The organism is Corallococcus sp. Z5C101001, from assembly GCF_007352635.1.
Classification (GTDB): domain Bacteria; phylum Myxococcota; class Myxococcia; order Myxococcales; family Myxococcaceae; genus Corallococcus; species Corallococcus silvisoli.
Window position 1 is genome coordinate 1 of sequence record NZ_VKLU01000020.1, and the last position, 57671, is coordinate 57671.

The window sequence follows — 57671 nt, forward strand, 5'->3', positions numbered from 1 at the left end:
GAGCCGATGGTACTCCGCGGGAAACCGCGTGGGAGAGTAGGTCGCTGCCGGATTCTTTTTGAAAGCCCCTGGTGCCTCATGGCACCAGGGGCTTTGTCTTTGCGGGCTTCGGATCGCCTGCCGTGAACGCACGTGTTCGCGTTCGCTCGGCTTCATGCGCTCCTTCCTACGGGATGGCGCGCTGCGTTGTGTCGAATCGACCTCGCTCGGAGTCCGCTGTCCAGAAGGTTCAGGAGCGTCGGGCAATCTCCTCATGTGGCGGTCCAAGAAGCGCGATTCGCTGGGGGTCGAACCTCCCTCGCGGATGCCCCTCGGACTGCTTCACCTGGCCTCTTGGGGCCGCCTGGGAGGGCCGCGATTGTGATCGGATCGGTGACGTTGGCGCGCCCCGCGAATGAGGGGTGGGTCAGCTCCAGGGCGTCTGGACTCCAAGTTCTCGGATTCCTTGGGGAATCGCGTCATTGTGGATGTTTGACCGCCGTTCCTACTGGATCTAGAGTCATTGCTCCCCCCGGTCTGCGCACCGCCTGCCGCGGTTCGTACTCGCCGGCGCCGGGCAGCCCCGCGAGATGAAGAAGCCGACCTTCTTTGGGAAGTACCTGCTCCTCGAGCGCGTCAACGTCGGCGGTATGGCCGAGGTCTTCATCGCGAAGGCCTTTGGCGTCGAGGGCTTCGAGCGCATCCTGGCCATCAAGAAGATCCTCCCGACGATGGCCGAGGATGACGAGTTCATCACGATGTTCATCGATGAGGCGCGAATCAGCGTTCAGCTGAACCACGCCAACATCGTGCACATCCACGAGCTCGGGAAGCACGAGGACGCGTACTTCATCGCCATGGAGTACGTGGCGGGCCGCGACGTTCGCACGCTCCTGGAGCGCTATCGCCGTCGCAAGGAGATCATGCCCACCGCACAGGCGGTGTTCATCGTCTCGAAGATGTGTGAGGGCCTGGACTACGCCCACCGCAAGAAGGACGCGCGCGGCCAGGATCTGCACATCATCCACCGCGACGTGTCTCCGCAGAACATCCTCGTCTCCTACGAAGGCGAGGTGAAGATCATCGACTTTGGCATCGCCAAGGCCGCCAACCGCTCTCAGAAGACCCAGGCCGGCATCCTCAAGGGGAAGTTCGGCTACATGAGCCCGGAGCAGGTCCGGGGCATGCCCATCGACCGGCGCAGCGACATCTTCGCGGTCGGTGTGCTGCTCTACGAGATGCTCACGGGCGAGAAGCTCTTCGTGGGCGAGTCGGACTTCTCCACGCTGGAGAAGGTGCGCAACGCGGACATCCCGTTGCCGCGGGAATTCAACCCGAACATCTCCTCGGGCCTGGAGAAGGTCGTCCTCAAGGCGCTCGCTCGCGAGCCCGAGGACCGCTACCAGTGGGCGTCGGACCTCCAGGAGGACCTGATGCGCTTCCTCCTCGCGGGGGATGCCATCTACTCGTCGAAGCACCTGTCCGGCTTCATGAAAGAGGCCTTCGCCGAGGACATGCTCCGCGAGGCCGAGAAGATGGAGCGCTATGCCTCCGTCGAGCGCCCCGACCAGATTGAGCACTCGGGCGTGACGGTCCCGCCGCCTGCGGCGGCGCCGCCACCCCGCGCGACCGCGCAGAAGAAGTCTCCTGCTCCCTCGGCGTCGGGCTCTCCCGTGGGCCGCGCCTCCACGGCGCCTGCCCAGCCCGCGCCAGGCTACATCCCGCCGCCCACCGCCGAGGAGCTGGCGGAGATGGATGGCGCCGCGGACAAGACGCAGATCGTCGACTCGACGCACACGTTCCGCGCGCCCGAGACCCGCATCGCTGACAGCAGCGTCGTGGTGGATGACAGCATCACGGGCCGTTCGGAGAACCCCATCGACCGGGCCGGGCACCACACCAGTGCTTCTCCGTTCGCTCGCGACGATGCGCCGCGCGGCAAGGGCAAGAGTGGCCCCAAGTCGCAGGTCATCATCGGGGATGAGGGCGGCGAGGCCTATGCCGGCGCGACCATGATCGGTCCGGCTCCAACGGCTCCTCCCTCCCGCGGGCGTGGGGGATCGGCCGCCCCGGTGCTCGACCCCGAGGAAGAGGAGACGACGGGCAACATCACTCTCCCCGTGGGGTCCCGCCACAACGGGCTCCGCGCCCAGGCCGCCGACGAGGAGGACCCGGACGGCGCCTACGACGACCAGGGCGACGAGTTCGACCGTGGAGGCGAGGAAGACTACGGGGACGAAGGGCAGCAGGACGCGGACGAGCCGCCCTATGACGACGAGGCCGACGGCCCGGCGACCATTCCCCAGAAGGCTTCCAAGATGGCGAAGCCGGCCCCGGCCGCCAAGGTCGAGGCCAAGGCCAAGGCCAAGCCGAAGGCACCGGCAGGGCCGAAGAAGCCGCTTCCCAAGCCCGCCATCATCGGCGCGGCCGTCGCGGTGGCACTGCTCCTCATCGGGGGCGTCGTGGTGATGGTCCGTGGCTCGTCCACGGGCTCCGTCAACTTCATCGTGAACGCGATGAACGCCACCGTCCTCGTGGACGGGGAGCCGGTGATCGCCAATCAGGTCATCGAGTTGTCCGCGGGCCTGCACCAGGTGACGGCCTCCGCTCCCGGCTACCAGCCCGTGAAGCAGCAGGTGGAGGTCGTCGCGGGGCAGGCGGCGACCCCCATCCTCCTGGGGCTGACGGCCACCGCGCCCACTCCCAAGGAGCCCGAGCCCAAGCCGCCGGAGCCGAAACAGCCGGAGCCCCAGGTTCCCCCCACGACGCCGCCCCCGGTCGTCGACAACACGCCCCCGCCCACGACGCCGGAGCCCCCGCCGCAGAAGCCTGTCGAGCCGCCAGCGCCGAAGACGTTCACCGCCGTGTTCGAAGGCCAGGAGGGCGCGGAGATCACGGTCAACGGCAAGTCCCTGGGCAAGCTGCCCGGGGCGAAGCTCGCGGACCTGGAGATCGGCAAGAAGTACACCTTCACGGCGAAGCGCTCGGGCTACAAGCCCTTCTCGGGCGACTTCCTGTCCGGCGGTGACACGGAAGTGCGCGTGGCCGTGGACATGGAGGCCGAACCCGCGCCCGAGCCACCCAAGCCCACGCCGCCGAAGCCGAAGCCGCCGCCTCCCGTCGTCGTCGCGACCCCGAAGCCTCCGCCTCCTCCCAAGCCCGTGGCGGCCGCCGCGATGGGCAAGTTCGCCTGCAGCACGTCTCCAGCGGGCGCCCAGATCTGGGTGGATGGAAAGAACACGGGTCGGGTCAGCCCCGTCCCGCTGGGCAATCCGCTGTCGCTCGCCGTGGGCAAGCGCAAGGTCGTCTTCAAGCTCAACGGCAAGTCGACCAAGCCCCAGGTGGTGGTCATCGAGGCGGAGGGCGTGGCCAAGCTCATCAACGTTCCGGTGAACTGAGCGGACGGGCCAGAGGGCATCTTGTGCCCTCCGAGATTGTTGAGCAGGGATGGCAGGGGGCGGGCTATGACGCCCCGCCCACGACGCTCCTTACGTTGAGGTGATGTGTCCATGAACACGATGTCCACTCGAGCCAAGCCCGACGCTGGCCCCGCGCAGCAGCCCTTCACCTATCCACTCCGCAAGGAGTTCGTGGAGCCCGACTGGCGGCGCATCCCCGGCTACAAGGACGTCACCGCGGCGGAGTGGGAGAGCTCGGTGTGGCAGCGCAAGCACACCGTGAAGAACCTGCGCGAGCTGCGGGCGACGCTCGGGGCGCTGCTGCCCGACGACCTGGCGGCGAGCATGGAGCTGGACCAGAAGGAGCGGGCGACGATGTCCATCCTCGTCCCGCCCCAGATGCTCAACACCATGAACCTGGAGGACCTGTGGAGCGACCCGGTCCGCCGGTACATGCTCCCGGCGATCGCCGACCGCCGCACCGACTGGCCCAACCACCCGCGCGCCAGCCGTGACAGCCTCCACGAGGCGGACATGTGGGTCGTCGAGGGCCTGACGCACCGCTATCCGACCAAGGTGCTGGCGGAGATGCTGCCCACCTGCCCGCAGTACTGCGGCCACTGCACGCGCATGGACCTGGTGGGCAACGACGTCCCCCAGGTGTCCAAGCACAAGTTCGCGACCGGTCAGAAGGAGCGCTACGAGCAGATGCTGGACTACCTGCGCCGCACGCCCACCGTGCGCGACGTGGTGGTGTCCGGCGGCGACATCGCGAACCTGCCCATCCAGGCGCTGGAGCCGTTCGTCAGCGCGCTGATGGACATCCCGAACATCCGGGACATCCGCCTGGCCAGCAAGGGGCTCATGGCCCTGCCGCAGCACTTCCTCCAGGACAGCGTCCTGGCGGGCCTGGACCGGCTGGCGAAGAAGGCCGTGGACCGTGGCGTGGACCTGGCGCTGCACACGCACGTCAACCACGCGCAGCAGCTCACGCCGCTGGTGGGCAAGGCCGTGCGCAAGCTGCTCGACATGGGCTTCCGCGACGTGCGCAACCAGGGGGTGTTGCTGCGCGGCGTGAACGACAGTCCCAAGGCGCTGTTGGACCTGTGCTTCACGCTGCTCGACCACGCGAAGATCCTGCCGTACTACTTCTACATGTGCGACATGATCCCCAACAGCGAGCACTGGCGGCTGTCGGTGGCCCAGGCGCAGAAGCTCCAGCACGACATCATGGGGTACATGCCGGGCTTCGCCACGCCGCGCATCGTGTGTGACGTGCCGTTCGTGGGCAAGCGGTGGATCCACCAGGTGTCGGAGTACGACCGCGAGCGCGGCATCTCCTACTGGACCAAGAACTACCGCACGAGCGTCGAGGCGAACGACGCCGACGCACTTGATCGGAAGTACGAGTACTACGATCCCATCGACACGCTGCCGGAGTCCGGTCAGGCGTGGTGGCGGGAGCAGCCCAAGGCCGCGTGATGGATTCCTCCGCGGGCGCGCTGGCGCCCTTGTTCACCCGTCCCTCGCTCAGCGCGGAGGGGCGGGCCCGGTTGTTTCCCTCCGCGACCGACGCGGAGTGGGGCGACTGGCGCTGGCAGCAGCGGCATTCGGTGCGCAACCTGGAGCAACTGGAGCGCTACGTGCGCCTGACCCCGGAGGAGCGCGCCGGGGTGCAGGAGACGTCCTCGCTGTTCCGCGTGGGCATCAGCCCCTACTACCTGTCGCTCATCGATCCCGACCACGCGTCGTGCCCGGTGCGCATGCAGTCCATCCCGGTGCGTGCCGAGGCGCGGGTGCGGCCCGGGGAGCTGGAGGATCCGCTCGGCGAGGACAAGACGCGCCCGGAGGAGTGCATCGTCCATAAGTATCCGGACCGGGTGCTGTTCCTGGCCATCGATACGTGTTCCGTCTACTGCCGGCACTGCACCCGGCGGCGCATCACCAAGGGCGGCGAGGCGGAGCTCACCAAGGATCAGATGCGCCGGGGCATCGACTATGTGCGCAACCACCCCGAGGTGCGCGACGTGCTCATCTCCGGGGGCGATCCGTTCCTGCTGAGCGAGGAGCGGCTGGAGTCGCTGCTCGCGCCGCTGAGCGAGATTCCGCACGTGGAGATGATCCGCATCGGGACGCGCGTTCCGGTGGTGCTGCCCATGCGGGTCACGGATTCGTTGGCGCGCCTGCTGCGCCGCTACGCGCCCGTCTACGTCATCACCCACTTCAACCACCCGAAGGAAGTGACGCCCGAGGCCCGTGAGGCGTGCGAGCGGTTGGTGGACCATGGCGTGCCGGTGGAGAACCAGGCGGTGCTGATGCGGCAGCTCAACTCGGATGCGCGCATCATCAAGGAGCTGTCGCACGTGCTCCTGCGCAGCCGCGTGCGTCCGTACTACCTGCACCAGATGGATGTGGCGGAGGGGTGCGAGCATCTGCGCACGCCCATCGCCAAGGGGTTGGAGATCCTCCAGCAGCTGCGCGGACACACCAGCGGGCTCGCGGTGCCGCACCTCGCCGTGGACCTGCCCGGCGGGGGAGGGAAGGTCACGCTCCAGCCCGACTACGTCATCGAACGGGGCGAGCGGGAGACGCTGTTCCGCAACTACAAGGGGCAGACGTACGCCTACCCCGAGCCCGAAGAGACGGATTGCTCCTGCCCGTACGACGAGGTGTGGCAGGCCCGGGCGCGGGAGCTGCGCGCCGCGGGTCGCTGACGGCCCCGAAGTCCTGGCGCGCGCTGGGAGCTACTTGCCGCGCTTGGAGCCCGACTTGGACGCCTTCCGGCCGGGGGCCGAGTGCGGGGTGCCGCCCGTGTCACCGATGTCCACGGCCGGCGCGGTCTCCAGCTTGGAGTCGACATCGACGACGGGGTCCGCCCCCTCCTCGGCTTCGAGCTCCACGGGGTCCGCGTCGCTGAAGCCCTGCTGGATGTGGACCTCTCCGTCGCCCTTGCGCTTCTTCGCCTCGGCTTCCTTCTCCGCCTTGGCCTTGTCGTCGAGCCGCTTGGACTCGTTGGCGACGCGCTGGTTGTCCTCGGGCGTCATCCGGGCCGTGTAGCCCGCGTACTCCTTCGCGGAGACGCCGTGCTTCTCCATGACCTTGGCCGCCTCCTCCTGCTGGGCGCGGATGGACTTGCCGCGGTCCTCGTTGCTCATCTCCGACGGTTTGCGGTCGCCGTACTCGGCGTTCACCTTGGCCTGGGCCGCGGCCTCATCTCGCTGGATGGCGGCCACCTTCTCCGGCGTCAGTCCTTCCTCCTCCGCGAAGGCAGGGGTCGCCAGCACCAGCGACGAGGCAGTGAGCATCAACGAGAGACGGGGGATCATGGGGAGGCTCCTCAATCGGACCCATCATAGGCATGGAGCCCGAGGGGACGCATGGGCGAGCGCCTCCCGGTGGGCGGTTCTTCGCCGCGCGCCAGCTCAGGGGGCCTGACAGCGGGTGCAGCCGTCTCCGGCGCCCGCGCACTGCTCGCGTGCCTTGGCGCAACGCGGCGGCAGGTCGTCGCGGTCCGCGTTCCGGTCCACGAGCCCGCAGAGCCGCTCCGCCGTCGCGCAGGTCTTCGCGGAGACGTCGCACTGCTCCGCGCAGCTCATGTTGTCTTCCTGCTCGCGTGCCCGGAGCTCGTCGAGGCGCGCCTCGATGCCGTCGATGGCCGCGTCGTCATCTCCGGCCACCCGCGTGTCCACGTGCTTCGCGCAGCCCGTCAGCGCGAATCCCACCAAGACGAAGAGGGCCATCCACGACCGGGTCGCTCGCATGCCCTACCCATATGCGCCCGCTCCGGGCCGCGTCCAGTCGCCCACTCCCTCGGCTGGGTTCGGCAATGGAGAACGGGTCCTGGGGAAGTGGGGGGCGCTCACCGTGGAGGGCGTGGGCCCGGGGTCAGCGTCGTTCCGGTGAGCGCATGCGGCGCTCGGGTCTGGGGTCTGGCTCCGGGGGCCGGGTCCAATACAGCCAGGCCGTCAGGGCCAGGAGCGCGGCCACGGCCAGCCGGCGCAGCCATTCCTCCCGGGCCCTTCGGGGGGAGTCCGCGTCCGCCTGCGCGGCCTGGGCCAGCGCGGCCTCCACCTGCGGCCCTGCTTCATGCATCCGCCGGCACAGCTGGGCCACCGGGGCGAGCGCGACCGGAACAGGGGCGGTGTCTCGCTCCACGGCCGCGGCCAGCATGCGCTCCCAGGCGGCGGCCTCCTCCGCGCTCTCCGGAGGCCTCGCGGGCTGCCCCGCCTGCCGGGCCAGCTCCACGCCCGCTCGCAACAGGAGCACCGAGAAGGCGTCGCTCGAAATCCCGTACCAGGTCGCGCACTCCTCGAGCGGGCGGCGCTCCACGAGCCGGCGGACCAGCACGGCGGACGCGCGGGGCTCCAGCTCGCGCAGGGCCGCGACCAGGGCCTCGGGGGGGAGGCGGGCGGCATCGGGGACGGAGGGGGTCATTCGGGGCTCCATTTTGCGCCATCCGCCGGGGGATTTCGCGGCCTCATCCGCCCTGGCGCGTCCGGGCCCCCGGCCGATTTCTTGAGGCGGATCGCCCCGCCCCTAGACTGTTCAACCATGTTGCAACGTGTGGCATTGCTGCTGCTCCTGCTCGTGTCGTCGCGGGCGTCCGCCGTGGAGACGATGCGCATTGCCATGGACGACCCCGGAGACGAGGTGCGCGTCAGCGGACGCGGCCTGGGCTTCGGACCCGATGCCGAAGACGGTGCCTTCGTCGCCATCACCGCCGGTCAGGCCCAGGTGCGCCGCCGCAATGGGCGGCTGGAGGTCAACGGGGCCCCCGTCATTGGCGACGCCATCCGTTTCCGAGGCGGCATGGAGGCCTCCGACGCGGGCGGGCCCGGCAACGAGCCCCTCAAGGCCGGCAGCGCGCAGGTCCGCGGCGACGTCGTCGTGCGCCTCTACCGGGACAGCCTCCAGCTCATCAACGTCATCCCGCTGGAGGACTACCTCGCCGCCGTGCTGGGCAGCGAGATGCCCGTGTCGTTTCCCCTGGAGGCGCTCAAGGCCCAGGCCGTCGCCGCGCGCACTTACGCGCTCCAGAAGAAGCTGGACTCCTACGGCGCCGCCTTCCACATGGGCAGCAGCGTGCTCCACCAGGTGTACGGCGGGGTGAACCGCGAGGACGCCAAGACGCGCGCCGCCGTCGAGGCCACCCGCGGCGAGGTGCTGACGTACGACCTGGCGCCCATCGAGGCGTACTTCCACGCCTCCTGCGGCGGCCACACGGAGTCCGGCCAGGACGCCCTGCAGCGGAACCTGCCGTACCTCAGGCCCGTCGACTGCCCGTGCGGAAAGCTGCCCGCCAGCCGCTGGTCCGCGACCCTCTCCGAAGCCGAGCTGCGCAAGGCCCTGAAGTCCTCCCCGGAGGGGCTGCGCGTCACCGGCCGCACGTCCACGCACCGGGTGACCCGCGTGACGCTGAAGGACGGCACCGTGGTGGACGGCGTGCTGTTCCGGCGGAAGCTGGGCTACACGCGCCTCAAGAGCCTGGACTTCGACGTGGAGGCGTCCGGCAAGGACTATGTGTTCACCGGCCGTGGGTTCGGTCATGGCGCGGGCCTGTGTCAGTGGGGCGCCAAGGCCTTCGCGGACCAGGGCCGGACGTACCGGGAAATCCTCTCCCACTACTACCCGGGCGCCGAGTTCCAGCAGCTCTACTGACCGCTCTGGATGGGTTCCCCAGGCGGCGCGGGGGCTGCTACAAGCGCTGACCCCGTGTCGTCCCTCCTCTCCGACTACGATTTCGAGCTCCCCGAGGCGCAGATCGCCCAGGCCCCGCTGCCCCACCGGGACGCGTCGCGCCTGATGGTCGTCAGCCGTGCCACCGGCGCCTGGAGCCACCAGCACTTCACCGACCTCGTGGACCTGCTTCGCGAGGGCGACCTGCTCGTGCTCAACGACGCGCGCGTCATCCCCGCTCGCCTGCTGGGCCAGAAGAGCGGCACCGGGGGCCGCGTGGAGCTGCTGGTGGTCCGGCCCGCCGCGGCCGCGACGCTCACCTCCGCCGCGCTGGGCGGCGCGCCCGAATCGCTCGACTGGGTCTGCCTGGGGCAGGCGTCCAAGGGGCTCAAGCCCGGCCAGTCCGTCACCTTCGCCGGAGGCCTGTCCGCCGAGGTCCTGGAGGCCCTGGGGGGAGGGGAGTACCGGGTGCGCTTCCATGCGGCCCCGGGCGCGTCGCTCGCCAGCCTGTTGGAGGCCGCGGGCCGGCTGCCCCTGCCGCCGTACATCACCCGCGAGCCCGGCGCCGCGGACGCGGAGCGCTACCAGACCGTGTACGCCCGCGCGTCCGGCGCCGTGGCCGCGCCCACCGCCGGGCTGCACTTCACCGAGGACGTGTTCGCGCGGCTCGCGGCGAAGGGCGTGGGGCGCGTGGAGGTGACGCTCGACGTGGGGCCCGGCACCTTCCTCCCCGTGCGCGAGGAGGTGCTGGACAAGCACCACATGCACCCGGAGCGCTTCACCGTGCCGGAGGCCACGGCCGCCGCCGTGAACGCCGCGAAGGCGGAGGGCCGCCGGGTGGTCGCGGTGGGCACCACGGTGGTGCGCACGCTGGAGTCCGCCACCGACCCCCAGACGGGCCGGCTGAGGGCCGGGCCCGGGGAGACGGCGATGTTCATCCGCCCCGGCTATGTCTTCCGCCAGGTGGACGTGCTCCTCACGAACTTCCACCTGCCGCGCTCCACGCTGGTGATGCTGGTGAGCGCGCTCCTGGGCCGGGAGCGCACGCTCGCCGCGTACCAGGAGGCCGTGCGCGCGGGCTACCGGTTCTTCAGTTACGGCGATGCCATGTTGGTGAAGGAGTGAGTGCCGTGGTCGACGAGCAGCGCAAGGAGAAGGGCGATACCCGCGTGCCCCCGGGGCTGGTGCGCTTCGAGCTGTTGCACGAGGACGCCGGCACCCAGGCCCGCCGCGGCCGGCTGCACACGCCCCACGGCCCCATCGAGACGCCCATCTTCATGCCCGTGGGCACCGTGGGCAGCGTCAAGGGCGTGGGCCCGGACGACCTGCTCGCCCTGGAGGCGCAGATCATCCTGGGCAACACCTATCACCTGATGCTGCGCCCGGGAGAGCCGCTCATCGGAGAGATGGGCGGCCTGCACCGCTTCATCTCCTGGGACCGCCCCATGCTCACGGACAGCGGCGGCTTCCAGGTGTTCAGCCTGTCGGAGAAGCGGAAGATCACGGAGGAGGGCGCCGCCTTCCAGTCGCACCTGGACGGCTCCCGGCACTCGCTGTCGCCGGAGCGCTCCATCGCCATCCAGGAGACGCTGGGCGCGGACATCATCATGGCGTTCGATGAGTGCCCCCCGTCCACCGAGGACCGCGCCTACCTGGAGAAGTCCCTGGCCCGCACCACGCGCTGGCTGCACCGGTGCGTGAAGGCGTGGAGCCGGGAGCGCTCGTCGCTGTTCGGCATCGTACAGGGCGGCCTCCACGAGGACCTGCGCAAGCGCCACGCGGAGGAGGTGTGCGCGGTGGACCTGCCCGGCTACGCGCTGGGCGGCTACTCCGTGGGCGAGGCGCCCGAGGCGATGCACGCGGGCGTGGCCTACTCCGCGCCGCTCCTGCCCCGCGACCGCCCGCGCTACCTCATGGGCGTGGGCACGCCGCTGGACCTGGTGACGTGCGTGGAGCACGGCGTGGACATGTTCGACTGCGTGCTGCCCACGCGGTGCGCGCGCAACGGCCTGCTCTTCACCTCGGAGGGCAAGCTGGTCATCCGGAACGCGGCATACGCCAGGGACCCGCGTCCCGTGGACCCGGCGTGCTCCTGCTATACCTGCCGCACGTTCAGCCGCTCCTACCTGCGCCACCTCTTCGCGGCGGGGGAAATCCTCGCGATGCGGCTCAACACGCTGCACAACCTGCACTACTTCCTGGACCTGATGGCCCAGGTGCGCCGGGCCATCGCCGAGGACCGTTTCGCGGCGTTCGCCCGGGACTTCCGGGCCCGGGCCCACGCTCAGGAAGCCGAGCGCAAAGGCGGCCGGTGAGCGGCCAGAGGCTTTGCCACGCTTCCGGCGTTCACTTGCTCACATGGGGCGCCCTTGCTAAGAGGCCACCCTTTCGGATGATTTGCCCCCACCCGTCCGCCGGGTCGGGGCGCGCTTTCCGAGTCCTCCCTCTCAAACGACGAGGCAGTGTGTGGCTGACAGTTTCCTGATTCTCGCGCAGGCCGGGGCCGGTTCTCCCCTGGGGACCTTTGGCTTCCTCGCCGTGCTGGTCGCCATCATGTACTTCGTGATGATCCGCCCCCAGCAGAAGCAGCTCAAGGAGCACCGCGCCCTGCTCGCGGGGCTGAAGAAGGGGGATGACGTCGTGACGCAGGGCGGCATCCTCGGGCGCATCCATCAAGTGGATGACACCACCGTGACGGTGGAAGTGGCCAGCGGCGTGCGCGTGCGCGTGCTGAAGTCGGCTGTCAGTGCGAAGGGGTCCGTTCCGGTGGCCGGGGCCCCGGCGACGACCCCCGCCGAGAAGAAGGAGGAGAAGTAATGGACCGCGGCTGGTGGTGGAAGTTCGGAATGATTGTCGCGGTGACGCTGGGAACGTTCTGGTTCCTCGTCCCGACGTACTACTCGCTGGTGGTGTTGGACCGCTCCGAGCGCAACAACATCGCCGTGCTGGAGCAGCGGCTGCCCAAGTGGGCGCCCCCGGCCAGGTACCGCCTCAACCTGGGGCTGGACCTGCAGGGCGGCATCCACATGGTCATGCGCGTGGACACCAAGACGGCCCTGCAGAAGCGCACCGAGCGCCGCGGCCAGCAGATCGCCACGTACGTCAACGACAAGAAGCTGGGCGAGGTGACGGCGGACACGGATCCGGAGCGGCTGCAGCTGACGCTGACCGCGAAGGACCCGGCGACCATGGACGCCATCCAGAAGGAGGTCCTGGCCACCTTCACCGACTTCTCCCTGGACTCGCGCAACGGCGGCACGCTGGTGCTCAAGCCGGACGAGGGCCAGGTGAACCGCTTCCGCGATGAGGCCGTGGACCAGGCGATGCTCGTCATCCGTCGCCGCATCGACAAGTGGGGCGTGGCGGAAGTGGATGTGCGCAAGCTGGGCACGGACTCCATCCAGATCTCGCTGCCCGGCCGCAGCAACCCGGAGCAGGCCAAGGAGCTGGTGGGCACCACCGCGCAGCTGGAGTTCCGGATGGTGGACGACACCAACCCGCAGGTGTTCGCGCAGATGTTCCAGCAGCACCCGCCTCCGGCCGACAGCAAGATCACGCTGGTGGATGACGAGGGCTTCCCGCAGCTGTCCTCGCCCAACCGCGAGGCGCTGCTGGCGTACGCGAAGGACAAGACGCCGGAGGGCCGCGACGTCGTGACCCAGTGCGTGGCGAACCCGGTGAAGAAGAACGACTGCCTGTCCTACCGCAGCTACCTGCTGGACAAGAACGTGCCGCTCACGGGCGAGAGCCTGTCCGGCGCGGATGCGTCCGTCAGCCAGATGAACGAGCCGGAGGTGAACCTGGCGTTCGATCCGGCCGGCGCGCGTGAGTTCGAGAAGCTGACCGAGGCCGCCGTGGGCCGCCGGATGGCCATCGTGCTGGACGACAACGTGCACACCGCCCCGCGCATCAACGAGAAGATTGGCGGCGGCCGGGCGCGCATCACCATGGGCCGCGCCGGCGCGCGCAGCTTCGAGGAGTGGCTGGGCGAGGCGCAGACGCTGGCGCTGGTGCTCAAGGCGGGCGCGCTGCCCGCGCCGGTGACGGTGGGCGAAATCCGTCAGGTGGGCGCGACGCTGGGCGACGAGCTCATCAAGAAGGGCAGCCTGGCCGCGCTGGTGGGCCTGGCGCTCGTCGTGGTGTTCATGGCGGTGTACTACCGCAAGTCCGGCCTCATCGCGGACGTGGCGCTGCTGCTCAACGGCCTGCTCATCCTGGCGGGTCTGGCGTTCTTCAACGCCACGCTGACGCTGCCGGGCATCGCGGGCTTCGTGCTCACGCTGGGCATCGCGGTGGATGCGAACGTGCTCATCAACGAGCGCATCCGCGAGGAGCTGTCCCACGGCAAGTCCGCGCGCGCGGCGGTGGACCAGGGCTACGACCGCGCCTTCTGGACCATCTTCGACGCGCACGTGACGACGCTCATCGCGGGCTTCATCCTGTTCTTCACGGGAACGGGCCCGGTCCGCGGCTTCGCCACCACGCTCATCGTGGGCCTGCTGGCGTCGCTGTTCACGTCCATCGTCGTGACGCGCGTCATCACGACCTACTTCGTCCACGGCCGTAACGCGCAGTCGGTGTCCGTCTAACCGGCCCAGGCGCCACGGGAACCCGCCATGCAGATTCTCAAGCACAAGACGAACTTCGACTTCATCGGCAAGCGCAAGCCGGCCCTCTTCATCTCCACCCTGTTGAACCTGGCCATCATCGTGGGCATCGCCGCGGTGGGCTTCAACTTCGGCGTGGACTTCGCCGGCGGCACGGTGGTGGAGCTGAAGTACGACACGCCCACCACCGCGGAGCAGGTGCGCGAGCGCGCGCAGGCCGGCGGCCTGCACGACGTCAGCGTCCAGGGCGTGGGCGCGGCCGAGGAGAACTCCTTCCTCCTGCGCATGGGCGGCGTCACGCAGCTCACCGAGGAGAACGCGGAGCACGCCAAGGCGGCCATCCAGGGCCTGGGCGAGACGCGCAATGTCTACGCCGACATGGCGAACGGCATCGTCAACTTCCGCTCCGTGAAGCCCATGTCCGTGGAGGCCGTGAAGAAGGCGGTCGAGGGCGCGGGCATCGGCGTGCAGGAGGTGCGTGACCTGGGCGCGAACCAGGGCGGCACGGGCTACGACTACCAGGTCGTGGCGAGCGGCATGGCGGACAAGGTGTTCGCCGCGCTGAGCGCCGGTCTGGACAAGCCCAACTTCGAGCAGCGCCGCGTGGACTACGTGGGCCCGCAGGTGGGCAAGCAGCTGCGCAACCGCGGCGTGATGGCGCTCGTGTACTCCATGGTCGCGATCCTCATCTACGTGGCGTTCCGGTTCGACTTCAAGTTCGGCCCGGGCGCGCTGCTGGCCATGCTCCACGACGTCATCATGGTGGCGGGCTACTACCTGGTGAGCCGGCGCGAGTTCAACCTCACGTCCATCGCCGCGCTGCTCACCATCGTGGGCTACTCGGTGAACGACACCATCGTCATCTACGACCGCATCCGCGAGGACATGGCCAAGTACAAGGGCAAGCCCCTGCCGGAGGTCATCAACATCGCGGTCAACGACACGCTGGGCCGCACCATCCTCACCTCCGGCGTGACGGCGCTGTCGCTCATCGGTCTGCTCATCTTCGGCGTGGGCGAGATCTTCGACTTCGCCATGGCGATGCTGGTGGGCATCCTCGTTGGCACGTACTCGTCCGTGTACATCGCCAGCCCGGTCGTCATCTGGCTGGACGAGCGCGCGCACTCCCGCGAGGGCCACTCGGGCACCAAGCACGAGGCGAAGGCGGCCTGAAGCCGTCCCGGTTCGTGACGCGTTGAAGTGACGAGGGCCCTCCTCCCATCCGTGGGAGCGAGGGCCCTTCACTTTTTCGCGCGAGGCCGGCGCGCTCGACGCTCGCGCTCCGCGTGAGGGGCGCGCTCTGGTGCGATGCCGTTGCGTGCAGTCCTCGTCGTCGAGGACGCGGGACGTGCCGCGCACGCCGACGGTGCGGCACGCGTGCCGAGCACCGCGCACCCGCCGTGCAGGTGGAGGGCGGGAAGGCAGCCGAGCGCGCGTCTGAACGGACGTGCAGGAGGGTGGTGTGAGTGGTCGGGTTGGACTGCCTTGGTCGGACGTCTGAGGTACTGTCTTCTTCCATGCGGTGGTTGCTTCCAGACGTCGTCGAGCAGGAGGTGGGTTCGCTTGCGGGTGAGCTGTCGCTGCACCCGTTGGCGGCAAGGGTGTTGCTCCACCGGGGCTACCGCACGCCCGAGGCGGCATCGGCCTTCCTGTCGGACCGGCTGGCGGACCTGCCGGACCCGTTCCGGATGAAGGGCATGGGCCCCGCGGTGGAGCGCGTGCTGCGCGCCGTGCGGCTCAAGGAGAAGGTGACGCTCTACGGGGACTACGACGTGGACGGCGTGTCCTCCACCTCGCTCATGTACCTGTTCCTCAAGGAGCTGGGCGCCACCCCCGCCACGTACATCCCCCACCGGCTGGACGAGGGCTACGGCCTCAACCTGGGCGCGGTGGAGCGCATCGCGCAGGACGGCACGCGCCTGCTGGTGACGCTGGACTGCGGCATCACCTCCGTGGCGGAGATCGCGCGCGCGAAGGAGATGGGCCTGGACGTCGTGGTGGTGGACCACCACACGGTGCCGCCCACGCTGCCGCCTGCCACGGCGGTGCTCAACCCGCATCAGCCCGGCTGCGAGTACCCCACCAAGGTGCTGTGCGCCGCGGGTGTGGCCTTCAACCTCTGCATGGGGCTGCGCAAGCGCCTGCGCGATGACGGCTTCTTCGCCACGCGCAAGGAGCCCAACCTCAAGGCGCTGATGGACCTGGTGGCCCTGGCCACCGTGGCGGACGTGGTGCCGCTCACCGGCGCCAACCGCATCCTCGTGGCGCACGGCCTCCAGGAGCTCTCCCAGGGCCGCCGCCCCGGCATCCGCGCGCTGAAGGAGGTGGCCGGCCTGGAGCCGGATGCCGCCGTCACCGCGGGGCAGGTGGGCTTCCGCCTGGGGCCCCGCATCAACGCGGCGGGCCGCCTGCATGACGCGTCGCTGGGGCTCCAGCTTTTGTGCGCGGACTCCGTGGAGACGGCGCGCTCGCTGGCGCAGGTGCTGGACCGGGCGAACGCGGAGCGCCAGGGCATCGAGAGCAGCATCCTCACGCAGGCGCTGGCGCAGGCGGAGGAGCACCGGGACGCGCGCGGCTTCGTGCTCTACGACGAGGGCTGGCACCCCGGTGTCATCGGCATCGTCGCGTCGCGCGTGGTGGAGCGCTTCCACCGGCCCACGGTGATGGTGGGCGTGAAGGACGGCGTGGGGAAGGGCTCGGCGCGCAGCATCGAGGCGTTCCACCTGTACGACGCGCTCACCGGCTGCGCGGACCTGCTCACGCGCTACGGCGGGCACAAGCACGCCGCCGGCCTCACCGTGGACGCGAAGCAGCTGCCCGCCTTCCGTGAAGCCTTCGCGAAGATCGCCCAGCAGCGCCTGACGCCCGAGGACCTGATTCCGCGCTGCCGCGTGGACGCGGTGGTGAATCCCCGCGACCTGGACGCGACGGCGGTGGAGTCCCTCCAGCGGCTGGGGCCCTTCGGCCAGGGCAACCCGGAGCCCGTGCTGGTGCTGCGCGGCCAGACGGCCCGGCCGCGCGTGCTGCCCGCCAAGTCCGGTGTCAGCGGCGCGGGCCACCTCAAGCTCGCCCTGCTGGACGCGCCGGAGCTGGACGCCATCGGCTTCGGCATGGCGGATCGCGTGTCGCTGGTGGAGGGGCCGGTGGACCTGGCCTTCCAGGCCGGCTTCGACACCTTCCGGGGGCAGCGCAAGCTGTCCCTGCGCCTCAAGGACGTGCGTCAGGCCGCCTGATGCATCCCCCTGGGGCTTCTGGAGCCCCGGGGCGATGTCCGCGCTACGCGAGGCCCCAGCGCACCCGGCCGGGCGACATCAACGCCCCGGCCCGCGCCAACTCGTTGAGGCGGAAGCGCTCCGCCTGGCGCTCGAAGGCGGAGCGGCAGCCCTCCGAGCAGAAGAAGTACCGCCGCCGCTTGTACTCCGACGAGGGGTGGCCTTCTGGCGTTTCCAGGTGCCTGCCGCACACGGGATCCCAGTGCTTGCCGCCCTGCCGCTGCTCGTGCTCACCCTTCACGGTCCACCTCCCTCCGGCGCCCTGACTCCCCCAACCCCCGGCGACGTAAGCAGGGGGCATGCCAGGGAAGCGTCTCCTGGCACCGCCAATCCGAGGGAGCAAGGCCAGGGCATGGAGTGAGAAGAAAGTTCAACCCCCGCGTCCGCTCCCCGGCGGGGAAGGGAGCGGGGGCCAAGGTTCATCCGGGGCGTCCTAGAAGCCGACGCCGGCGCTGGCGCCCAGGAAGATGTCGTTGGCGTAGCCTCGGCGCAGCCCCATGGCCTCCAGTCGGAAAGTGAGGTGCAGCGAGCGCGACAGGGCGGGGCGCCCGCGCAGGCCGACGCCGTACTGGATGAGGGGCTTGAGGCCGTTCACCTTGGTCTCGTTCTCACCAATGGTGATGCCGGTGTTCTGGTAGGCGAGGCCGGCGCCTGCCTGCAGGTAGAAGCCGAAGGGCGAGTCCCCGAAGCGGAACAACCAGGCGGGCGCGAGCGTGAAGTAGTGAAGCCGCGTGTCCCCCTTGATGAATTCCGTGCCGTCACTGAGGCTGCCGTAGAGCCAGCGCAGGTCCGCGAAGAGGGCTTCGCGCAGGGTCTCGTTCTCCGTGATGAGCGAGCGGCCGAACTCCCAGGTGGCGCGCACGCCCAGGCCGGGGCGGTTGTCGGAGAAGTCGCCGCGGGCGCTGTCCACCATCAACAGTCCGCCCACCAGCTCCACCGCGACGCCCAGGTTGGGGTCGTCCAGGCGGGCCATGCGATGGAAGCCGTCGTCGTTCTCCCGCTCGGCGGCTTCGCGGAACTCGTCCGTCTCGTCCACCAGCTTGCGGCGTCGGTCGTAGGCGTCGTCGTCGTCCTTCTGGGCCTTCTTGGCGTTGCGGTCCGCCACGTCCTCCGGGTAGGCGTAGGGGTCGTCGTCGTCCGCGCTCTGGGCGAGCGCGGCGGGGGCGAGGAGCAGGCCGCCAGCGAGGCAGGCCTTGAGCCAGGTGTTCAAGGGAGCGGGCCTCACTGGAAGATGTTGGGGCAGGTGGTGCCGCCCGCGGTGCTGGGCGGGCAGAGGTTGTCGCCGATGAGGTCAGCGCGCGGGATCTGCAGGTGATCCATGAACTCGTTGCAGACGGCCTTGCGCAGCTCCAGGTCGGTGATGTGCGAGATGATGGCGCTGGCGGGGACGGCCAGCGTGAACAGCGACTGGTTGCCCAACACGAGCTGGGTGAGCTGATAGATGCCCGGGTTCGAGGGGTCCGTGTCGTAGTACGCGGAGACGATGGCGCGCTGCAGCTGCGCCTCCTGCCCGCTGGAGCGGCCCGCCTGGTAGAGCGCGGTCGCCAGCAGCGTGCCCACCTGGTACTCGCTGCCCTCGCCGGAGAAGGAGCCCACGTCCAGGCCGTAGAGCCTGTTGTACAGCAGCGCGCTCATGCACCGGTTGCCGTTGGACAGGTCGCGCGCGTCCGTGACCGCGGAGAACGGGCCGCCGTCGAAGGAGGACGCGAGGAAGCGCGGATCACACCCGCTGGGGCTGCGGCAGGTGGCGCCGTAGGCGTGGTAGTCCGCCAGGCCCTCGTCGAAGGACTTGAGCACGTTGGCGCCCGGGCTGGGGCTCTCCGCCGACCAGGTGGACAGCGACACGGGCAGCGACTGGGTGGCGTACGCCAGCCGGTTGAAGACCAGGTGCGAGTACTCGTGCGCCATCACCGCCGCGTTGAGCGGCAGGGGGGCGCGCTGGATTTGATCGAACGGCAGCACCAGGAAGGACTGGAGCACCGGGTAGAAGATGGCGTTGTCGCGCGCCGGCTCCTTGCTCGACTGCGCCTGGATGAACTCCGGGAAGTAGTAGAGCCTGGGCGTCGGTTCGAACGACGCCACCTTCACGTTGGCGACGGTGCGGAAGTACTCGTTGGCGCGCTCGAGGTTGTAATACGAGGTCACCATGTTCCAGGAGTGGAAGTCCGCCGGCCAGAGGACGTCCTGGCCCGTCGTCGGGTCCTTCTGGCTGATGTAGCTGGCCTTCACGTCGTGGCCGGTCTTCTTGAGCAGCACATCCTCGAGGGTGTCGACCGTGGCGTTCTGGAGCGCGGGGTCGTTCGCGTCGATGACGATGCGAGCGCCACCCTGGAGGTCGCCGACGCTGCCCTTCAGGCCGACGATGTCCTCGATGGTGGTGAGTTCGACCTGAGTGGGGACGTACTGGCCGTTGCTGGAGCGCGCGAGGACGGAGACCCGCACGGGGGCCTCGCTGTCCGGCGCGCAGCCGGCGGCCAGGGTCAGCCCGACGGCGGCGGTGATGACTGTTCGGAGCATGACGCCGTTTTACTCCGGACCGCTCAGAACGTGTATTCCCCTCCGAGTGTCAGGAGTCCGGAGGACTCCGCCGGGCCGTCCTCCGGGACGTCCCGCTGGAGGGCCACGGAGGCCCACATCCGCACCGTTTCCCCCAGGCGCACCGTCCACCGGGTGGCCACCACGTGGGCCACGCCCTGGGTGGGGACGTACCGGGTGAAGGCGTAGGACAGCTGGCCGCGCAGCGCGGGGCCCAGCCGCCAGGTGAGGGACGGCTTCACGTCGAAGCGGGCGGGGGCGGAGGGGAAGCCGGTGCCGGCGTTGACTTCCTCCAGGCGCCGGGTCACGGCCGTGCCCAGGTCGCGCAGCTGCCGCCGGCGCAGGCGCGCCAGGAGCTTCCGGGTGGCGACCTTGCTCTCCAGCTGGGCCTCCAGGGTCGCCGTCTCCGCGTCGGTGAACTGGCCCGCGGTGAGCGGGTCCTCGCTGTAGAAGGAGAAGCCCCCGCGCAGGCCCAGCTCCCAGCGGGCGTCCCAGATGAGCCGGCCCCCCAGGGTGGGCCGGGCCGCCCAGAGGATGTCCTCCTGCGCGTACCGCACGCTCCGGGTGTCGCCGGCGATGGTGAGGAGCTGGCGGCGCAGCGGGTAGCGGCTGACGCCCAGGCCCGCGTCCAGGCCGTACTCCCAGGTGGCGAAGCCGGCCGAGTCCCAGGCCGCCCCCAGCTGCAAGGACTGGCTGCTGTAGCCCGTCCGGGCCGTGAGGCCAGGGATGTCGAGCCGGGGGGACTCCGGGGTCAGCTCCGTGTCGGAGCCCTTGGCCAGGCCCACGCCGACGGCGCCGGACACGAGCCAGTGGTCGCCCGCCAGGTGATCCACGCCGACGGAGAGCTGGTGGGTGGCGGCGGTGCCGGACTCCGGCCGCGCCCCGGTGTAGCCGAGCGTGAGGTAGGTCGCCTCGCCCACGCCCACGTCCCCCAGCAGGCTCCAGAGGGCATCGCCGTGGCCGGCGCTCGCCTCGAGCGTGAGCGAGCTGTCCGCGCGCTCCGCCCCGGCGGCGGTCCCCGGCCCCCACAATGCCCACAACACGAGCCCGGCGCGGGCGCACGCGGCCATGCCCCCGGACCTGCGACGGATCTCCTGGTCCCCCTGCATGCCCCCATCAACCCGGAAGCCGGCGCAGGGTTGCGGGGACGGGCCGCCTTGCCTGCTCCAATGCCCATCTTCCGAGGAGGATCCAGGGGTGGACGCAGCGGGGCGTGAGCCATGGATTCCTTGACGCGTCGTTTCCACGATCCGCTATGGTGCCCGGCCTTCTCTCCCGAACCAAACGCAGGCGGTCCCCATGGCAGTTCCGTTCATCTCCGAGGTCAAGCGTACCCATACCTGCGGTCAACTCACGGCCGCGAACGTTGGCGAAGAGGTGGTCCTCTTCGGCTGGGTGCACAATCGCCGCGATCACGGCGGCGCGGTGTTCATCGACCTGAGGGATCGCGACGGGCTGACCCAGGTGGTGTTCGAGCCGGACAGCAAGGAGGCCCATGAGACGGCCGGCCACCTGCGCCTGGAGTACTGCGTCGGCATCAAGGGCAAGGTGCTCTCGCGCGGCAAGAACGTGAACCCGAAGATGAAGACGGGGGAGATCGAGGTGAAGGCCTCGGACCTGACCATCTTCAACCGCTCGGAGCCCACGCCGTTCCTCATCGAGGACAACGTGGACACCTCCGAGGAGAAGCGCCTGGCCCACCGCTACCTGGACCTGCGCCGGGGCCCCCTGCAGAAGACGTTGATGACGCGCTCGAAGATGAACGCGCTCACGCGCTCGTACATGGTGGGCAACGGCTTCCTGGAGCTGGAGACGCCCTTCATGGGCAAGTACACGCCGGGCGGCGCGCGCAACTTCCTGGTCCCCAGCCGGCTCAACCCGGGCAAGTTCTACGCGCTGGCGGAGAGCCCGCAGCTCTACAAGCAGCTGTTCATGGTCGCGGGCTTCGACCGGTACTTCCAGATCGTGAAGTGCTTCCGCGACGAGGACCTGCGCCTGGACCGGCAGCCGGAGTTCACGCAGATCGACGTGGAGATGAGCTTCGTCACCCAGGACGACATCTTCACCATCATCGAAGGGCTGCTGAAGAAGCTGTGGGGCGAGGTGCTGGGCCTGGACATCCCGACGCCGTTCCAGCGGATGGACTTCTACGAGTCCATGGCGAAGTACGGCAACGACAAGCCGGACCTGCGCTTCGGGCTGGAGCACGTGGTGCTCACGGACGTCATCCGCGAGCACGGCGCCGCGGGCGGCGTGCCGATGATGTGGGACGCGGTGCAGGAGAAGGGCATCGTCAAGGCGATGGTCGTCCCGGCGGAGAAGGCGCTGTCCCGCGCGGAGAGCGACAAGCTGGAGGACTTCGCGAAGCAGGCGGGCGCCCGCGGTCTGGCGCGCGCGAAGGTGGGCGAGGGCGGTGAGTGGACCCAGTCCCCGCTGTCCAAGACCATCACCCCGGCGCTGCGGCAGGCCATCAACCAGGCGTGCAACGCGAAGACGGGCGACCTCATCCTGTTCCAGTTCGGCAGGGAGTCGCTGGTGCACACGGTGATGGCGAACCTGCGCGTGCACGTGGCGAAGAAGCTGGGCCTCATCCCCGAGTACGGCAGCGGCGGCCAGTGGCGGTTCCTCTGGGTGGTGAACCCGCCGCTCTTCGAGTTCGACGAGGAGACGAACACCTGGGCGGCGGCGCACCACGCCTTCACCCGTCCGCATGACGAGGACGTGCAGTACCTGCTGACGGATCCGGGCCGCGTGAAGTGCCACCGCTACGACGTGGTGCTCAACGGCTTCGAGATCGGCGGCGGCTCCATCCGTCTGCATGATCCGAAGGTGCAGGCGGAGGTCTTCCAGGCGCTGGGCATCCAGGAGGAGGAGGCGCGCACCAAGTTCGGCTTCCTCCTGGACGCGCTCAAGTTCGGCGCGCCTCCGCACGGCGGCATCGCGCTGGGCATGGACCGCCTGGTGATGTTGCTGACGGGCGCGGAGTCCCTGCGCGACGTGATTCCGTTCCCGAAGACGAAGACGGGCACGGACACGATGACGGGCGCCCCTGGCGACGTGGACGAGAAGCAGCTGCGCGACCTGCACGTGCGCACGGTGCCGCTGCCGCAGAAGTAGCGGGGACGGCGGTGCGGCGACGCCGGGTGGAGGACACTCCCGGCGGGCCGCTCCGTCGCGTGCCACACCCCGGCCCCTTCAAGAGGGCGGGGGCCGTGGCCGGTAGGGGACGGATGGCCCCCAGGCCCAGGTGGACATCCTTGCGTCCGTGACCATTGAGGACCCCGAGGCGTGCGAGGGGGAGGTCGCGATGCGGGGACGGTCCTGGGTGGGATGGCTGGCGGCGTGGGGCCTGCTGTGCGCGGGGCCAGGGTTCGCCGCCGACTCCGAGACGAAGATGACTCCGGGCCTCACCGACAGCCTGGGGGGACCGCGGGGGCTGCTCTTCGAGATGGGCATCTCCACCCAGCTCCGCTACGTGACGGAGCTGGCCTACAACGCGCGCGGCGGCAAGGGACACGCCCTGCGGCAGGCGGGCCAGCTCGACGCGCAGCTGGGCCTGGACATGGAGAAGCTGGCGGGCCTCCATGGCGGCACCTTCCAGTTCACCTTCACGTACCGCAACGGCAACAACCTGGGCGCGGACATGGACCTGGGGACGCTCCAGCTGGTGCAGGAGGTGTACGGCCGCGGCAACGTGGGGCGCCTCACGCAGCTCTGGTACGAGCAGCTCTTCTGGGGCGACCGGGTGCACCTGAAGCTGGGCCGCGTCACGATTGGCGAGGACACGGCGGACTTCCCCTGCGACTTCCAGAACTTGAGCTTCTGCGGCGCGCAGCCGGGCAACATCGTGGGCAACTACTGGTTCAACTGGCCGGTGAGCCAGTGGGGCACGCGGCTGCGCGTGGACGTGGCGAAGGTGGCCTACGTGCAGCTGTCCGCGTACGAAATCAACCCGCGCAACCTGGACGAGGCCTTCTACCTGGGGCGCTTCCACGGGGCGACGGGCGTGATGCTGCCCCTGGAGCTGGCGTGGACGCCGAAGTTCAGCGCGGGCCGGCTGGAGGGCACCTACAAGCTGGGCGCCTGGTACGACACGTCCAACGCCCCCGACGTGCTGCTGGACGACGTCGAGCGCGACGGGCGCTATGGCGTGTACTTCGTCGCGCGCCAGCAGCTGACCCACGTGGCGGGCGCGGAGAACAAGGCGCAGGGGCTCAACGTGTTCCTGCGCCTGACGAACACGGACCAGAACACGTCCGCCCAGGACAGCCAGTACACGCTGGGCCTGGGGTACACCGGCATCTTCGGCCGGGCGGATGACGACGTGGGCTTCGCGCTGGGGCGCACGCACTCCAACGGGCGCTACGTGGAGGCCCAGCGGCTGAAGCAGCAGCAGGACCCCACCGTGCTGGTGCCCCGGTCGGAGTACCTGGGCGAGCTGTACTACAGCCTCCACGCGACGCCGTGGCTCGTGCTGCGGCCCAACTTCCAGTTCATCCGCCCCGGCGCCGACGAGACCTCGCGCAACGTCATCGTGCTGGGCCTCAAGGGCGCGCTGAGCCTCTAGGCCGCGCCCCGGCCTTCGGTGCATGTGGGGGAAGCCCCCCCTTTCCGTGCCGCTTCACGGCTGGCCTAGAGTGGCGCGATGGCCCTGTCACCCGCGTGGGATGCGTGGCTGTCGGAGAACCTGCTGCGCGGCGTGGCGGCGGAGGCGCTGGCCCGGACGCTGGTCGCCGGAGGGGTGGCCCCGGAGGAGGCTCGCTCGGAGGTGGCGCGCGCTGGCCGGCACCCGGCGGTGGAGGCCGGGGCCCGGCATGTGGCGCTGAGGGCGGAGGTGGCGTCGCTCCTGGAGGTTCGCTCGGCGCTGCATGCGCAGGCGCGCGCTGGGGTGGAGCGGCGCAGGGGCGTCTCCGCGGGCGAGTTCCAGGCCCGCTACTACCGCGCGCACCGCCCCGTCGTCCTGGAGGACTTCCTGGAGGGCTGGTCGCTCCTGGAGCGCTGGCGGCCGGAGGCGCTGGCGCGTGAGCTGGGCGACGTGGAGGTGGAGGTCATGGCGGGCCGCGACACCCGCGCGGACCACGACCTGTCACCGGATGGGTGCCGCACGGTGATGCGGCTGGCGGACTTCCTCCACCGCCTGGAGCACGGCGGCCCCACCAACGACCTGTACCTCACCGCGCGCAACTTCGCGCTGGAGCGGCCGGAGCTGCGCCGCTTGTTGGACGACGTGCGGCCGGCCCCCGGCTTCCTCCAACCCCAGCCTCCACCCGGAGGCATCAAGCTGTGGGTGGGGCCGGCGGGCACTCGCACGGCGCTGCACCATGACGTGGACTCGGTGCTGTTCTGCCAGGTGCACGGCCGCAAACGCTTCTGGTTGATTCCGTCCTTCGAGACGCCGCGCGTGTACAACCGCGAGCATGTGTGGAGCGCGGTGGATGCGGCCGCGCCTGACCTGGCGCGCTTCCCCGGCTTCGCCACGGCCCACGTGCACGAGGTGGTGCTGGGCCCGGGCGAGATGCTCTTCATCCCCGTGGGCTGGTGGCACCAGGTGCATGCGCTCGACGTGAGCGTGTCGGTGACGTTCCAGTCGCTGGACGTGCCGGGTGGCAACGCGCGGTGGCACACCTCCGGATGAGGTGTGCCCCGGCTGGGCCGATGCTAGCCGTTGATGTTTTCGACTCGCGGCGTTTCAGGAAGGGGCGGCGTGGGCGGCGGCGGCGTGGGCGCGGGCGGCTCGGGGGCCTTCTTCCGGCGCGTCTCGTCTTCGCTAGGGGCTGGCGGGGGGTTCGGGACGATGAGATGTGCGTTCGCAGGAGTGGTCATGGAGTCCGCTCTAGGTGGATGTGGACAACCCAACAGGTCCAGCCCGATTCGAGGGGTCCGGCGATGAATTCCACCATTCCCCCCAGAATGAAAACGTGGCTCGCGGAGAACCTTGTGCGTGGGGTCCCCCATGAGCGGCTGGTGGCTCGGCTGGAAGCGGCGGGCGTGGCTCCGCAGGTCGCCTGGGAAACGGTTCGCTCCGCGGAGGCGCACCCCGCGGTGATGGGCGGACGCGGGCGCGCGGCGCGTCTGGGATTGCTGGAGTCGTTGCTCGCGGCGCGGTCGGGATTGCGACGGCAGGGGGCTGCCGGGGCGCGGGTGGAGCGGCGGTCGCGGCTGTCTCCAGACGCGTTCTTCACGGACTACTACCGGCGCAACCGGCCGGTCGTCATCGAAGGGCTGATGGAGGACTGGCCCGCGAGGAAGCGGTGGACGCCCGCGTGGCTGGCCGAGCACTTCGGTGACGAGACGGTGGAGGTGATGGCGGGGCGGGAGGCGCAGGACCTGCCGGACCTCCACGCGGACCGCCTGCGCCGGGAGGTGCCGCTGCGGAAGTTGCTCGCGGGCTTCGCCGATGCGCCGAGCAACGACATGTATCTGGTGGCGCGCAACAGCCTGCTCCTGCGCGCCGCCTTCCGGCCACTGCTGGAGGACCTGCGCGCGCCCGCGGGTTACATCCAGCCGGAGTTGCACGGGCCGGACCGCGTGCACGTGTGGCTGGGGCCCGCGGGGACGCTGTCCAACCTGCACCACGATCACCTCAACGTCCTCTTCTGCCAGGTGTGGGGGCGCAAGCAGGTGTGGCTCGCGCCGTCGTGGGAGACGCCGTGGATGTCCAACGTGCACGGCTTCTACAGCGCGGTGGACGTGCTGGCGCCGGACACGGAGCGCTTCCCGGACTTCGCCCGCGTGGCGCTGCACACGGTGGAGGTGGGGCCGGGAGACGCGCTCTTCATACCGGTGGGATGGTGGCATGCGCTGCGGGCCCTGGAGCCGAGCCTGTCCGTGACGTTCGTGAACTTCGAGCAGACACCTGGCCTCAACACCTGCTGGCGCGAGGGCTGGTTGGGCCCCCTGCCTCCGGAGGAGCACCGATGAAGACGCCGCGCGACGTGCAGGCGGGGCCTTCGCCCCTGACTCCCGAGTGGCGGCGCTGGCTGGTGGAGAACCTGCTGCGCGGCACGCTGCCACGGGAGCTGGTGGCGGCGCTGGAGAAGGCGGGGGTGGGCGCGGAGGACGCGAGGCGCGCGGTGGAGGCGGAGCAGACAGAGCCCTTCGTCGCCGGGGCGCTGCGCGCGGTGGGCATGCAGCGCAAGCTGGAGGGCCTGCTGGATGTGTATTCGGAGCTGTTCCAGCAGACGGAGGGGCCGCCCCGGGTGGAGCGCCACGAGGCGCTGACGCCCGCCGTGTTCTTCGAGCGCTACTACTTCGAGAACCTGCCCGTGGTGCTGCGGCATGGCTGGAGTGCTTCGCTCGAGCAGGAGGCGTGGACTCCGGCGCGCGTCGCGGCGTTGTTGGGCGAACGGGCGGCGAAGTACGCGTGCTGCGTCCCCCTGTTCGATGAACCCCGGTGGGAGCCGTTGGTGCGCGGCCTGACGTCGCCTCGGGGGTATGCAGCGGAGGAGGCTCGGGCGTGCGAGCCGCGCCTGTGGTGGGACCCGCCAGCGGCGGAGGTCCCGCTGCGGGCCGCGCGGCGCAACGTGCTGCTGGCCCAGGTGCATGGGGTGCGGCGGCTCCAGCTCGTCCCGGCGTTCGAGCTGCGGCGCGTGGCTGCTTCCGACGAACCTGGGGATGCGCCCTTGAGCCTGGACGTGCTGCTGTCGCCCGGGGAGCTGCTCCTGCTTCCGGTGGGGTGGTGGTACGGCTTCACCGCGCCAGACGGAGGCGTCGCTGTTTCGTTCGAGGCCTTCGCGCTGCCGGAGCCGAATGTCACGTGGGACGTCGACGCGGAGCCCCAGCCTTCGCCCCTGCCCCCGCGCGACTGAGGGGCGTCTTGGGCAGGAGGGCCCGCGCGGCTACTGGTACAGCAGCACCTTGTCCACCCACCGGATGCCGGGCTGCTTCTGGTGCCAGTCCAGGCGTTCGGCGCGCAGGGCCTGGGCGGGCTCCGTGCCGGCCTGGATGCGCTCGCGCACCGCGCGGAAGAACGCCCCCGCGTCGTTGGGGATGCCCGACGTGGCCGCGAACACGGCGCGGGCCCCCGAGGCGACGAAGGCCTGCGGCAGTGACTTCGTCTGATGCAGGAAGGGCGCGAGGTGGGCCGCGCTACAGGCGCCCAGCACCACCAGCGGCGCGCCATGCAGGTGGCGGCGGCGCAGCTCCTCCGCGGTGAGGCCGTAGCGGCCATCCGGCTGCGGCGACAGCGCGATGACGGTGGCGTCCGACAGCGCGCGGTCCACCACGCCGTGCGCGTGGATGTCGATGTCGGTGGCCTGCTCCATGGCCTCCAGCACGTGCTCGGGCGTGGCCTGCGCGCCCTTGAGTCGCAGCAGCCGCTGCGCTCCCGCCAGGTCCGCCTCCGCCGCCGAAGGCAGTCGCGCCAGCCGCAGCGTCGACGGGGGCTCCACGTCCGACACCACCACGTGCAGCGGCGGCTTCGCGGGGGACGCCGCATGGGTGTCCGTGCCCACGCGGTAGCTCCAGGCGAGGTCCGGCGGGAGGATGCCCGCGCGGCTGTCCAGGGGCGGCGCGGCCAGCACCGCGACGCGCGAGCAGCCGCGCAGCAGCTCCACCAACTCGGCCGGCACCAGCCCCGTCAGGTCATCGCGCAGGGGCTCCGTGCGGGAGGCGTCGTAGTGGCCTTGGAGCTGGCCTTGGGGCCCACGCACGACCGCCACCGTGCGCTCACCCTCCACCGCCGCCGCCAGGACGCAGCCCTCTGGCACGGAGACCTGGAGGCTCTCGGCCACCACGTCCATCGCGTCGCGGAAGGCGCCCACCTGTCCCGCGCTCACCGCGAGCGTCTGGAAGGCCACCGCCCGCGCGTCGCGCGCGTCCGCGTTGGTGCGCAGCAGCGGCTCCGCCTCCGCGATGGTGCGGCGGAGCACCTGCTGGCCCTCGCTCCAGTCGCGGTCCACCGTGAAGCGGCCCAGGATGAGCGTGGCCAGCACGCGCCGCCCCGCGTTCTCCCGCAGCGGCGTCACCCGCGCCAGCTCCGCCTTGAGGCGCGCCTCGTCGGACGGACGGGGATCCAACCGCGCCAGGTCCGCGAGGATCCACGCGCCTTGCAACCCGGGTGTCTGGCCGCAGGCCAGGGCCTCCTCCATCTCCTGCCGGGCCTCCCGCGGACGGAAGCGCATCAGCGCCAGCGAGGCCAGGTTGCGGTGGACCTGGGTTCGCGCGATGCAGTCGTCCGGTTGCCGGGCCAGGGACTCGGCGAGGTAGGCCCGCGCGAGCGCCACCCGCACCTGGAACCGCGTCGCGTTGGCCAACATCACGAGCGCGGTGCCCTCGCGGTCCCACTCCCCCAGCGCGGCGGCCTCCTGCCACGCGGCCCTGGCGGACTCCTCGGCTTCCACCAGCCGGTTCGACGCGGTCGCGCGCTGGCTCAGCCGCACGAGCAGATCCACGCAGCGCAGGTGCAGCTTGCGCGCGCGGCACTCTTCCAGCGCCTCCCGCAACCGGTCTCCGCCCTGGGACTCCTGTCCCGCCAGGTCATCCAGCCGGGCCCCTTCTTGCGCCAGCCGCGAGAGGATCCATGGGTCCCTCTCACCGTGCATCAGCGCGTGCAGCTCCTCCTGGGTGCGCGCCACGCTCGGCGCGCGGAGCAGCGCGCCCAGCAGCAGGTCCCGGGCCGTGCCCTCCTGGCGCAGCCGTTCGACGAGGCCCTCGGGGCTGGGATGCTCCTCCCGCACCAGCTTCGCGTACTCGCGCGCGAGCGGCGCCCGGCGCGTGAAGTCCAGCGCGGCCACGCGCTGCACGGTGTCCTGCAACACGGAGGTGTCCCCGGACGCGTGGTCCAACACCCGCGCGAGCGGCCACAGCTCCTGCACCCGCGAGGGCTCCTCCGCGGTCGCCAGCAGTTCGTAGAAGGACTCGCGAGCCAGCCCCGGGAAGCGGGCCGCGGCCTCCACCGGCAGGGGCGCGGTGGGTGAGCGCGACCGGGCGAGGAACGCGTCGCGCGCGGCCTTCCACGCGGCGGCCCGTGCCCCCAGCCGGGAGCGCAGCGCTCGCGCCTGCTCGCGCGCCTCGTCGCTCCAGCCGGGCTCGCCCTTCGCGGCCACTGCCTCGAAGGTGGTGGCCGCCAGGAGCGTCAGGCCCAGCTCGCGCGCCATCACCGCCCGGTTCCAGCGCGCCTGCGGGTGGTCGGGCATGGCTTCGAGCGTGGCGTCCAGCAGCGTCAGGGCCTCGTCGGGGCGCTCCCGCAGGAGCGCCACGGCGGCCAGGTCGCTGTCCCGGTCCAGCGAGGGCGGCGTGCGCGTCAGGTACGCGAGCGCCTGCTCCGTATCGCCGTGCAGCAGGTAGCTGAGGCCCAGGCCGTGCGTGTCGCCGCGCTCCTCCAGGCGGGACAGCGCGCCCAGGGGCACCGGAGGGGGCACGGCGTCCCGAGCGCGGGGCGGGACATAGGGCCGGTAGGCGTCCGCGGCGGGCCGGCTCAACCGCACCTCCAGGGGGCGCGTGGACGCATCCGACAGCCACAGCGCGGGCAGCTCGGGGCGCGGGTCCCATTGACTCCAGAGGCGCACCGCGGCGAAGCCCAGGGCCATGCACAGCGTCAGGGCCAAGCCGCCCCCCACGCGCGTCATGCCTGTGCGCCCCGGAAGGCGCATGCCTCGGGGCGTGACCAGCCAGCCAGCCATCTGGGGCCTCCCGCGTGCCCCCGCCTGTCCTCCGCGGGTCTTGCAGGCGACAGTCTAGGGCGAATCCCGCCGGGCACGACAGGGCCCGGGGAAAAGCACGCGGAGGCGCCGGAGGCCGGACGGCGGGGACCTACTCCACCTTCAGGGGCGCGCGCGTGGACTCCACGACCCGGTGGATGGGGTACAGCTCGCCCACGGTGAGGCTGTCGTCCAGGAACTGCCAGCGGCAGAGGCCGTCATCCGAATGCGGCTCCAGCAGGTAGGTGATGAGCGTGCCGGTGCGCTGGTCGGTGGGGACCTTGAGGGTGCCCGCGGGGAACTCGCGCTCGGAGCGCTCGGGGGCCACGGTGAGGATGGTCTCGAAGCGCACGGGCTTGGGCTTCTGGCTGAGCGGGACTTCATCCTGCCCCGGCGGCGGCACGTTGGCGGCCACGTCCGGGCTGAAGGTCTGCTCGCGGCGGGCGATGCGGTAGCTGTCCACCTGGAAGCGCTGCGCCTGGGCGAGCTTCTCGAAGCGGACGCCGTGGCCCTCCAGCCGGGAGGCGAGCGACGCGGGCACCAGGTACGCGGACGGCGTGCTCACCGACTGCGTGGGCACGAAGGTGCGGTAGTGCGGCGTCTTGTAGACCTTGCGGCGCTTGCCCGGGTAGCGCCGGCCTTCGATGCTGGCCTCGTCGAAGGAGTGGATGACGGCGGTGTCGTCGCCCAGCACGTAGGCCGGGTAGTCGAACACCAGCGCGCCCTCCGCGTCGCGCTGGGCGACGCCGTAGTTGATGCCCACGAGGTCCTGCACGTCGGGCGTCTTGCCGCGCGCGATGATGGCCGCCTCCTCGAAGTCGGTGGCGGCGCGGTAGGCCTTGGCGTAGCGGGCGGCGTCGCGGATCAGCTCCAGCACCCACGCGCGGATGACGGCGACGCGGCGGGGGAAGTCGATGTAGCTGTACGTCTCCAGCAGCACGTCCAGCCGGCCCAGCAGACCGCGGTAGTGGCTGCCGAAGCGGGGCAGCGCGGGGTAGGTGTGCCAGCCGGAGCGCGGGTCGCCCTCCTTGCGGAAGTTGCCGTACCAGAAGCTGTCGAAGCCGTGCTTCTTCTTCACCGCGGCGGACACGCGCTCGGCCAGCTCGCGGTTGTAGCCGCGCGAGGTGTGCATCAGGGTCGCGTTGCCGTGGGGGATGTCGAAGGTGAGATCGAAGCCGTGGATGCTGCCGTCCGTGGTGTGGCAGTCCACGAAGAGGTGCGGCCACCACGCCTGATACAGCTTCGCGAGCGCGCGCGTCTCCGGCGCCTCCTGCTTCATGTTGTCGCGGTTGAGGTTCCAGCCCTCGCCGGTGTAGCGCGTGCCCACGCCGCCGGGCGGGTTCACCTGGCCCTCCAGGTTCTTCAGGTCCAACGCGCGGTTGCCCTTGCTGATGCGGTCGTTGCCGTCCGGGTTGAAGTTGGGGACGAACACGAGGCACAGCCGGTCCAAGAGCTTCTTGCCCAGGGAGGTGAGGGTGAGCTCGCGCGCCAGGGCCTGCAGCGCCTCCTTGCCCTCCACCTCACCGGAGTGGATGTTGGCCTCCACCATCACGATGAGCTTCTTCTGCTTGCGCGCCAGCTCCGGCGTGAAGCACTGGCGGTCGCTGAGGATGAGCGACACGAGGGGCTGGCCTTCACCGCTCTGGCCGAAGTCCACGCGCTTGGCGAGCTTCGTCTGGCCGCAGAGCGCGTCGACGAAAGCGACCACGTCGGCGCTGCGGGAGGTTTCCTGATAGTCGGTGGCTTCCGCGCGGGTGCGCAGCTGGGAGATGGGCATAGGTGCGCGCATCCGAGCGCTCCGGCCATGCGTCGTCAAGCGCGCCAAGCGGGGCCACCTTGCCGCACCGTGGCGGTGTCCCATATGAGACCGGACGGAAAGTGTCACTCGAGGGGGCTTCATGATGCGGGCTGGACACCGGCGCGGGCATGTCCTGGGCGCGCTCCTCCTGGGGGGCGCGGTAGGGGGCGCCGGGACGGGGTGCAAGCGGGATGCTCCCGCGGCGAGCACGCCCCTAGATGCGGGCGTGGCGGCCGTGGCCGTACCCGACGCGGGGAGGCAGGACGCGGGTGTGGTCGAGAAGGTGGCGAAACCGTTGCGGTTCTCGGACGTGGCGCTCACGCGCAGCGGCGACGACGTGGCGGTGACGTACACCCTCACCAACCCCGGCACGGCGCAGGGGCGTGGCGACGCGTGCCTGTCCCTGCACGACGAGCACGGGCGGGGCATCGACGCGGTGAAGCTGGGCAGCATCACCGTGAAGGGCGAGACGACCGACACGTTCGAGGACCGGGTGCGGGTGAGCCGGGGATTCTGGACGCAGGCCCGCTCGCTGCTGCTCTACACGACCTCCGCGTACTCCTGCTCTGCGGGGATCCTCAAGCCGACCAGCGAGGTGTCGCGGTTGCTGCCGTCGGGTCAGCCTGCTCCGGCGGGGACGCCGGCCTTCCAGGCGCCGGAGGACGCGACGGCGGCGGACTTCGCGGTGTCCAACATCCGGGTGAGACAGGATTCGGAAGCGGGCGAGTACCTCATCACGTACACGGTGAAGAACCTGACCGCGCGGCGCGTGTCGGGGGCCGGGTGCCTGCGGGCGTACCTCACGGAAGGTGGCCGAGGCGTGGAGGAGGACCGGGTGGGCGACTTCAGCCTCCCTCCGGGAGGTTCGGAGACGATCACCGACTCCATCCTCTTCGACGACGAGCGGCACTGGGATGAGGTCCAGGTGCTGCGGCTCTTCACGGGCCCCTATGGGTGCGCGACCGACGTGAGCGAGGACAACGCCGGCACCGCGTTCAACAAGCCCGCGGACGTCCATGCTCCGCCGTTGAACGAGGACGGGCCGGAACGGGACTCGATCGAGTTCAATGGGATTCCGAGCGAGGAACCCGCGTCGGACGAGGAGGCCCTGGCTCCGACCGAGGACGAACCCGAGGCCGAGCCTCAGGACGAGCCCACCTACTGAGGCTTCACCGCCCAACGCGCCTCGAAGCCGTGGGAAGACATTCCCCTCCGGTGAGGCGCCTCGGGTCAGGGCCTGACGGGCGAGCGGCGCCCCCTGTCTGTCCGGGCGGGGGAGCGGGACTCCGTCTGGATGCGGGCGTGCCTACGTTTGAGCCCAGAGGGCCGGGACCCTCGGGGAGACCATCATGTGGACACGCCGCTTCAACGGGCTCGTCGTGCTGGGGGTGATTGGAACCGTGGGCTTCGCGGTGGGCTGCAACGAACGCCAGCAGCAGACCGTGAACGAGAACGCACGTCAGGCCGGGCAGCAGGTAGGCGAGGCCGCCCGGGACGTCCAGCACGGCGCCCACCGCGCCGCCGAGAGCGTCCGCGAGTCCAGCCGCGAGGCCGCGAACGGCTTCCGGCAAGGAGTGGGCGGTTCGGGGCACACGGGCCCTGAGCAGCAGAAGCCGGGCGAACCCTGCCAGAACGGCCAGGACGCCGGCCGCGACCCGGGCTGCCCCCACGACGGCGCCGGTCCCCAGGAACAACGCTGAGACGCACCCGGCCAGACACCCTCCGTCCGTGGGGTGTGTTTGAATGTGAACCATGGATGTGGCCCCTGTCCTCCGTGGTCCCCGTGCGTCCCCTGGCCGTTGGCTGTGCCTGTGGCCGTTCCTGTTGATGACGGTTGCCTGCGTGACGACCGGCCAACCCCGTCACATCCCCACCTTGCAGGAGCGCTGCGAAGGCGGAAGCCCCTCGGCCTGCGAGACGTGGGGCCAGCAGCTCATGGTGGACAACCGGGTGGAGGAGGCGGATCACGCGTACGGACTGGCGTGCGCGACGGGCTCCACCTCCGCCTGCGTGACACAAGGCAAGCTCCGGCTGGAGCACGGCGACGTGACCGGCGCGGAGCCGCCCCTGCGCAAGGCCTACGACGACGACACGGAGGAGGGCGCGCTGGCGCTCGCGGACCTCGAGGACGCGCGCGGGGATGCGGAGGCCGCTTCGCGGCTGCGCTGGGAGGCGCTGGCCATCGACAAGTCGACGGTGGAGTTCGGCCTGGGCTGGCGCGTCCCGTGGTCGGGCGGCTTCGGCATGTCCATGGACTTGAACGTACAGCCCATGGGCCTGAAGGCGCGGCGGCTGGTCCTGGGGCTCAACCTGGGGCTCGAACACGAGCTGGTGTCGCTCAACGCCACGGTGGGCTACCAGCACTTCGTGACGAACTGGTTCGCGCCCTACGGACGGGCGCTCGTGGGGCCCACGCTGAGCGGAGCGCGGGGCAGCACGGTCAACCTGGGCGTCGAAGCGGGCGTGAAGGTCTTCGGGGGCCCGCTGGGCCACCTGGGCGTCGCGCTGGGCGGCTCGCTCGATGGCGCCTCCTACATCGTGTTCGAGCTCGGCATGGACTGGGTGCTGGCGCTGATGGTGGCCGCGCACATGTGACGCGGCGGCTCAGGCCGCGACGCCCAGCTTCGGGCACACGTCGTCGAGGACGCACTCGGCGCACTTGGGCTTCTTGGCGACGCAGGTGTAGCGGCCGTGCAGCACCACGGCGGGGCCGAAGAACGTCCAGTCGTCCTTGGGCACGAGCTTCATCAGGTCAGCCTCGATGGCCTCCGGCTTCTCCTGCTTGGACAGGCCCAGCCGCTGGCTGACCCGGGCCACGTGCGTGTCCACGATGATGCCGGACGCCTGCTGGAACGCGGTGTTGAGCACCACGTTGGCCGTCTTGCGCGCCACGCCGGGGAGCGTCACCAGGTCCTCCATGCGCGGAGGCACCTTGCCGTGGAAGGCGTCGAGCAGCGCGCGGCTCATGGCCTGCACCGTCTTCGTCTTCTGCTTGTAGAAGCCCGTGGGCTTCAGGTCCTCCTCCAGCTCCGCGGTGTCCGCGTCCGCGAGGGCCTGGGGGCCGTCGTACTTCTTCCACAGCTCGGCGGTGACGCGGTTGACGCGCTCGTCCGTGCACTGCGCGGCCAGGATGGTGGCGACCAGCAGCTCGAAGGGGGTGTTCCAGTTCAGCTCGTACTTCGCGTCGGGATACTTCTCGCGCAGGCGTTCGAGCACCACGGGGACGAGGGCGGTGGGTTTCATGGGTGGGTCCTCACATCGACCGTTCGACGAGCGTCGTCAACTCCGCATCGGTGAGCGCCAGCGGATTGCCCTTCATGCTGCTGGCGGCGCGGGCCTTCGTCACCAGGCCGGGCACGTCCGCGTCCGCGAGGCCCATGTCGCGCAGGCCCCGGATGCGCACGGCGTGGACCAGGTCCTTCACCCAGGCGATGCCGTCCTCGGCGCGCGCATTCGACTGGCCGGTGAGGATCCCCGCCAGCTCGCGGAAGCGGGGGAGGGCGGGGTGGTCCGGGGCGCGGGCGCGCAGGGCCTCCAGGTTCACCTCCAGCGTGGCCCCGAGCAGCGCGGCGCACAGCGCTCCATGGGGCGCGCCGAGCATCCCCCCCAGCGGCGCCGCGAAGCCATGCACCGCGCCCAGGCCCGCGTTGGCGAGGCACAGGCCGCCAAGGAGGCTGGCGATGGCCAGGTCCTCGCGCTCCTCCGGGCCGGGGCCGTGGAGCACCGCCTTGCGCAGCGAGCGCGCCGAGCGCCGCATGCCTTCGCGCGCGAGCGCGTCCGTGAGGGGCTGGGCGCGCACGGAGACGAACGGTTCAATGAGCTGCGACAGCGCGTCCAGGCCGCCCGCGGCGAGCACGGCGGCGGGCGCGTGCTCCAGGAAGTCCGGATCCACCAGGGCCACGCGCGGCAGCATCATGGGGCTGCGCAGGCTGGCCTTCACGCCCGCCTCCTTCGAGCCCAGCACCGCGTTGCGGGTCACCTCGGAGCCGGTGCCCGCCGTGGTCGGCACGGCCACGAACGGCAGCGGCGGCTTCGTCAGCGCCTGTCCGCGCCCGATGACCTCCAGGTAGTCCAGCGGGTCGCCCCCATTGGCGGCGAGCGCGGCGATGGCCTTGCCCGCGTCGAGCGCGCTGCCACCGCCCAGGGCGACCACGGCATCGCAGCCGGCCTCCACGGCGGCGGCGGTGCCTTCACGGGCGAGCTCGACGGTGGGCTCGCCCGCGACGCGGAAGGGGACGGACGGGATGCCCAGGCGTTCGAGTCCGGCGCGGGTGGGCTCGGCGCGGCCAGGGTGGGTGCCGGTGACGAGGAGGACCTTCCGTCCGCCGAGCCCGCGCACGAGGTCGGGGAGCTCCGCGAGGCGGCCGGGGCCGAAGAGGACGCGGGCGGCGGTGGCGAACTCGAAGCTCGTGGGGGGCATGTCACCAGCCCGCGTCGTCGGGGAAGCGGTTGACGAAGCGGCGGGCGGCGCGGGGCTCGGCCATCATGGGGGCCACGGCGTCGCGCCAGGTGAGGTAGTGGGCGGTCTGCTTGTGCGCGGCGGGGGCGTCGGGAGCGCGGTAGACCTCGACGAGGACGAAGCGGGTGGGGTCCTCGGTGTCCTGGCAGAAGTCGAAGCGGGCGATGCCGGGCTCCTTCACGCTCTCGCGGGCGTTGGCGAGGGTGGCCTGGAGGAAGGCGTCGACGTGCTGGGGGAGCACGCGCACGTGGACATGGACGACGAGCAGGCTCGTGGGCATGGTGCGCACGGTAGCGCGGGCGTCCCCGAGCGGAAACCGGTAGGGTGCCGGGCCGTTCACTCCCTCATTTTCGGAGCAAGACCGCGCATGGTTTCGGACCTCTTCGACGCGTCCCGCTGGCAGGCGGTGGAAGGCTTCAAGTTCAAGGACATCACGTTCCACCGCGCGGTGGACCAGGGCACGGTGCGCATCGCGTTCAACCGTCCGGAGGTGCGCAACGCGTTCCGTCCGAAGACGGTGGACGAGCTGGCCCGGGCGTTGGAGGCCACGCGGTTCATGACGGACGTGGGCGTGGTGCTGCTCACGGGCAACGGGCCCTCGCCGAAGGACGGCGGGTGGGCGTTCTGTTCGGGAGGGGACCAGCGCATCCGCGGCAAGGACGGCTACAAGTACGAGCCGGGTGAGGACGCGGCGGATCCGGCGCGGCTGGGGCGGCTGCACATCCTGGAGGTGCAGCGGCAGATCCGCTTCCTGCCCAAGGTGGTCATCGCGGTGGTGCCGGGCTGGACGGCGGGCGGCGGGCACAGCTTGCACGTGATCTGCGACATGACGATCGCGAGCAAGGAGCACGGCATGTTCAAGCAGACGGACGCGGACGTGGCCAGCTACGACGCGGGCTACGGGTCCGCGCTGCTGGCGCGGCAGGTGGGGCAGAAGCGGGCGCGGGAGATCTTCTTCCTGGGCCAGTCCTACACGGCGGACGAGGCGTTCCAGATGAACGCCATCAACGCGTCGGTGCCGCACAAGGACCTGGAGAAGGTGGCGCTGGAGTGGGCGGCGGAGATCAACACCAAGAGCCCCACGGCCATCAAGATGCTGAAGTATGCCTTCAACCTCCCGGACGACGGCCTCGTGGGCCAGCAGCTCTTCGCCGGAGAGGCGACGCGTCTGGGCTACGGCACGGAGGAGGCGCAGGAGGGCCGCGACGCGTTCGTCCAGAAGCGCAAACGCGACTTCAAGCGCTTCCCCTGGACGTACTGAGGCACGCGCCCCAGTCAGATGTTGATGCGGGAGCTGACCGCCCGGACATCCAGGCCCAGGGCCGCGAACTGCGCGGCATGGGCCCGGAGCAGCTCCAGCAACCGGGGATGCACGTCTTCATCCTCGTTGGACAGGATGAAGCCGTAGTTCGTCTTCGACAGCATCCAGGAGATCCACAGCATCTCCGTGGCCTCGTCCGGCGTGGGCGCGACGTCCAGGTCCTCCTCCGTGGACAGCGCGCCCCCCTTGCCCCAGCGCAATCCCAGACACGCGTACAGCACCTCTCCCGCGTCCTCCCACTGGAGGTTGTTCGCCCAGGCATGCCGGAACGTCGCGAAGAAGATGACGTAGCGGCAGAGGTTCTTCAGCGCCTCCAGCTCACCGGGCTGGGGAGTGTCGGTCCGCGTCACCGCGCTCACGGCCCGGGGCGGCGGCTCCGCCACCTTCGCGTCCAGGTCCATGCGCTCCGAGCGCACGAACCACGGCGCCTCCTTCCCCGGCACCCGTGCCCTCAAATACCGGCACACGAACGCGGGTGCCGAATGCGCGACGAGGTCGTCCGAGAACCGGCGCACCTCCCGCCACTGCTCCTCCACCGCCGCGCCGTGCTCCGCGAAGAACGCGTCCACATGCTCCCCGAGCAGCTTCCAGAAGAGCTGCCCCGCCTGCGCGTACCGGTGCCCCTCGCACACCGGCGTCGCGGGCGCGAAGCCCTTCCAGTCGTAGCTGCCCAGCAGGTGCTCCAGCCGCTGGTTGATGCCTGCCTCCGTCAACGCGCTGGCCCGCGTGATGTACCCCGTGGGCCCCACCAGGAACCCGTTGGCCGAATGGTTGATCAACACCACCTCGCGCAGGTGCGGCATCAGCAGCCACCGCAATGGATTGCGCCGCAGGTTCCGGTGCGCGGCGATGGCGTATTGCTCGACGTTGAAGTGGCACTGGCCCAGGTGGTTGCCCAGCTCCACGTCCAGCGTCGCGCTCACCCGCGCCATCCGCTTCGCTGCCTCCCAATCCGCGCCGTCTCCGGGCGCGAAGGAGCGGCGGGTCACCGGTGAGCCGGGCGCGGTCGCGCCGGGCTCGCGCATCCCCAGGATGATGCGCTGGGGCATCAGCCGGCCTTCCTCCAGGCGCAGCCGGAGGTCCACGTCCGGCAGACAGTGGACGCCGTCCTGTTCATAGGCATTCCACGGCAGGTACAGCCGGAAGGCCCGCGGGTCGCCCGGCGCCTCCGGGTCACGGTCCAGGATGCTGGAGAACATCCCGTTGAGCAGCCGCTCACCAAACCACGCATCACTCCGCGAGGAGCCCGGCGCCTGCTGCTCCATGCGGACCGTCATCGACTCCGGATACTCCGCCTGGATTCTCGCGAGGCTCGGCGCCTGTCCCAATCGAATCTGGAGTTGATGCTGCCGCTTCACCAACTCGATGGGCGCGACGGCCTTGAGCATCGCCAGCGCCCGTCCCGGCGCATACGCCGTGGGCGGCGTGCCTTCCTCCACCACCAGCAGCCGCGCCAGCGGCGTCGACGGGTCGTATTCCCAATACGGCAGCCGCAGCGTCCCGAAGTCGTACTCCAGCCCGGCATGGTCGTCCGGCCCACGCTCCGTGCCGATGCGCCGCCAGTCCTCCACCACCCGGCCATCCTTCCGGAACGTGTGCTGGGGCTCGAAGAAGCGCAGCTCCAGGTCCGGCAGGTCGCCTTCCCCCGCATCCGCGGGGTCGTAGCGGATGGCGAAGGTGCCATCCGCCGCCGTGAAGCCCTCGCCCAGGAAATCATCCGGCGTGCCGAAGTCCCGGTCCCACAGCTCGACCTTGAGGTGATGCAGGGGAACGGGGCCCTGGGGCCCGTCCAACTCGAACACGAGCCGACCCGTGACGATCGCGGGCAGCGCGGACGGATCGCGGAGCGCTCGGGGCGCACGCACGCGCTTGACCAGATCGCGGCTCACCGCCAGCCGCTGCTTCAGGTCGAGCCCCGCGTACCACCGGGCCAGCTCGTCCGCCTCCAGGAGCGGAGGCTCCGGTGCGCGGGATGTGAAACCCAACGAGGCCATCAGACGGCGCCAGGCGGACGACATCAGCTCCACACCTCGGTTGCATCCGTGGTCAGGACCGACCCTCGGGAGGTATGGCGGGAACCACCTTCGCTTCGGGTGTCGCGGGGAGCGGACTTCATCAAGCGGCGAAGGTAACACGGCGCCCCTTCACCCTGGCACTTCCGTGACCCCGCCCCCCTCGCGCCCCTACGGCAAACCCATACATGGGCGCTCGCACTGAAGGGCAATCCGGTATCAATTTCAAAGCATGCGCGAAACGTCACGCACCCGTGCCTCCACGGTGCGCGGCCATTGCTTGTCCGTCGCTATTTCACCGGCGTACTTTCGGCGTTACGTGCTAGTGGGAGATTCCATGCCTGTCGATTACACGCTAACGATTCGCACGAGTTCGAAGCTGGGCGCGGGAACGAACGCCGCCATCTCCGTGGTCCTGGTGGGCACCAAGGGTGAGAGTCAGTCGCACCTGTTGGACAAGCGCTTCCACAACGACTTCGAGGCTGGGGCGGTGGATGCGTACACCGTCAAGACCGACGACCTGGGCGACCTGCTCCTGCTCCGGTTCTCCAATGCAGGAGGGGGCGTCGGCAGTGACTGGCTCCTCGACTCCGTGACGGTCACCGCCACGGGGAAGCTCTGGTTCTTCCCGTACTACCGCTGGGTGCTGGGCCGGTCGACCGCGGAGGTCCTCAATGGCATCGCCCGGCTGCCACAGCAGGTCGAGCACGAGCGGGAGCTGGCGGCCCGTCAGGAGCTGATCCAGGCGCGTCGGAAGATGTACCCCTGGCGTCCCGCGGAGGCCACCGCCGGCCTGCCCGGCGCGCTGGACATCACCGCGACACAGCCGCTCCCGAAGGACGAGCTCTACCGGGGCCTCGTGGATGGCAGCTATGAGGTCGTCATCGCGAAGACGCTCGCGGCCATCAAGCTGCACATGCCCGTGCTCAGCAAGGCGTGGAATGGCCTCGTGGACATCTTCGACTTCTTCAAGAGCATCGAGCTGCCCAAGCTGGCCCAGCGCTGGCAGGACGACTACGAGTTCGCCCGACAGGCGGTCCAGGGCATCAGCCCTGTTCACATCCAATCCGTCACTTCGTTGCCGGAGGGCATGCCCCTGACGGACGAGGAGCTGCGGGGCCTGCTCCCTCCGGGCATGTCGCTCCCGCAATCGCTGGCGGCGAAGCGTGTCTTCCTGCTCGACTTCGAGATCCTCGGCGACGTGCCCATGTTCAGGAAGGTCGACAAGCATGGCGTCGAGGAGCGCCGCTGGGCGCCCGCGTCCCGGTGCCTGTTGCTCCTGGATGACTCGCACCAGCTGCGGCCCATCGCCATCCAGCTCGGGCGCGACCCCGCGGTGGACCCGGTGTTCACGCCCAATGACAGCCAGCATGACTGGATGGCCGCGAAGATCTACGTCCGGTGCAGCGAGGGCAACACGCACCAGATGGTGGGCCACGCGCTCCGCACGCACTTCGTGGCGGAGCCGTTCGTCATGGCGACGATGCGCAACCTCCCGGACCCGCACCCCGTCTACAAGCTGCTGCGCCGCCACTTCCGCTACACGCTCGCCATCAACGAGGGGGCGCGCAAGGGCCTGCTCGACGCGGGCGGCGTGTTCGACGACATCATCGCCACGGGCGGTCCCGACCAGGGCCACCTGTTCCTGGGCAAGAAGGGCTACAAGGCCTGGAAGCTCTCGGACAACAAGCCGCGTCCGGACATCGAGCGCCGCGGCGTGCTCGACCCGGCGGTGCTCCCGCACTACCCCTACCGGGACGACGCGCTGCTCCTGTGGGACGCGCTGGAGGAGTACGTCGGCGGGGTGCTGGGGCACTTCTACACCTCCGATGACGCCCTGGTGCGCGACACCGACATGCAGCACTGGTGGAAGGACCTCATCGCCCACGGGCTGCCGTTGGAGAAGCTCCCGTGCTCGGAGCTGACGCGCGTCTCCGACCTCACGGACATCCTCACCACCGTCCTCTTCACGGTCAGCGTCCAGCACGCGGCGGTGAACTACCTCCAGTACGAGCACTACGCCTTCGTGCCCAACGCGCCGCTGTGCATGCGCCAGGCGCCGCCGCGCAAGAAGGGCGTGCTCGGCGCGAACGACATCGAGGCGATGATCCCCTCGAAGTCCCAGATGCTCTGGCAGGTGTCCGTGGGCCGCGCCCTGTCCAGCTTCGGGGATGACGAGGAGTACCTGCTCCACGAGGGCGGGTGGCGCGAGGACTACTTCCAGGAGCCGGAGCTGCTGGCGATCCGCGACCGCTTCCACTCCCGGCTGCGCGCGCAGAGCGAAGCGGTCAAGGCACGCAACGCGAAGAGCGCGGTGCCCTACACCGTGCTTCAGGCCGACCGCATCCCCTGCGGCATCACCGTCTAGCGCCGTCCGGAGACCCCACCGTGCCCAACCTCATCTCTCGCGGCATCTTCAACCTGCTCTTCGGTTCGAAGCGCAAGGCGTTCGCCTCCCTCCCGGGGCCCCCGCCGGGAATCCTCGGCACCGCTGGGGACTTCCTGGGCGCTTCGCCCTGGGACGTCTGCGCGCGCTACGGCCGCGAGTACGGTGGCGTCACCCTCATCTGGATGGGACCCAACCCCGGGTTGGTCCTCAACGACCCCGCGCTCATCGCGGAGGTGTACGAGTCCCCGCGCCGGATGGAGTTCGAGAAGGGGAACATCAGCGAGCAGATCCGTCCCACGGTGACGAACGACACGGTCTTCATCGCGAAGCTGAGCGAGGACTGGGCGGAGCGGCGCCAGATGGAGCCCATGGCCCAGCCGTGGTCCGCCGACTGGCTGGCCGAGCAGGTGGTCCCGATGCAGGCGGCCATCTCCGAGTCCGTGGACGCCCTGCTGAAGGAGGGCGCCCTCGACCTGACCCCCGCGCTGCGCCGGCTGACCTTCGATGCCTTCTCGGTCGCCACCGTGGGCGAGAAGATGCCGGATCAGGTGTTCGAGGACTTCATGCTGCTCGCGAAGGGGGCGGACGCGCGCATCCAGGCGAAGCTGCCCCTGAAGTTCGTCAAGCCGCCCAAGGGCTTCGACGAAGCCAAGGCGCGCTTCTACGGCCAGTTCGCGGACCGGGTGCGCGCGGCGCGCAAGCACCCGAAGCCCCACGCCGTGGACACGCTGTCGTGGATGCTGCGGGAGAACCCCGGCATGGACGACCAAATGCTGGCGCACCTCCTGGGGGGCACGTTCTACGGAGGGGCCTTCTCCTCGAGCGTCACGCTGGTCGGCGCGTTCCACCAGCTCCAGAAGCACCCCGACGCCGAAGCGCGCCTCGCCGCGGAGGCCGCCGCGCTGGCGGAGGGGCCGCTGTCCATCGGGAAGCTGGCGGGCGCGAAGTGGGTGGAGGCCGTCGTCCTGGAGTCCCTGCGCGTCCTCCCCGCGGTCCGGGTGATGACGCGCACGCCGTCGAAGGACGCGGAGCTGGCCGGGGTCACGCTGCCCGCGGGGGCGATGATCATGATCTCGAACCAGCACCTGCACCGGGACCCGGCGCACTGGCCGGAGCCGGACACCTTCAAGCCCGAGCGCTGGCTGGACGGCGGCGTCGCCCGCGATCCGCTGGGCAGCGGCTACTTCTTCCCGTTCGGCCGGGGGCCGCGCGCGTGCACGGGCGCGGACTTCGCGATGCTGTACCTGAAGACCGCCGTCGCCACCATCGCCGCGCGCGTGAAGGTCCACGTCGATTCGACGGAGCCGTTCGAAGAGGGCTTCTTCTTCGGGGTGGTGCTGCCGAAGGGCGTCACCGGGAAGCTCATCGCGCGCGAGGCCCAGGCCTCGCGGGGCGTGCAGGCCCGGAGCGCCTGAGCGGTCATTGGGCGGGGCTCAGGCCGCGTCGTGGAAGATGATGCCGGCCGTGTGCCGCTGTCCGGCGCGCACACGGCTGACCCCGTGCCGGAGGTTGACGCGGTAGGTGCCCCGCGTGCCCTGCACCGGGCGGTGATGCACCGCGAAGACGACCGCGTCCCCCTGGCGGAGCGGGACGACCTCCGCGCGCGACTGCATCCGGGGACGCTGCTCCGTCAGCACGAACTCGCCGCCGGTGAAGTCGCGCCCCGGCTCGGAGAGGAGGAGGGCCACCTGGAGCGGGAAGACGTGCTCCCCATACAGGTCCTGGTGCAGGCAGTTGTAGTCGTCCACGCCATAGCGCAGGAGCAGCGGCGTGGGCCGCACCTGTCCCGCTTCGTGACAGCGCGCGAGGAAGTCCGCGTGCGTGTCCGGATACCGCACGTCGATGCCCATCGCCGTGTTCCACCGGTTCGCGATGGGCGCCAGGCACGGGTAGAGCGCCGCGCGCAGCTCCGACACCGTGGCCGGGAGCGGATGGTCGAAGTATTTGTATTCGCCCCGGCCGAAGCCGTGGCGCGCCATCACCACGCGGCTGCGAAACGCCTGCTCCACGTCGTAGAGGCGGGCCAGCGCCTCGCACTCCGCGGGCGTGAGCAGCCGCTCCAGGGGCGCGCAGCCCCGGGCGTCCAGCTCCCGTCCGGTCCCCTCCCAATCCACCGCCCGCACCCGCTCCCCGACGCCCTCCGGGGCGCGGGCCGCGAGCGCCTCGACGCGGCGCCGGGGGCTCATCGGCTCGCCTCGCGGCCCAGCAGCGCGCGCTTGCGCTCCACGCCCCAGCGGTAGCCCGACAGCGCGCCGTCGTGGCGCACGACCCGGTGGCAGGGAATCACCACCGCCAGCGCGTTCGCGCCGCACGCCTGCGCCACCGCCCGCACGGACTTCGGTGCGCCAATCCGCTCCGCGATGTCCGTGTAGCTCGCGGTGCTCCCCGCTGGAATCTCCCGCAGGGCCTGCCACACGCGCTGCTGGAACGCCGTGCCGCGCACGTCCAGGGGCAGGTCCAGCCCCAGCCGCGGCGCCTCCACGAAGCCCACGACCTTCGCGACCAGCTGCTCGAACGCCGTGTCTCCCCCCACCAGCGCCGCCTGGGGGAACCGGTCCTGGAGGTCCCTCGTCAGGGCGTCCGGATCATCCCCCATCAGGATGGCGCACACGCCCCGGTCGCTCGCGGCCACCAGGATGGGGCCCAGGGAGCACTCCGCGACGGCGAAGCGGATCTCGGTGTTCGCGCCACCGGCGCGGAAGTTCGTTGGCGTCATGCCCAGGACCTGGCTGGAGGTTTCGTAGAAGCGACCGCTGGAGTTGAACCCCGCGTCGTAGATGGCCTCGGTGACGGAGCCGCGCTTCGTCAGGCCGGTGCGGATCCGCTCCGCCCGGTGCGCCGCCGCGTAGCCCTTGGGCGTCAGCCCGGTGACGGCCTTGAACACGCGGTGCAGGTGATAGGGGGACAGCCCCGAGCGCTCCGCCAGCTCCCCCAGGCTCGGCGTCTGCTCCGCGCCTTGGATGAACCGGCACAGCTCGGCCACCTGGTCCGCGTGCTTCACGGCGAGCGAGGGCTCCCCCGGCTTGCACCGCTTGCATGCCCGGAAGCCCGCCCGCTCCGCCGCCACCCCGGTCGCGTGGAACGCGACGTTCTCCGGCCGGGGCGTGCGGGCGCCGCAGGACGGACGGCAGTACACGCCCGTCGTCCGGACGGAATAGAAGAAGCGCCCATCCGCGCCCGCATCCCGCGCGACGACCGCCGCCCAGCGCGGGTCGCCCAGGGTCGCCGCCGCGAGTGTCTCTGTCTTCGCCGCCATGTGTCTTGCCTCCCTTCGAGAGCGGTCTTCATGACCACGATGGGAAACCTAACCCCCGGTCCGGAGGCCAGCACTCCGGGCCTTGCGGTCGAATTCGGGAGCACCCCCGCGTCCGGGGACACCGGAGCGCGGGGGCCAGGGCACCCCGCTACCCGCAGGCGTCCACGAGCCGCCGCTCCGGCCGCTGCTCCCAGCCGCGCCCGTGGAAGGCGGCGCCCACCACCAGCGGCATCGTCACGGTCGCCTCTCCGTACACCATCTGCTCATGCACGGTGGACACCTTGCCCCAACTGCTGGCCTCGCGCAGCGTGGAGCCGGACAGCGCGCCGTCCCGTTCGTCCGCCACGGTGAGCTGCACCGCGTACTTGTGCATGGACACCGGCTGCTCCACGAAGTCCGCCGCCACCACGATGTCCTGGGCGAAGTTCTTCGGCACGCCGCCGCCCACCATGAACAGCCCCGAGTCCTCCATCCGGAGCCGGCACTTCGTCAGCTCCAGGAAGTCCCTCGCGCTGTCGATGGACACCCGCGGCTTCCCCTCGCGGTGCCACTGGTGGTGCACCAGCCCGAAGCCCGCCGAGCAGTCGCTGAAGGCCGGGACGAAGATGGGCACGCCCGCCTCATGCGCGGCCAGCACCACGCTGTCGCGCGCCTTGCCGTGCTTCACCAGGTAGCGGCCCATCTCCCCGATGAACTCCCGCGAGGAGTACGGGCGCGGCTCCAGCCCGGACGCGATGCGCGCGATGGTGGCGTCGCACTCTCGCAGCTGATCCTCGTCGATGTACGTGTCGTAGATGCGGTCGATGTGCAGCTCGCGCAGCGCGTTGTCGTCCGCGTCCGCGCGGCCCTTGTAGTGGCGGTAGCCCAGGGCCTCGAAGAAGTCCTGGTCCACGATGAGCGCGCCCGTGGACACGATGGCGTCCACCATCCGGTGACGCACCATGTCCACCACCACCTGCTTCAGCCCGGCGGAGAAAAGGCTGCCGGCGAGGCAGAGGATGACGCCGCACTGCTCGTCACGGAGCATGGCGTCATAGAGCGTGGCGGCGCGGCTCAGGTTGCGCGCCTGGAAGGCCATCTGGCCCATGGCCTGGACCAGGGGCCGCACGTCGAAGGCCTTGATGTCGATGTGCTGGATGACGTCGCGGAGCAGCTCGGTCCTGCTGGGAGTCGTTGTCACGGCGGGTGTACCCCGACGGCCATGGATGGAGGTCGGGAGGCCCTGGGCCGACAACAAGCGCCACCCGAGACGTCCTACGGTCCGGCCTCGGAGGAGGGGGGACCGCCATCGGAGACGTCAGGTGGCGTGCGACACGCGCTCCCTACCACGGCGACCGGGCGGGGGCGAGCAATGCGTGCCTGCACGCTCGCGGATGACGTGACAGGATGCCGCACCCCACCTTCCAGGATGAGCAAGCCATGCCCCACCTCCGACTGATGTGGAAGCAGTCCCGTCTGCTCTGGCCCACGCTGGCCGCATGCGCCGCGGCCCCCGTCTGGGCCGCCCCCGCGCCCGTCGCCGTCCCCAACGCCGGCTTCGAAGCCGCCGCGCCCACGGGCCTCCCCGAGGGCTGGTCCGCGTCCGGACAGGGCAAGGTGTCCACCCGCTCCGACGCGAAGGCCGAGGGCAGCCGCAGCCTCGTCATCGAGAGCCCCCAGGGTGGCGCGGAGACCACGGTGCAGTCCGAACCCGTGAAGCTCCAGGTGGGGCGCCTCTACCGGCTGAGCGCCTGGGTTCGCACGAAGGACGTGCAGGCGGACGCGCAGGCCCGCTACCCCACGGCGCTGGGCGCGTGTCTGTCCATGCAGAGCTTCCCCTTCACCAACTGCTCGCCGCCGCAGGGCGCGGACGCCAGCGGCCGGGTGCAGGTGCTCTTCTTCGCCACCAGCGCCAGCGACCGCGTGCGCGCGCACCTGGGCCACAACGGCAAGGCGACCGGCACCGCGTGGTTCGACGACGTGAAGCTGGAGGAGGTGAACGACATCACCGCGTATGTCCCAATGGAGAGCGTGCGCTGGGCGGGCAAGGGCTTCCGGTATGACGACGGCGGCTGGGTGTACGTGCACATCGAGGGCGAGGCCTACGAGCGCGGCCGTCAGTTCGGCGAGCTCGTGTCGCAGGAGATCGTCCGCTACATCGACAAGCTGGGCGTCCAGAAGGACAAGGCGGACTCCGCGAAGGGCTGGGCGCAGGTGCGCCTGCTGGCGGACTCGCTGTTCCTGCGCCGCTTCGACCCCGAGTACCTGGAGGAGATGAAGGGCATCGCCGACGGCGCGAACGTGGGCGGCGCGAAGTTCAAGGGGCCGGACCAGAAGGAGCGCGACCTGGATGTGCTGGACATCGTCGCGCTCAACTCCGCCGTGGACCTGGGCCAGTTGGAGGACGCCAACCGCGTGACGGCGTCCCCGCTGTCCGGCCGCACCTTCCTCAAGGGCGAGGACGAGAACGGCCGGGCGGGGGAGGGCGACCACTGCTCGTCGTTCGTGGCCACGAAGTCCGCGACGAAGGACGGCCGCGTCGTCATGGGGCAGATCTTCATGTGGAACGGCTACACCGGCGTCCACTGGGACGTGGTGCTGGACGTGCAGCCCACCAAGGGCCACCGCTTCGTGATGCAGACCTTCCCGGGCGGCATCCACAGCGGCTCGGACTGGATGGTCAACGACGCGGGCCTCGTCATCGGTGAGACGACGGTGGGCCAGACGCCCTTCAACATCGACGGCACCCCGCAGAGCAACCGCATCCGCCGGGCCGCGCAGTACGCCTCCTCCATCGACGACGTGGAGCGCATCCTCAAGGACCGCAACAACGGCCTCTACACCAACGACTGGACGCTGGCGGACACGAAGACGGACGAGGGCGCGTGCCTGCTGCTGGGCACCGCGAAGACGCGCCTGTGGCGCACGGGCGCCAAGGGCAAGGTGGCGGACACGCCCGGAAACCTGAAGGACTTCATCTGGGCCAACAACAACAACCGCGACCCGGAGGTCCGCAAGGAGTCCCTGCCCAACGCGAACAACGCCCCGGTGGACCTGGCCTTCAACACCTGGAACCGCGACATCGCCTTCCAGGAGGCCTATGCCCAGTACGGCAAGGGCGGCTTCGACGTGGACAGCGCCACGCGGATGATGGCCTCCAGCCCCATCAATCGCCCCCACGCGTGTGACGGCAAGGTCACCACGTCGGAGATGGCGGAGAAGCTGATGTTCCTGGCCCACTACGGCAAGACGACGCTGCGCGAGAAGATGGTGGGCAGCCGCTGGATTCCCGACCTGCCCGGCGCCACGCCGCACCTGTCCCTGGGCTACACCGCCTTCAGCCCCATCTACGTCGCGGATCAGCTGAAGGCGGCGAAGGCGAAGCAGAAGCCCGAGCCCAAGGAGGAGAAGCCCAAGCGCGACTTCGCCCGCGTGAAGGACGCGCTCTCCTTCGACGAGAAGCTGCTCTGGGCCAACACCGTGTTCCCCGCGACGGACGCGGACAACTGGTTCGTCAGCGGCTCGGCCGCGTACTGGACCCAGGTCAAGGACCTGCCGGAAGGGGACGACCTCTCCAAGGCCTTCGACGCCCAGCGCGACACGCTCGCGGAGCTCAACGCCCGCTACCTCTACCTGACGGCGCGCGAGGGCGACGTGGTGCCCACCGCCGCGCGCACGGACTACGGCCGCTATGGCACGTACGCGGTGCCGCGCATCAAGGGCACGTACCTGCTGCACCAGCTGCGGCTGACGCTGGGCAACGCGAAGTTCGCGAAGGTGATGGGCGCGGTGCACACGAAGTTCGCGAACAAGAAGCTCACCACCCAGGACTTCATCCGCACCGCCTCGGAGGCCGCGGGCCAGGACGTCTCGCCGCTCGTGAAGCAGTGGGTGGAGCGCGGCGGCCTGCCCGCGCCGCGCCTGACGTCCCGTGCCCAGAAGGCGAAGGAGGGCTACGAGGTGACGCTGAAGGTGGACCAGTCCGGCACGCCCTGGCGCTTCGCCACGCTGGTGGAGGTGCAGACGGAGAAGGGGGCCGTGGTGGAGCGCGTGGAGGTGAAGGGGGCCAGCGACACCTTCACGGTGAAGGTCGCGGACCGGCCGGTGCGCGTGGTGTTCAACGTGGGCAATGACATCCCCGTGGCCCGCGAGCGCTACCAGACCCTGGCCAACACGCTGGACGACTGGGAGAAGCTGCTCTTCGTGTACGGCTCCGCGCGCCAGGTGGAGTCCATGCGCACGCTGGCGCTGAACTACCGCGAGCAGCTGGCGGACGCGTCCCCGGAGAAGCTGGCGCCGCTCAAGCCGGACGCGGAGGTGACGGACGCGGAGCTGGCGGACCGCGACCTCGTCGTCTTCGGTGGCGCGGAGGACAACGGGCTGCTGGCGCGGCTGGCCTCGGAGAAGAAGCTGCCGGTGGAGCTGGGACGGCGGTTCTTCCGCTGGCAGGGCAAGACGTATGGCCGCGCGGATGACGGCCTCGCCATGGCGCTGCCCAACCCCTGGAACCCGAAGCGCACGCTCTACCTCTTCGTCGCCAACAGCGGCCTGGAGCTGTGGCACATGACGCGCTCCTTCCAGCGCGGCCTCCAGAGCTGGGCCCTGTTCCGCGCGGGCGAGGTGAGCGGCAAGGGTTTCCACACCCCTGACGGCCTCACCCAGGAGCTGTCCGTGGAGCTGCCCGCGCCCAAGCTGGGCATGCTCACGCCGTAGCGTCAGGAGGGCCTGAAGGCAGCGAGGCCCCCTGGGGCGCGCTCGTGGGGGATGCGTCCGCCACGAGCGCCCGCCGTACGCGAGGCCCGCTCACATTCCTGCGTCGGTCTGGGGGATCGCGGCGACCTCGAAGCTCAGCTCTTGCACGACGGTCTTGGGCGCCAAGGTGCCGGAGATCTTCAGCCCGGTATCCCGGGTGGTCTCCTGGACGGTGCAGACGGCGCCGTAACGACCCGTGCAGGGGTCGATTGAAACGACCGTGCACCGCGTTCGGGTCGTGAACTCCGCGCATGACTTGCACTCGTTCATGCTGGCCCACGAATCGATTTCGTCCTCGAGCTCCGGCCACGCCTTGCGCGGAGCTGGGGACTCGCGCCAACGGGTGGCCTCCTCGCAAGCCTTCCTCGCGCACGTCTGCTCATTCGCCCCCTTCTTCGATGCGCACTCGAGGGTGCGCGTCGACACGACCTCCGAGTCCTCGCAGGTCCAATCGGGCGTCGCCCCCATGCCCCGGAGCGTCTCCTCGGAGTCCAGGGCGATGCTCAGATTGGAGCAGGGCAGGTCTCCCTGTTGCGTGCAGTCGAGCCGCGCGGGACATGTGCCTTCGGCACAGGACAGGACCACCAGACCCGCGCTTTGCTCCTCATGGTACGTGTAGCCCGGAAGCTCGAGCTTGTGGCCGCAGGCGGCGATGCGCTGCCCGCACGCGAGTTCCTTGGGGACCTCGATGGGCGCGCAGCTGCCGTCACTCGTTACGCCCTGGGGTGCGAGGTTCACGCCCGCGAGCCCCAGGTTGAAGTACGCCGACTTGCGGACCTTCTCGTCGCCGTAGCGCACCGCGAGGTTCGAGGCATGGATGGACTCCGTCTTCTTCCCACGCTTCAGCTCGCAGAGCCCGAGGTCCGCCCAGATCGCACCTCGGATCCGGTCGGCCTCGGCGGCCTTCCGCAACAAGGGGCAGGCTCGCGCGAAGTCCTTCTCGCGAAACGAGGCGAGGCCGGCCTTCCAGTCGTCGTCCGAGGACCGGGCGAGCGCGGGCGTGGTGACGAGCAGGAAGAGGACGAGGACCGAACGCATGCGGAAAGTCTCCAAACGGGGTGTGGCTTCTCTCGTGGCCTCCGCTCGATTTGCAAGGCTCGCACCACCCCGTCCGCCCCAGCAATCCGCCTGGGCCGTGGCTGTCCAGCCACGGTCTTGTGTGCCCGGGCGTGGCCGAAATGCGTCACGCCGCCGTCCTGCTCCCTCGCGCACCGATAGCTCCGGCCCACGGAGCGTGCTTCCGTCTGCTCCCATGACGAAGCCACCGAATCGCGGGGAGGTACAAGGCCGCGTGAAACCAGGAGGAGGCTGACGCGTGGACGAGTACGACTGGATCGCGGACTGGTATGCATCCCAACGCGCGGGCCACATGGGCGTTCCGGAGGTGACCACGCTCGCGGCCTCGCTTCCGGCCGGCGCCTCGGTGCTGGACGTCGGCTGCGGCACGGGGTTGCCGCTGACGAAGGTGCTGCTGGAGCATGGCTGCCATGTGATGGGCGTGGACAGCTCCCGCGAGCTGCTGGCGCGCTTTCAAGAGAACTTCCCTCACGTGCCGGTGATCCATGCGCCCATCCAGTCGTGTGACCTACAGGCGCGAACGTTCGATGCCGCGATCGCTTGGGGAGTCCTGTTCCACCTGACCCACGAAGAGCAGGGACATGCGATCGCCAATATCGCGAGGGCATTGAAGCCCGGCGCCGCGTTCCTCTTCACCTCGGGCGACGCCCACGGCTCCATCGATGGCGAGCCGATGAATGGCGTGCCGTTCCGCTATCACTCGTACAGCGTCGACGGGTATCGAGACCTGCTGCGCGCGCACGGGCTCACGCTGGAAGCGACGCACAAGGATGCAGGGGGGAACGTCTACTTCCTGTCGCTCAAGACGGGATGAGCAGCGAGGCACAGGCCGGAGGTCGAGCCGCCGCGGACGGCCTGCTCCGCAATCGTTTGCGCCGCGCATCGTAGGGGCTCTGGCGATCCCTCGCTGCATCCACGACCTTCATCCTGGCCAGGACGCCATGACCTACCGACACTCCCTCCACGGCCAGAGCCCTGCCTCCGCGGCCAGAGCCCTCTCCTTGCTGGTGCTGACCGCCGCGATGGTGCTCACCGTGCCGGCCGTCGCGGCCCCGCGCTCGCCCAGTGGCGCGCCCCCGCCGTTCACCCAGGTCATCGAGCGGGAAGTGCCGGCCATCATGAAGGAGGCCCATATCCAAGGCGCGGCCGTGGGCCTGATCGTCGGAGGCAAGCTGGTCTACGCCAAGGGCTTCGGCTTCGCGGACCACGCGGGCAAGGTGCCTGTGACGCCCGACACGGTGTTCGTCGCTGCCTCGCTGTCCAAGCCGATCGCCAGCTGGGTGACGATGCGTCTGGCCGAGCAGGGGCGCGTGCAGTTGGATGCGTCGGTGGCCGATGTGCTGTCGCCGTGGCCGCTGACGCAGAACCAGTTCGACCATCGCCTGATCACGATCCGCCGCCTGCTGTCGCACACCGCGGGCACGACCCTGGGCGGGTATCAGGGCTGGCTCGACTTCAAGGAGCTGCCGAGCCTGGAGGAGTCGCTGGCCGGCAAGACCAATGGCCGCGGCGCGGTGGAGCTGTTCGCGCCGGTCGGCGTGAAGTTCCAGTACTCCGGCGGCGGCTACACCCTGATGCAGTTGGCCATCGAGCGGACCACGCAGCGCAAGTATTCGGACCTCGCGCGCGAGCTGGTGTTCCGGCCGCTGGGCATGAAACACAGCAGCGTCGCCATGACGCCGGAGGTGCTGGCCGGCGCGGCGCAGGGCCACGACGATGAGGGCAAGCCGGCGCCGGCGCGCTACTACGCCGAGCAGGCGCCTTCGACCCTGACCACCACCGTCCGAGACTTCGCCCGCTGGATGATTGCCGGCATGGCGAACACCGCTGGCGCGCATCCCCTGACCCAGGCGCAGCTGGCCCAGCTGTACACACCCGCGGAGCTGAGCACGCCGCGCGCGCCCGATGAGGCCGTCTACGGCCTGGGCCACTTCATCGAACGCCTCGGCGACGGCAGCACCGCCGTCGGTCACGACGGACGCAACCAGGCCGGCTTCCGCGCCAAGTTCTTGATGCGTCCGCAGTCCGGCGACGGCATCGTCTTCTTCAGCAACTCCCGCAGCGGTCTGGCCTTGGACCGCGTCGTCTGCCTGTGGGGCGCCGACGTGGCCAAGGTCGAGCCGGCGACGACCTGCAAGAAATAGCGTGGCGGTCCACTGGGTGCCCGAATGCGCGGCGCGGCTTGCGCGGACGGGCCCCATCCCTCTGCTTCCGGGAGGACGTCGCCTCGGCGGACATGCTGAACTGACGCCGCCCTTCGCGCGCCTCGCTTGCTCGACTCGACGCGCACATGACGCCGCGGTCGAGCCTTGAGCAGACGCAGGGGATACGCGAAGGGCGGCTCAGGTCATCAGGGGCCCGGGGGCGGGCAGGTCGCGGGCTCCAGGTAGAAGGCCTCCCACGAGCCGGCGTCGGTCGGGTTGCAGATGCCCCCGTTCCCGCCGTTGCCGCTCTGGATGGGAGCGCCGAGGGTGTTCTCCTTCCAGTTGCGCGCGGTGCCCGTCGACGACTCGAAGCCATACCGGCTGCGACCGCCGTAGAGGCCGCAGTCGTGGCGGGTGAACGACTCCGCCGTGCTGAGCGTGGCGTTCACGGTGAGCTGGTCCGCGACCACCGCCATATACGCGCCGCTCGCTCCCTTGAGCTTGTACTTCGAGCCGCTCGTGACGAGCTCGAAGACCGCGCCACCGGTCTGCGTCGTGCCGAGGGCGGCCACCTTGCCTGTGCCGTCGACGGTGAGCCAGTTGTCGCTGCGCTCGCTCTGGATGCGGAAGCAGCCCGCGCCGCTGGTCTCGATGTGGCACGTCGCATCGCAGCCATCGCCTGGCTGGGTGTTGCCATCGTCGCACTGCTCGCCGCTCTCGACGGTGCCGTTGCCGCACACGGGGCTGGTATTGCCACCCGGGCAGGCCACCGGTTCGAGATAGAAGGCCTCCCAGGCGCCGCCATCGGCCGGGTTGCAGGCGCCGCCATTGCCGCCGTCACCGCTCTGGATGGGGCCGTCCGGCGTGGTCTCCTTCCAATGGGGGGCGCTCCCCGACGAAGCCTGGAAGCCGACCCGGGTGCGCCCGCCATAGCCGCAGGGAATCCGCGTGAACGCTTCGCCCGTGGAGAAGTTGGCGCTCATCGCGAGCTGGTTCGTCACCACCGCCATGAACGCGTCGCCCGAGCCCTTGAGCTTGAACTGGGTCCCGTTGGGCACGAGCTGGAAGATCTGCCCGCCTGCCTGCGTCGCGCTGCCAGCGACGACCTTGCCCGCCCCGTCGACGGTGAGCCACTTGTCGCTGCGCTCGCTCTGGATCTGGTAGCAGCTCCCGCCCGAGGTCTCGACGAACGTGGCCGTGTAGATGGCCGCGCTGGCCGGGGTGGTGAAGGGATGGGATTGCGCACCGCCGTCGGACCACGAGGTGAACGCCCAGAACTTTCCGTTCGCGTACTGGGGCGACTCGACGCCCACCGAGCGGACGACGCCGACGACGCCGGTCGTGTCGTGCGGCGCGACGAAGGGCCGCCCGTCCATCAGCACCTGGAGCCCGCTCGGCACGCTGGTCACCGTGAGCGGCACCGTGACGGGGAGGACGTCGCGAGACGTCGTGTGGGTGAGGCCGACCGAGTCGCGCACCGTGAGATAGACGCGATACCAGACGTTGGCCGAACTCTCGCCGACGTTCGGGATGGGCCAGCTCCCGCTGGCGATGCCGGTGGTATCGGTCATGGCAGGGTGCGTGTGGGTGTCGTGGTGGAAGACGATGCTCCAGGTCATCGCGCTCGGGGGGAGCGCGCCGTCCTCCTGATCGCTGGCCGAGCCGGAGAACAGCAGGTGGGTGGCCGCGGTGTAGGTCGCGCCCGGGGCTGGCGTCAGGATGGTGGCCACGGGCGGCTTGTTGGACGTCACCGTGAGCACCGCCTCGGTGCTGGTGGTCGACCCAAGCCCGTTGGTCACGACCGCCCGGAAGCGTGCTCCGCTGTCGGTGAGCTGCGCGGCGCTCAGCACGTAGCTCGTGGAGGTCGCACCGGCGATGTTCACGCCGTCGCGCTGCCACTGATAGGTGAGCGGCGGCTCTCCGCTCGCCGACACGGTGAAGGTCGCCGGCGTGCCGACCGAGACCAGCGTGCTCGCCGGTTGCTGCGCGATGCTCGGCGGCAGCGACGCCGTGTAGGCGATGCGACCCACCTGACCCGTGCCGCGCGCCAGATAGTAGAGCGCGCCGTCCGGCCCCACGTCGAGGTCCACGGGCCCCGGGACGGCCGTCGCGAACAGCGAGCGCGCGCCGGAGTTCGGGTCGATGCGCGAAATCCAATTGTTGGTGTAGTCCGCGAAGAAGTACTGACCGACGTACGCGCTGGGAAACGCGGGGATCGGTGGGTTGTAGAAGGCACCGCCGGCGATGCAGTTGCCCGCGGCCGTGCCGGCGCCATGGGGGTACGCGAAGAACGGCTGCGTGAGGCCCGGGCGATTCGTGAAGTAGCCCTCCGTCATCGGCCAGCCGTAGTTGGCGCCAGCCTGGCCGCGGTTGATCTCTTCCCAGCCGCCTTCGCCCACGTCGTTGATGAACATCGTCCCGGTGCCGGGCTGGATGTCGAAGGTGAAGGGGTTGCGCAGCCCCATCGCCCAGGTCGCCTTGGCGAGCCCGGTGGCGGTCGCGTAGAACGGATTGTCCGTGGGGATGGTGCCGTCCGGGTTGAAGCGCAGCAGCTTGCCGAGGGGCGTGTTCAGGCTCTGCGAGTTGGAGGAGACCGCGTTGTCTCCGACGGAGACATAGAGCTTCCCATCGAGACCGAAGCGAACCGCGCCGCCGTTGTGGTTGGCGGCGTCGAGCGTCGGCAGGTCGGCGAGCACCAGCTCGCTTCCGGGAACCACCCCGTTGCCGTTGGCGGTGAAGCGGCTGATTCGATTGTGAATGCTGCCGGCGATCGACGTGTAATAGACATACAGATAATGGTTGCTGGCGAAGTTGGGGTCGAACGCGACGCCCATCAACCCGCGCTCATTGTCGTTGTCCACGGCGAGCGTCAGGAACGGGGTCGCCAGGAGCTGGCCATTCGCGACGATGCGCAGCGCGCCGTTCTTCTCCGAGACGAACAGGCGCCCGTCGGGCGCGAAGGTCATGGTGGTCGGCCCCTGGAGCCCACTGACGAAGACGGAGTCGGCGAAGTTGGCGTCTTGAACGACCGCGCTCGCACGAGAGACCGCGAGCGCCGGAGGCTCCTGCGTCGGGGGCATCGAGCAGCCCACGACGAGAGACAAGACCGCGCACGCGACGATGAGCGGCTGGGGACACCCCGCTCGTACACTCGTTCTCAGCTGTGATGGCATCGTGACTTCTCCCGGTCGGACAGGCTCACGCGGGTCGTGAGCTGGATGAACGCTGCTGGTGCTGAAAGTCGTTTACGTCGAAGGAATGCTTGTCTGGAAGAGCAGATTAAGAGTGTCTGACGGGTATGTGGTTCGACGGTGGCGAACCCGCGGCGGCCTGCGCTGTCGATGCCTTTCGAGCTGACGGCTCGCGGCTGAAGCGGGGCGATGACTTTCGCGCGTGGTGCGGTCGCGTCCGGACTCTGGCGAAAGAAATACGACCCCCCGTGGTGGAGAGCGCTGTCGTGGCACACCGGCCGTAGGGGCATGCCCCCGCCTCCCAGCCCACCCATCTCCCCTCTGGGAAGCCGTCCGATTTGACTCCGGGCCGCGAAGGGTTAAATCTCCCTTCAGGAAATGAATCGAGATTCAAAAACTGAGGCGCCCGTCAAAAGGCTGCGCTCGCGCCTGAAGGAAGCCACCTCCGACGCCATCCTGTCGGCGGCCGCGGAGGTGTTCGCGCGGGACGGCCTGCACGCGGCGAAGATGGAGACCATCGCCGAGCAGGCAGGCGTGTCGGTGGGGACGCTCTACAACCACTTCACCGACCGCGCGGCGCTGCTGGACGCGCTGAGGGACCGGCGCCGGCAGGTGATGTTGGAGCGGCTGGACACCGCCCTGAAGCCCGCCGAGGGGCTGCCCGCCAGCGCGCAGCTGCGGGCCTTCGTGACGGCGGTGTTCGCCCACGTCTCCAAGCACGACGCCTTCGTGCGCGTGCTGATGCAGCTGCCGGAGGATCCGGCGCGCAAGAGCCGCATCCTGGCGGAGATGCACCGGCGGCTGGCGGTCATCCTGGACCGGGGCATCCAGTCCGGCGAGTTCCGCGCGGAGGGCCGTGCCATCTACCCGGTCCTGCTCATGGGCATGGTGCGCGGCGCGTTGGACCGCCTGCGCGAGGAAGGGACCGCGAACCCTCCGGCCGCCGCCTGGGCGGATGAAATCGTCCGCGTCTTCCTGAAGGGAATCGAGGTCTAGCGACATGGCCACATCCGTCGCATCACCGGAAGTGCTGGCGGCGGCGACGCCCAAGGCGCCCGTCAACAAGTGGCTCGTCACGCTGTCGGTGACGTTCGGCACGCTGATGGGCGCCATCGACTCGTCCATCGTCAACGTGGCGCTGCCGCAGATCCGCGGCGCGGTGGGCGCCACGGTGCAGGAGATCACC

At 70.1% G+C, this 57671-nt stretch carries 44 protein-coding genes (1 of these 44 running past the window's edge); 26 read left to right on the top strand and 18 right to left on the bottom strand.

What is annotated here, in order from left to right:
* Window positions 1–569 precede the first annotated feature (569 nt).
* The 3 genes from FOF48_RS33315 (at window position 570) to FOF48_RS33325 (ending at window position 6091) form a co-directional block, all read left to right on the top strand.
* The gene (locus FOF48_RS33315) at window positions 570–3377 is read left to right on the top strand and encodes a serine/threonine-protein kinase (protein WP_143908509.1); all 2808 of its coding nucleotides are present in this window, start codon (window positions 570–572) and stop codon (window positions 3375–3377) included.
* 111 nt (window positions 3378–3488) lie between these two features.
* Entirely contained in the window at window positions 3489–4859 is a 1371-nt protein-coding gene (locus FOF48_RS33320) for a KamA family radical SAM protein (protein ID WP_143908511.1), read from the top strand.
* The gene (locus FOF48_RS33325; RefSeq protein WP_143908667.1) at window positions 4859–6091 is read left to right on the top strand and encodes a KamA family radical SAM protein; all 1233 of its coding nucleotides are present in this window, start codon (window positions 4859–4861) and stop codon (window positions 6089–6091) included. Before FOF48_RS33320 ends, FOF48_RS33325 begins: the two co-directional genes overlap by 1 nt.
* 30 nt (window positions 6092–6121) lie before the next feature.
* On the opposite strand, the gene FOF48_RS33330 is transcribed toward FOF48_RS33325, so the two are convergent.
* The 3 genes from FOF48_RS33330 to FOF48_RS33340 form a co-directional block, all read right to left on the bottom strand.
* Window positions 6122–6703 carry a hypothetical protein gene (locus FOF48_RS33330; RefSeq protein WP_143908513.1) on the bottom strand — a complete coding sequence of 194 codons (582 nt, stop codon included), beginning with the start codon at window positions 6701–6703 and terminating at the stop codon, window positions 6122–6124.
* A 96-nt stretch (window positions 6704–6799) separates the two neighbouring features.
* Complete coding sequence (locus tag FOF48_RS33335) at window positions 6800–7138, bottom strand: hypothetical protein (protein ID WP_143908515.1); 339 nt, start codon at window positions 7136–7138, stop codon at window positions 6800–6802.
* Between the two features lie 124 nt (window positions 7139–7262).
* Window positions 7263–7811 (bottom strand): hypothetical protein, encoded by a 549-nt coding sequence (locus FOF48_RS33340; protein ID WP_143908516.1) that lies wholly within the window; start codon window positions 7809–7811, stop codon window positions 7263–7265.
* 117 nt (window positions 7812–7928) lie between these two features.
* Here FOF48_RS33340 and FOF48_RS33345 point away from each other — a divergent pair, with 117 nt between their 5' ends.
* The 7 genes from FOF48_RS33345 (at window position 7929) to recJ (ending at window position 16893) form a co-directional block, all read left to right on the top strand.
* Window positions 7929–9035, top strand: coding sequence for a SpoIID/LytB domain-containing protein (locus FOF48_RS33345; RefSeq protein ID WP_143908518.1), 1107 nt, complete (start codon window positions 7929–7931; stop codon window positions 9033–9035).
* Window positions 9036–9044: 9 nt separating this feature from the next.
* On the top strand, window positions 9045–10178 hold the full coding sequence (gene queA, locus FOF48_RS33350; RefSeq protein WP_143908520.1) for a tRNA preQ1(34) S-adenosylmethionine ribosyltransferase-isomerase QueA: 1134 nt from the start codon (window positions 9045–9047) through the stop codon (window positions 10176–10178).
* A gap of 56 nt (window positions 10179–10234) precedes the next feature.
* Window positions 10235–11368 carry a tRNA guanosine(34) transglycosylase Tgt gene (gene tgt / locus FOF48_RS33355; RefSeq protein WP_201756672.1) on the top strand — a complete coding sequence of 378 codons (1134 nt, stop codon included), beginning with the start codon at window positions 10235–10237 and terminating at the stop codon, window positions 11366–11368.
* Between the two features lie 151 nt (window positions 11369–11519).
* The gene (yajC, locus tag FOF48_RS33360) at window positions 11520–11870 is read left to right on the top strand and encodes a preprotein translocase subunit YajC (protein ID WP_143908523.1); all 351 of its coding nucleotides are present in this window, start codon (window positions 11520–11522) and stop codon (window positions 11868–11870) included.
* On the top strand, window positions 11870–13642 hold the full coding sequence (gene secD, locus FOF48_RS33365) for a protein translocase subunit SecD (protein ID WP_143908525.1): 1773 nt from the start codon (window positions 11870–11872) through the stop codon (window positions 13640–13642). Before yajC ends, secD begins: the two co-directional genes overlap by 1 nt.
* Before the next feature lie 27 nt (window positions 13643–13669).
* Window positions 13670–14833 (top strand): protein translocase subunit SecF, encoded by a 1164-nt coding sequence (gene secF / locus FOF48_RS33370; protein WP_143908527.1) that lies wholly within the window; start codon window positions 13670–13672, stop codon window positions 14831–14833.
* A 344-nt stretch (window positions 14834–15177) separates the two neighbouring features.
* Window positions 15178–16893 (top strand): single-stranded-DNA-specific exonuclease RecJ, encoded by a 1716-nt coding sequence (gene recJ, locus FOF48_RS33375; RefSeq protein ID WP_143908529.1) that lies wholly within the window; start codon window positions 15178–15180, stop codon window positions 16891–16893.
* 43 nt (window positions 16894–16936) lie between these two features.
* Here the strand turns inward: recJ and FOF48_RS33380 are convergent, their stop codons facing one another.
* The 4 genes from FOF48_RS33380 to FOF48_RS33395 all read right to left on the bottom strand — a co-directional run bounded on the left by FOF48_RS33380 (window position 16937) and on the right by FOF48_RS33395 (window position 20576).
* Window positions 16937–17173 (bottom strand): YHS domain-containing protein, encoded by a 237-nt coding sequence (locus tag FOF48_RS33380; protein WP_255442942.1) that lies wholly within the window; start codon window positions 17171–17173, stop codon window positions 16937–16939.
* Between the two features lie 192 nt (window positions 17174–17365).
* On the bottom strand, window positions 17366–18142 hold the full coding sequence (locus FOF48_RS33385) for a hypothetical protein (protein ID WP_143908533.1): 777 nt from the start codon (window positions 18140–18142) through the stop codon (window positions 17366–17368).
* 11 nt (window positions 18143–18153) lie between these two features.
* Window positions 18154–19449: a hypothetical protein gene (locus FOF48_RS33390; protein WP_143908535.1), complete on the bottom strand. Its 1296-nt coding sequence runs from the start codon at window positions 19447–19449 to the stop codon at window positions 18154–18156.
* 23 nt (window positions 19450–19472) lie between these two features.
* The gene (locus tag FOF48_RS33395; protein WP_143908537.1) at window positions 19473–20576 is read right to left on the bottom strand and encodes a hypothetical protein; all 1104 of its coding nucleotides are present in this window, start codon (window positions 20574–20576) and stop codon (window positions 19473–19475) included.
* A gap of 190 nt (window positions 20577–20766) precedes the next feature.
* Here FOF48_RS33395 and aspS point away from each other — a divergent pair, with 190 nt between their 5' ends.
* The 5 genes from aspS (at window position 20767) to FOF48_RS33420 (ending at window position 27275) form a co-directional block, all read left to right on the top strand.
* Window positions 20767–22584, top strand: coding sequence for an aspartate--tRNA ligase (aspS, locus tag FOF48_RS33400; RefSeq protein WP_143908539.1), 1818 nt, complete (start codon window positions 20767–20769; stop codon window positions 22582–22584).
* Between the two features lie 190 nt (window positions 22585–22774).
* Window positions 22775–24034, top strand: coding sequence for a carbohydrate porin (locus FOF48_RS33405; protein WP_143908541.1), 1260 nt, complete (start codon window positions 22775–22777; stop codon window positions 24032–24034).
* Between the two features lie 78 nt (window positions 24035–24112).
* A complete protein-coding gene (locus FOF48_RS33410; RefSeq protein ID WP_143908543.1) occupies window positions 24113–25102 on the top strand; it encodes a cupin-like domain-containing protein in 990 nt (329 codons plus the stop codon).
* A gap of 329 nt (window positions 25103–25431) precedes the next feature.
* Entirely contained in the window at window positions 25432–26388 is a 957-nt protein-coding gene (locus FOF48_RS33415; protein WP_255442944.1) for a cupin-like domain-containing protein, read from the top strand.
* Window positions 26385–27275 carry a hypothetical protein gene (locus tag FOF48_RS33420; protein WP_143908545.1) on the top strand — a complete coding sequence of 297 codons (891 nt, stop codon included), beginning with the start codon at window positions 26385–26387 and terminating at the stop codon, window positions 27273–27275. Before FOF48_RS33415 ends, FOF48_RS33420 begins: the two co-directional genes overlap by 4 nt.
* A gap of 30 nt (window positions 27276–27305) precedes the next feature.
* Here the strand turns inward: FOF48_RS33420 and FOF48_RS37650 are convergent, their stop codons facing one another.
* Window positions 27306–30089 carry a CHAT domain-containing protein gene (locus FOF48_RS37650; RefSeq protein WP_143908547.1) on the bottom strand — a complete coding sequence of 928 codons (2784 nt, stop codon included), beginning with the start codon at window positions 30087–30089 and terminating at the stop codon, window positions 27306–27308.
* Between the two features lie 130 nt (window positions 30090–30219).
* A complete protein-coding gene (locus FOF48_RS33430) occupies window positions 30220–31896 on the bottom strand; it encodes a M14 family metallopeptidase (RefSeq protein WP_255442945.1) in 1677 nt (558 codons plus the stop codon).
* Between the two features lie 109 nt (window positions 31897–32005).
* Here FOF48_RS33430 and FOF48_RS33435 point away from each other — a divergent pair, with 109 nt between their 5' ends.
* The 3 genes from FOF48_RS33435 (at window position 32006) to FOF48_RS33445 (ending at window position 34500) form a co-directional block, all read left to right on the top strand.
* The gene (locus FOF48_RS33435; protein ID WP_143908550.1) at window positions 32006–33070 is read left to right on the top strand and encodes a hypothetical protein; all 1065 of its coding nucleotides are present in this window, start codon (window positions 32006–32008) and stop codon (window positions 33068–33070) included.
* A gap of 184 nt (window positions 33071–33254) precedes the next feature.
* Window positions 33255–33605, top strand: a complete 351-nt coding sequence (locus tag FOF48_RS33440; protein ID WP_186002179.1) for a hypothetical protein — start codon at window positions 33255–33257, stop codon at window positions 33603–33605.
* A gap of 142 nt (window positions 33606–33747) precedes the next feature.
* Window positions 33748–34500 carry a hypothetical protein gene (locus FOF48_RS33445; protein WP_143908552.1) on the top strand — a complete coding sequence of 251 codons (753 nt, stop codon included), beginning with the start codon at window positions 33748–33750 and terminating at the stop codon, window positions 34498–34500.
* 9 nt (window positions 34501–34509) lie between these two features.
* On the opposite strand, the gene nth is transcribed toward FOF48_RS33445, so the two are convergent.
* From nth to FOF48_RS33460, 3 genes are read right to left on the bottom strand one after another with little or no spacing between them, the layout of a single operon-like run.
* Window positions 34510–35148, bottom strand: a complete 639-nt coding sequence (gene nth / locus FOF48_RS33450; protein ID WP_143908554.1) for an endonuclease III — start codon at window positions 35146–35148, stop codon at window positions 34510–34512.
* A 10-nt stretch (window positions 35149–35158) separates the two neighbouring features.
* Complete coding sequence (locus tag FOF48_RS33455; RefSeq protein WP_143908556.1) at window positions 35159–36325, bottom strand: iron-containing alcohol dehydrogenase; 1167 nt, start codon at window positions 36323–36325, stop codon at window positions 35159–35161.
* Window position 36326: 1 nt separating this feature from the next.
* On the bottom strand, window positions 36327–36644 hold the full coding sequence (locus tag FOF48_RS33460) for an antibiotic biosynthesis monooxygenase (RefSeq protein ID WP_143908671.1): 318 nt from the start codon (window positions 36642–36644) through the stop codon (window positions 36327–36329).
* A gap of 87 nt (window positions 36645–36731) precedes the next feature.
* Between FOF48_RS33460 and FOF48_RS33465 the strand changes: the two genes are divergently transcribed.
* Window positions 36732–37625, top strand: coding sequence for a 1,4-dihydroxy-2-naphthoyl-CoA synthase (locus FOF48_RS33465; protein ID WP_143908558.1), 894 nt, complete (start codon window positions 36732–36734; stop codon window positions 37623–37625).
* A gap of 14 nt (window positions 37626–37639) precedes the next feature.
* Here FOF48_RS33465 and FOF48_RS33470 read toward each other — a convergent pair whose 3' ends face one another.
* Window positions 37640–39703: a lipoxygenase family protein gene (locus FOF48_RS33470; RefSeq protein ID WP_143908560.1), complete on the bottom strand. Its 2064-nt coding sequence runs from the start codon at window positions 39701–39703 to the stop codon at window positions 37640–37642.
* A 331-nt stretch (window positions 39704–40034) separates the two neighbouring features.
* On the opposite strand from FOF48_RS33470, the gene FOF48_RS33475 reads away from it, so the two are divergent.
* Together FOF48_RS33475 and FOF48_RS33480 are read left to right on the top strand one after the other, a co-directional pair.
* A complete protein-coding gene (locus tag FOF48_RS33475) occupies window positions 40035–42065 on the top strand; it encodes a lipoxygenase family protein (RefSeq protein ID WP_143908562.1) in 2031 nt (676 codons plus the stop codon).
* Between the two features lie 20 nt (window positions 42066–42085).
* A complete protein-coding gene (locus FOF48_RS33480) occupies window positions 42086–43501 on the top strand; it encodes a cytochrome P450 (RefSeq protein WP_143908564.1) in 1416 nt (471 codons plus the stop codon).
* A gap of 18 nt (window positions 43502–43519) precedes the next feature.
* Here FOF48_RS33480 and FOF48_RS33485 read toward each other — a convergent pair whose 3' ends face one another.
* The 3 genes from FOF48_RS33485 to FOF48_RS33495 form a co-directional block, all read right to left on the bottom strand.
* A complete protein-coding gene (locus tag FOF48_RS33485; RefSeq protein ID WP_143908565.1) occupies window positions 43520–44272 on the bottom strand; it encodes a 2OG-Fe(II) oxygenase in 753 nt (250 codons plus the stop codon).
* Window positions 44269–45342 (bottom strand): bifunctional DNA-binding transcriptional regulator/O6-methylguanine-DNA methyltransferase Ada, encoded by a 1074-nt coding sequence (gene ada, locus FOF48_RS33490; RefSeq protein ID WP_143908568.1) that lies wholly within the window; start codon window positions 45340–45342, stop codon window positions 44269–44271. The genes FOF48_RS33485 and ada overlap by 4 nt, the downstream gene beginning before the upstream one ends.
* A 148-nt stretch (window positions 45343–45490) precedes the next feature.
* On the bottom strand, window positions 45491–46522 hold the full coding sequence (locus FOF48_RS33495) for a deoxyhypusine synthase (RefSeq protein WP_143908570.1): 1032 nt from the start codon (window positions 46520–46522) through the stop codon (window positions 45491–45493).
* A 239-nt stretch (window positions 46523–46761) separates the two neighbouring features.
* Between FOF48_RS33495 and FOF48_RS33500 the strand changes: the two genes are divergently transcribed.
* The gene (locus FOF48_RS33500; RefSeq protein ID WP_143908572.1) at window positions 46762–50034 is read left to right on the top strand and encodes a C45 family autoproteolytic acyltransferase/hydolase; all 3273 of its coding nucleotides are present in this window, start codon (window positions 46762–46764) and stop codon (window positions 50032–50034) included.
* Between the two features lie 90 nt (window positions 50035–50124).
* Here FOF48_RS33500 and FOF48_RS33505 read toward each other — a convergent pair whose 3' ends face one another.
* Window positions 50125–51111: a tetratricopeptide repeat protein gene (locus FOF48_RS33505; protein WP_143908574.1), complete on the bottom strand. Its 987-nt coding sequence runs from the start codon at window positions 51109–51111 to the stop codon at window positions 50125–50127.
* Window positions 51112–51388: 277 nt separating this feature from the next.
* On the opposite strand from FOF48_RS33505, the gene FOF48_RS33510 reads away from it, so the two are divergent.
* Window positions 51389–51964 carry a class I SAM-dependent methyltransferase gene (locus FOF48_RS33510; protein WP_143908576.1) on the top strand — a complete coding sequence of 192 codons (576 nt, stop codon included), beginning with the start codon at window positions 51389–51391 and terminating at the stop codon, window positions 51962–51964.
* 193 nt (window positions 51965–52157) lie between these two features.
* Entirely contained in the window at window positions 52158–53294 is a 1137-nt protein-coding gene (locus tag FOF48_RS33515) for a serine hydrolase (protein ID WP_255442967.1), read from the top strand.
* A gap of 206 nt (window positions 53295–53500) precedes the next feature.
* On the opposite strand, the gene FOF48_RS33520 is transcribed toward FOF48_RS33515, so the two are convergent.
* Complete coding sequence (locus FOF48_RS33520; protein WP_255442954.1) at window positions 53501–56374, bottom strand: PQQ-dependent sugar dehydrogenase; 2874 nt, start codon at window positions 56372–56374, stop codon at window positions 53501–53503.
* A gap of 489 nt (window positions 56375–56863) precedes the next feature.
* Between FOF48_RS33520 and FOF48_RS33525 the strand changes: the two genes are divergently transcribed.
* Together FOF48_RS33525 and FOF48_RS33530 are read left to right on the top strand one after the other, a co-directional pair.
* A complete protein-coding gene (locus FOF48_RS33525; protein ID WP_143908583.1) occupies window positions 56864–57481 on the top strand; it encodes a TetR/AcrR family transcriptional regulator in 618 nt (205 codons plus the stop codon).
* Between the two features lie 4 nt (window positions 57482–57485).
* Window positions 57486–57671: the beginning of a DHA2 family efflux MFS transporter permease subunit gene (locus tag FOF48_RS33530; RefSeq protein WP_143908585.1), read on the top strand. Its footprint extends 1446 nt past the window's final position; only the first 186 of its 1632 coding nucleotides appear in the window; its start codon is at window positions 57486–57488; its stop codon lies beyond the right edge, outside the window.

Bases quoted from the DNA above. Each gene is read 5' to 3' on its own strand.
- FOF48_RS33315 (WP_143908509.1), top strand. From the start codon at position 570: ATGAAGAAGCCGACCTTCTTTGGGAAGTACCTGCTCCTCGAGCGCGTC.
- FOF48_RS33320 (WP_143908511.1), top strand. From the start codon at position 3,489: ATGAACACGATGTCCACTCGAGCCAAGCCCGACGCTGGCCCCGCGCAG.
- FOF48_RS33325 (WP_143908667.1), top strand. From the start codon at position 4,859: ATGGATTCCTCCGCGGGCGCGCTGGCGCCCTTGTTCACCCGTCCCTCG.
- FOF48_RS33330 (WP_143908513.1), bottom strand. From the start codon at position 6,703: ATGATCCCCCGTCTCTCGTTGATGCTCACTGCCTCGTCGCTGGTGCTG.
- FOF48_RS33335 (WP_143908515.1), bottom strand. From the start codon at position 7,138: ATGCGAGCGACCCGGTCGTGGATGGCCCTCTTCGTCTTGGTGGGATTC.
- FOF48_RS33340 (WP_143908516.1), bottom strand. From the start codon at position 7,811: ATGACCCCCTCCGTCCCCGATGCCGCCCGCCTCCCCCCCGAGGCCCTG.
- FOF48_RS33345 (WP_143908518.1), top strand. From the start codon at position 7,929: ATGTTGCAACGTGTGGCATTGCTGCTGCTCCTGCTCGTGTCGTCGCGG.
- queA (WP_143908520.1), top strand. From the start codon at position 9,045: ATGGGTTCCCCAGGCGGCGCGGGGGCTGCTACAAGCGCTGACCCCGTG.
- secD (WP_143908525.1), top strand. From the start codon at position 11,870: ATGGACCGCGGCTGGTGGTGGAAGTTCGGAATGATTGTCGCGGTGACG.
- secF (WP_143908527.1), top strand. From the start codon at position 13,670: ATGCAGATTCTCAAGCACAAGACGAACTTCGACTTCATCGGCAAGCGC.
- recJ (WP_143908529.1), top strand. From the start codon at position 15,178: ATGCGGTGGTTGCTTCCAGACGTCGTCGAGCAGGAGGTGGGTTCGCTT.
- FOF48_RS33390 (WP_143908535.1), bottom strand. From the start codon at position 19,449: ATGCTCCGAACAGTCATCACCGCCGCCGTCGGGCTGACCCTGGCCGCC.
- FOF48_RS33395 (WP_143908537.1), bottom strand. From the start codon at position 20,576: ATGCAGGGGGACCAGGAGATCCGTCGCAGGTCCGGGGGCATGGCCGCG.
- aspS (WP_143908539.1), top strand. From the start codon at position 20,767: ATGGCAGTTCCGTTCATCTCCGAGGTCAAGCGTACCCATACCTGCGGT.
- FOF48_RS33405 (WP_143908541.1), top strand. From the start codon at position 22,775: ATGCGGGGACGGTCCTGGGTGGGATGGCTGGCGGCGTGGGGCCTGCTG.
- FOF48_RS33410 (WP_143908543.1), top strand. From the start codon at position 24,113: ATGGCCCTGTCACCCGCGTGGGATGCGTGGCTGTCGGAGAACCTGCTG.
- FOF48_RS33420 (WP_143908545.1), top strand. From the start codon at position 26,385: ATGAAGACGCCGCGCGACGTGCAGGCGGGGCCTTCGCCCCTGACTCCC.
- FOF48_RS37650 (WP_143908547.1), bottom strand. From the start codon at position 30,089: ATGGCTGGCTGGCTGGTCACGCCCCGAGGCATGCGCCTTCCGGGGCGC.
- FOF48_RS33430 (WP_255442945.1), bottom strand. From the start codon at position 31,896: ATGCGCGCACCTATGCCCATCTCCCAGCTGCGCACCCGCGCGGAAGCC.
- FOF48_RS33435 (WP_143908550.1), top strand. From the start codon at position 32,006: ATGATGCGGGCTGGACACCGGCGCGGGCATGTCCTGGGCGCGCTCCTC.
- FOF48_RS33440 (WP_186002179.1), top strand. From the start codon at position 33,255: ATGTGGACACGCCGCTTCAACGGGCTCGTCGTGCTGGGGGTGATTGGA.
- nth (WP_143908554.1), bottom strand. From the start codon at position 35,148: ATGAAACCCACCGCCCTCGTCCCCGTGGTGCTCGAACGCCTGCGCGAG.
- FOF48_RS33455 (WP_143908556.1), bottom strand. From the start codon at position 36,325: ATGCCCCCCACGAGCTTCGAGTTCGCCACCGCCGCCCGCGTCCTCTTC.
- FOF48_RS33460 (WP_143908671.1), bottom strand. From the start codon at position 36,644: ATGCCCACGAGCCTGCTCGTCGTCCATGTCCACGTGCGCGTGCTCCCC.
- FOF48_RS33465 (WP_143908558.1), top strand. From the start codon at position 36,732: ATGGTTTCGGACCTCTTCGACGCGTCCCGCTGGCAGGCGGTGGAAGGC.
- FOF48_RS33470 (WP_143908560.1), bottom strand. From the start codon at position 39,703: ATGTCGTCCGCCTGGCGCCGTCTGATGGCCTCGTTGGGTTTCACATCC.
- FOF48_RS33475 (WP_143908562.1), top strand. From the start codon at position 40,035: ATGCCTGTCGATTACACGCTAACGATTCGCACGAGTTCGAAGCTGGGC.
- FOF48_RS33485 (WP_143908565.1), bottom strand. From the start codon at position 44,272: ATGAGCCCCCGGCGCCGCGTCGAGGCGCTCGCGGCCCGCGCCCCGGAG.
- ada (WP_143908568.1), bottom strand. From the start codon at position 45,342: ATGGCGGCGAAGACAGAGACACTCGCGGCGGCGACCCTGGGCGACCCG.
- FOF48_RS33500 (WP_143908572.1), top strand. From the start codon at position 46,762: ATGCCCCACCTCCGACTGATGTGGAAGCAGTCCCGTCTGCTCTGGCCC.
- FOF48_RS33505 (WP_143908574.1), bottom strand. From the start codon at position 51,111: ATGCGTTCGGTCCTCGTCCTCTTCCTGCTCGTCACCACGCCCGCGCTC.
- FOF48_RS33520 (WP_255442954.1), bottom strand. From the start codon at position 56,374: ATGCCCCCGACGCAGGAGCCTCCGGCGCTCGCGGTCTCTCGTGCGAGC.
- FOF48_RS33525 (WP_143908583.1), top strand. From the start codon at position 56,864: ATGAATCGAGATTCAAAAACTGAGGCGCCCGTCAAAAGGCTGCGCTCG.